Origin of the sequence: Chitinophaga sp. OAE865, from assembly GCF_040546735.1 — a bacterium.
GTDB classification, from domain to species: domain Bacteria; phylum Bacteroidota; class Bacteroidia; order Chitinophagales; family Chitinophagaceae; genus Chitinophaga; species Chitinophaga polysaccharea_A.
Genome location: NZ_JBEPOF010000001.1, coordinates 15,001 through 72,671 on the forward strand (window position 1 = coordinate 15,001; position 57,671 = coordinate 72,671).

General features: G+C 46.7%; 48 protein-coding genes and 2 tRNA genes (1 of these 50 running past the window's edge). 21 read left to right on the forward strand and 29 right to left on the reverse strand.

Annotated elements, in window-relative coordinates; genetic code table 11:
- Positions 1-742, reverse strand: partial view of a proline and serine-rich protein 1 family protein gene (locus ABIE50_RS00060; RefSeq protein WP_209857088.1) — the start only. The gene continues 779 nt to the left of window position 1, outside the view; the window shows 742 of its 1,521 coding nt (coding positions 1-742); it begins with the start codon at positions 740-742; its stop codon lies beyond the left edge, outside the window.
- A gap of 36 nt (positions 743-778) precedes the next feature.
- Positions 779-1,276 carry a biotin/lipoyl-containing protein gene (locus ABIE50_RS00065; protein WP_354027819.1) on the reverse strand — a complete coding sequence of 166 codons (498 nt, stop codon included), beginning with the start codon at positions 1,274-1,276 and terminating at the stop codon, positions 779-781.
- A gap of 136 nt (positions 1,277-1,412) precedes the next feature.
- Between ABIE50_RS00065 and ABIE50_RS00070 the strand changes: the two genes are divergently transcribed.
- Positions 1,413-3,959 (forward strand): M1 family aminopeptidase, encoded by a 2,547-nt coding sequence (locus tag ABIE50_RS00070; protein ID WP_209857084.1) that lies wholly within the window; start codon positions 1,413-1,415, stop codon positions 3,957-3,959.
- A 149-nt stretch (positions 3,960-4,108) separates the two neighbouring features.
- On the opposite strand, the gene ABIE50_RS00075 is transcribed toward ABIE50_RS00070, so the two are convergent.
- The 4 genes from ABIE50_RS00075 to ABIE50_RS00090 form a co-directional block, all read right to left on the reverse strand.
- Positions 4,109-5,038 carry a hypothetical protein gene (locus tag ABIE50_RS00075; protein ID WP_209857083.1) on the reverse strand — a complete coding sequence of 310 codons (930 nt, stop codon included), beginning with the start codon at positions 5,036-5,038 and terminating at the stop codon, positions 4,109-4,111.
- 18 nt (positions 5,039-5,056) lie between these two features.
- A complete protein-coding gene (locus ABIE50_RS00080) occupies positions 5,057-5,833 on the reverse strand; it encodes a TPM domain-containing protein (RefSeq protein WP_209857081.1) in 777 nt (258 codons plus the stop codon).
- Positions 5,834-5,868: 35 nt separating this feature from the next.
- Positions 5,869-6,327 carry a TPM domain-containing protein gene (locus ABIE50_RS00085; protein ID WP_142685800.1) on the reverse strand — a complete coding sequence of 153 codons (459 nt, stop codon included), beginning with the start codon at positions 6,325-6,327 and terminating at the stop codon, positions 5,869-5,871.
- A gap of 82 nt (positions 6,328-6,409) precedes the next feature.
- A complete protein-coding gene (locus ABIE50_RS00090; protein WP_209857079.1) occupies positions 6,410-6,988 on the reverse strand; it encodes a LemA family protein in 579 nt (192 codons plus the stop codon).
- Positions 6,989-7,376: 388 nt separating this feature from the next.
- Between ABIE50_RS00090 and ABIE50_RS00095 the strand changes: the two genes are divergently transcribed.
- Positions 7,377-7,841: a response regulator gene (locus ABIE50_RS00095; RefSeq protein ID WP_142685798.1), complete on the forward strand. Its 465-nt coding sequence runs from the start codon at positions 7,377-7,379 to the stop codon at positions 7,839-7,841.
- 133 nt (positions 7,842-7,974) lie between these two features.
- Here ABIE50_RS00095 and ABIE50_RS00100 read toward each other — a convergent pair whose 3' ends face one another.
- Positions 7,975-8,217, reverse strand: coding sequence for a hypothetical protein (locus ABIE50_RS00100; protein WP_209857077.1), 243 nt, complete (start codon positions 8,215-8,217; stop codon positions 7,975-7,977).
- Between the two features lie 213 nt (positions 8,218-8,430).
- Here ABIE50_RS00100 and ABIE50_RS00105 point away from each other — a divergent pair, with 213 nt between their 5' ends.
- The 4 genes from ABIE50_RS00105 to ABIE50_RS00120 all read left to right on the forward strand — a co-directional run bounded on the left by ABIE50_RS00105 (position 8,431) and on the right by ABIE50_RS00120 (position 14,113).
- A complete protein-coding gene (locus ABIE50_RS00105; protein WP_209857075.1) occupies positions 8,431-9,801 on the forward strand; it encodes a dipeptidase in 1,371 nt (456 codons plus the stop codon).
- A gap of 46 nt (positions 9,802-9,847) precedes the next feature.
- Positions 9,848-10,246: an RNA-binding S4 domain-containing protein gene (locus ABIE50_RS00110; RefSeq protein ID WP_209857073.1), complete on the forward strand. Its 399-nt coding sequence runs from the start codon at positions 9,848-9,850 to the stop codon at positions 10,244-10,246.
- A gap of 87 nt (positions 10,247-10,333) precedes the next feature.
- Entirely contained in the window at positions 10,334-11,557 is a 1,224-nt protein-coding gene (gene lysA, locus ABIE50_RS00115; protein ID WP_209857071.1) for a diaminopimelate decarboxylase, read from the forward strand.
- 222 nt (positions 11,558-11,779) lie between these two features.
- Positions 11,780-14,113, forward strand: a complete 2,334-nt coding sequence (locus ABIE50_RS00120; protein WP_209857069.1) for a GAF domain-containing protein — start codon at positions 11,780-11,782, stop codon at positions 14,111-14,113.
- Positions 14,114-14,182: 69 nt separating this feature from the next.
- On the opposite strand, the gene ABIE50_RS00125 is transcribed toward ABIE50_RS00120, so the two are convergent.
- Positions 14,183-17,836, reverse strand: coding sequence for a BamA/TamA family outer membrane protein (locus tag ABIE50_RS00125; RefSeq protein WP_209857067.1), 3,654 nt, complete (start codon positions 17,834-17,836; stop codon positions 14,183-14,185).
- Positions 17,833-18,681 (reverse strand): hypothetical protein, encoded by an 849-nt coding sequence (locus ABIE50_RS00130; RefSeq protein ID WP_209857065.1) that lies wholly within the window; start codon positions 18,679-18,681, stop codon positions 17,833-17,835. The genes ABIE50_RS00125 and ABIE50_RS00130 overlap by 4 nt, the downstream gene beginning before the upstream one ends.
- A 161-nt stretch (positions 18,682-18,842) precedes the next feature.
- Between ABIE50_RS00130 and ABIE50_RS00135 the strand changes: the two genes are divergently transcribed.
- Genes ABIE50_RS00135 through ABIE50_RS00155 form a run of 5 tightly spaced genes read left to right on the forward strand, consistent with a single transcriptional unit; the run spans position 18,843 to position 24,588 of the window.
- Positions 18,843-20,105: a Pycsar system effector family protein gene (locus tag ABIE50_RS00135; protein ID WP_142685790.1), complete on the forward strand. Its 1,263-nt coding sequence runs from the start codon at positions 18,843-18,845 to the stop codon at positions 20,103-20,105.
- 6 nt (positions 20,106-20,111) lie between these two features.
- On the forward strand, positions 20,112-22,103 hold the full coding sequence (gene ppk1 / locus ABIE50_RS00140) for a polyphosphate kinase 1 (RefSeq protein WP_209857063.1): 1,992 nt from the start codon (positions 20,112-20,114) through the stop codon (positions 22,101-22,103).
- 27 nt (positions 22,104-22,130) lie between these two features.
- A complete protein-coding gene (locus ABIE50_RS00145; RefSeq protein WP_209857061.1) occupies positions 22,131-22,634 on the forward strand; it encodes a thioredoxin family protein in 504 nt (167 codons plus the stop codon).
- A gap of 7 nt (positions 22,635-22,641) precedes the next feature.
- The gene (locus ABIE50_RS00150; protein ID WP_142685787.1) at positions 22,642-23,151 is read left to right on the forward strand and encodes a DUF4442 domain-containing protein; all 510 of its coding nucleotides are present in this window, start codon (positions 22,642-22,644) and stop codon (positions 23,149-23,151) included.
- A 33-nt stretch (positions 23,152-23,184) separates the two neighbouring features.
- Complete coding sequence (locus tag ABIE50_RS00155; protein WP_209857059.1) at positions 23,185-24,588, forward strand: MBL fold metallo-hydrolase RNA specificity domain-containing protein; 1,404 nt, start codon at positions 23,185-23,187, stop codon at positions 24,586-24,588.
- A gap of 46 nt (positions 24,589-24,634) precedes the next feature.
- On the opposite strand, the gene ABIE50_RS00160 is transcribed toward ABIE50_RS00155, so the two are convergent.
- On the reverse strand, positions 24,635-27,832 hold the full coding sequence (locus tag ABIE50_RS00160; protein WP_209857057.1) for a two-component regulator propeller domain-containing protein: 3,198 nt from the start codon (positions 27,830-27,832) through the stop codon (positions 24,635-24,637).
- A 357-nt stretch (positions 27,833-28,189) separates the two neighbouring features.
- Between ABIE50_RS00160 and ABIE50_RS00165 the strand changes: the two genes are divergently transcribed.
- Complete coding sequence (locus ABIE50_RS00165; RefSeq protein ID WP_209857055.1) at positions 28,190-29,062, forward strand: alpha/beta fold hydrolase; 873 nt, start codon at positions 28,190-28,192, stop codon at positions 29,060-29,062.
- Between the two features lie 58 nt (positions 29,063-29,120).
- On the opposite strand, the gene ABIE50_RS00170 is transcribed toward ABIE50_RS00165, so the two are convergent.
- From ABIE50_RS00170 to ABIE50_RS00205, 8 genes are all read right to left on the reverse strand, one after another.
- A tRNA-Glu gene (locus ABIE50_RS00170) sits at positions 29,121-29,192 on the reverse strand.
- A 109-nt stretch (positions 29,193-29,301) separates the two neighbouring features.
- Positions 29,302-29,988, reverse strand: coding sequence for a DUF1345 domain-containing protein (locus tag ABIE50_RS00175; RefSeq protein ID WP_185937228.1), 687 nt, complete (start codon positions 29,986-29,988; stop codon positions 29,302-29,304).
- A 61-nt stretch (positions 29,989-30,049) separates the two neighbouring features.
- Positions 30,050-31,042: a PorP/SprF family type IX secretion system membrane protein gene (locus tag ABIE50_RS00180; protein WP_209857053.1), complete on the reverse strand. Its 993-nt coding sequence runs from the start codon at positions 31,040-31,042 to the stop codon at positions 30,050-30,052.
- Between the two features lie 15 nt (positions 31,043-31,057).
- Positions 31,058-31,993: a T9SS type B sorting domain-containing protein gene (locus ABIE50_RS00185; protein ID WP_209857051.1), complete on the reverse strand. Its 936-nt coding sequence runs from the start codon at positions 31,991-31,993 to the stop codon at positions 31,058-31,060.
- A gap of 5 nt (positions 31,994-31,998) precedes the next feature.
- A complete protein-coding gene (locus tag ABIE50_RS00190) occupies positions 31,999-32,916 on the reverse strand; it encodes a hypothetical protein (RefSeq protein WP_209857049.1) in 918 nt (305 codons plus the stop codon).
- A 3-nt stretch (positions 32,917-32,919) separates the two neighbouring features.
- Positions 32,920-34,347, reverse strand: coding sequence for an immunoglobulin domain-containing protein (locus ABIE50_RS00195; protein ID WP_209857047.1), 1,428 nt, complete (start codon positions 34,345-34,347; stop codon positions 32,920-32,922).
- Positions 34,348-34,661: 314 nt separating this feature from the next.
- Positions 34,662-36,545: an ATP-binding protein gene (locus ABIE50_RS00200; RefSeq protein ID WP_209857046.1), complete on the reverse strand. Its 1,884-nt coding sequence runs from the start codon at positions 36,543-36,545 to the stop codon at positions 34,662-34,664.
- A 180-nt stretch (positions 36,546-36,725) separates the two neighbouring features.
- A tRNA-Glu gene (locus tag ABIE50_RS00205) sits at positions 36,726-36,797 on the reverse strand.
- A gap of 140 nt (positions 36,798-36,937) precedes the next feature.
- On the opposite strand from ABIE50_RS00205, the gene gap reads away from it, so the two are divergent.
- The 3 genes from gap (at position 36,938) to ABIE50_RS00220 (ending at position 40,853) form a co-directional block, all read left to right on the forward strand.
- Positions 36,938-37,954: a type I glyceraldehyde-3-phosphate dehydrogenase gene (gene gap / locus ABIE50_RS00210; protein ID WP_142685726.1), complete on the forward strand. Its 1,017-nt coding sequence runs from the start codon at positions 36,938-36,940 to the stop codon at positions 37,952-37,954.
- A gap of 157 nt (positions 37,955-38,111) precedes the next feature.
- Positions 38,112-39,305, forward strand: coding sequence for a phosphoglycerate kinase (locus tag ABIE50_RS00215; RefSeq protein ID WP_209857044.1), 1,194 nt, complete (start codon positions 38,112-38,114; stop codon positions 39,303-39,305).
- Between the two features lie 135 nt (positions 39,306-39,440).
- Entirely contained in the window at positions 39,441-40,853 is a 1,413-nt protein-coding gene (locus ABIE50_RS00220) for a cation:proton antiporter domain-containing protein (RefSeq protein ID WP_209857042.1), read from the forward strand.
- 75 nt (positions 40,854-40,928) lie between these two features.
- Here ABIE50_RS00220 and ABIE50_RS00225 read toward each other — a convergent pair whose 3' ends face one another.
- The 9 genes from ABIE50_RS00225 to ABIE50_RS00265 all read right to left on the reverse strand — a co-directional run bounded on the left by ABIE50_RS00225 (position 40,929) and on the right by ABIE50_RS00265 (position 49,097).
- Positions 40,929-42,209 (reverse strand): lytic transglycosylase domain-containing protein, encoded by a 1,281-nt coding sequence (locus ABIE50_RS00225; protein ID WP_209857040.1) that lies wholly within the window; start codon positions 42,207-42,209, stop codon positions 40,929-40,931.
- A 10-nt stretch (positions 42,210-42,219) separates the two neighbouring features.
- A complete protein-coding gene (gatA, locus tag ABIE50_RS00230) occupies positions 42,220-43,665 on the reverse strand; it encodes an Asp-tRNA(Asn)/Glu-tRNA(Gln) amidotransferase subunit GatA (RefSeq protein WP_209857038.1) in 1,446 nt (481 codons plus the stop codon).
- A gap of 60 nt (positions 43,666-43,725) precedes the next feature.
- Positions 43,726-43,977 carry a Sec-independent protein translocase subunit TatA/TatB gene (locus ABIE50_RS00235; RefSeq protein WP_260607465.1) on the reverse strand — a complete coding sequence of 84 codons (252 nt, stop codon included), beginning with the start codon at positions 43,975-43,977 and terminating at the stop codon, positions 43,726-43,728.
- Positions 43,978-44,168: 191 nt separating this feature from the next.
- Complete coding sequence (gene rplS / locus ABIE50_RS00240) at positions 44,169-44,516, reverse strand: 50S ribosomal protein L19 (RefSeq protein WP_079473603.1); 348 nt, start codon at positions 44,514-44,516, stop codon at positions 44,169-44,171.
- Between the two features lie 119 nt (positions 44,517-44,635).
- Complete coding sequence (gene trmD, locus ABIE50_RS00245; RefSeq protein ID WP_142685720.1) at positions 44,636-45,307, reverse strand: tRNA (guanosine(37)-N1)-methyltransferase TrmD; 672 nt, start codon at positions 45,305-45,307, stop codon at positions 44,636-44,638.
- 14 nt (positions 45,308-45,321) lie between these two features.
- Positions 45,322-45,843, reverse strand: a complete 522-nt coding sequence (gene rimM, locus ABIE50_RS00250; RefSeq protein ID WP_209857036.1) for a ribosome maturation factor RimM — start codon at positions 45,841-45,843, stop codon at positions 45,322-45,324.
- A 115-nt stretch (positions 45,844-45,958) separates the two neighbouring features.
- Positions 45,959-46,423: a 30S ribosomal protein S16 gene (gene rpsP, locus ABIE50_RS00255; protein ID WP_142685718.1), complete on the reverse strand. Its 465-nt coding sequence runs from the start codon at positions 46,421-46,423 to the stop codon at positions 45,959-45,961.
- 109 nt (positions 46,424-46,532) lie between these two features.
- A complete protein-coding gene (gene ffh, locus ABIE50_RS00260) occupies positions 46,533-47,858 on the reverse strand; it encodes a signal recognition particle protein (RefSeq protein ID WP_209857034.1) in 1,326 nt (441 codons plus the stop codon).
- A 366-nt stretch (positions 47,859-48,224) separates the two neighbouring features.
- Complete coding sequence (locus ABIE50_RS00265) at positions 48,225-49,097, reverse strand: sigma-70 family RNA polymerase sigma factor (protein ID WP_209857032.1); 873 nt, start codon at positions 49,095-49,097, stop codon at positions 48,225-48,227.
- A gap of 358 nt (positions 49,098-49,455) precedes the next feature.
- Here ABIE50_RS00265 and ABIE50_RS00270 point away from each other — a divergent pair, with 358 nt between their 5' ends.
- Positions 49,456-49,836, forward strand: coding sequence for an START-like domain-containing protein (locus ABIE50_RS00270; RefSeq protein WP_142685716.1), 381 nt, complete (start codon positions 49,456-49,458; stop codon positions 49,834-49,836).
- On the opposite strand, the gene ABIE50_RS00275 is transcribed toward ABIE50_RS00270, so the two are convergent.
- The gene (locus ABIE50_RS00275) at positions 49,833-50,444 is read right to left on the reverse strand and encodes a hypothetical protein (RefSeq protein WP_209857030.1); all 612 of its coding nucleotides are present in this window, start codon (positions 50,442-50,444) and stop codon (positions 49,833-49,835) included. The two genes, ABIE50_RS00270 and ABIE50_RS00275, sit on opposite strands and share 4 nt — an antisense overlap.
- Before the next feature lie 132 nt (positions 50,445-50,576).
- Between ABIE50_RS00275 and ABIE50_RS00280 the strand changes: the two genes are divergently transcribed.
- From ABIE50_RS00280 to ABIE50_RS00290, 3 genes are all read left to right on the forward strand, one after another.
- Positions 50,577-52,022 carry an LptF/LptG family permease gene (locus tag ABIE50_RS00280; RefSeq protein WP_142685714.1) on the forward strand — a complete coding sequence of 482 codons (1,446 nt, stop codon included), beginning with the start codon at positions 50,577-50,579 and terminating at the stop codon, positions 52,020-52,022.
- Between the two features lie 33 nt (positions 52,023-52,055).
- The gene (locus ABIE50_RS00285; protein WP_209857028.1) at positions 52,056-52,730 is read left to right on the forward strand and encodes a phosphatase PAP2 family protein; all 675 of its coding nucleotides are present in this window, start codon (positions 52,056-52,058) and stop codon (positions 52,728-52,730) included.
- A gap of 63 nt (positions 52,731-52,793) precedes the next feature.
- The gene (locus ABIE50_RS00290) at positions 52,794-54,416 is read left to right on the forward strand and encodes an ArnT family glycosyltransferase (RefSeq protein ID WP_209857026.1); all 1,623 of its coding nucleotides are present in this window, start codon (positions 52,794-52,796) and stop codon (positions 54,414-54,416) included.
- A gap of 180 nt (positions 54,417-54,596) precedes the next feature.
- On the opposite strand, the gene ABIE50_RS00295 is transcribed toward ABIE50_RS00290, so the two are convergent.
- A complete protein-coding gene (locus ABIE50_RS00295) occupies positions 54,597-55,325 on the reverse strand; it encodes a superoxide dismutase (RefSeq protein WP_209857024.1) in 729 nt (242 codons plus the stop codon).
- A 451-nt stretch (positions 55,326-55,776) separates the two neighbouring features.
- Here ABIE50_RS00295 and ABIE50_RS00300 point away from each other — a divergent pair, with 451 nt between their 5' ends.
- Positions 55,777-56,874 (forward strand): Rv1355c family protein, encoded by a 1,098-nt coding sequence (locus tag ABIE50_RS00300; RefSeq protein ID WP_209857022.1) that lies wholly within the window; start codon positions 55,777-55,779, stop codon positions 56,872-56,874.
- A gap of 86 nt (positions 56,875-56,960) precedes the next feature.
- Positions 56,961-57,611: a hypothetical protein gene (locus ABIE50_RS00305; RefSeq protein WP_354027820.1), complete on the forward strand. Its 651-nt coding sequence runs from the start codon at positions 56,961-56,963 to the stop codon at positions 57,609-57,611.
- Positions 57,612-57,671 lie beyond the last annotated feature (60 nt).

Below are 57,671 nucleotides of genomic sequence, written 5' to 3' on the forward strand. Positions count from 1 at the left end.
CTGCCAGTACTCCGCTCAAAATTGCCTGTTCTTCTTCCGTTAAAGGTTCTCTTTCTCCCCTGTTACGTTTCTTCCGGGATTTCTTCACTTCTCCTCCAGTGGCTGCAGGCACGGCTTCCGCAGGAGCTACTTCCTTTTTCGCTTCGGGCACCGGCTCGGGCTCGTCCCTGTCATCGCCGCCCACCACTACTTTATCCAGCGCAGAGGCAAAGGAATTGCCTGATTTTGCCGGGGCAGATTTAGATGGACCGGTTACAATGGCTTTATCAGCAAAAGTGGTTTCAAGGTCCTTTTGCAGGTTGGACATCATTTCTTTTTTGGCGGTATCCAGTTCAGGCACAACAGCATCAGGAGCCGGCGGCGCTGCTGCCAAAGCGGTTTCTCCTGCATTGGACCTGAGCTCCCGGAAGGTTTGCAGGTTATATAAAGAATAACCGGCTTCGCCAGACTGCTTCAGCAGGAAGCCCTGATCACTTTTGGTTATTCTCAGGTTAAACTGTGCTTCTTTGGATTCTTTGTTGGGGAAACCTACCGTAATAGGCGCTGTACCGGTTTCCAGCCGGGGGATGATAATATAGCCCCTGTCGGTGGAGCTCAACACTTTGCCGTTATGCTTTACATAAAACGGCTGTCCCTTCTCGCTCTGAATATATACGTAGTGAAGCTGTTCCTGCGCCCGCAACCGGCCGCATAGTAACAGACATGCCCATACGAATATTACTGTCCTGTATTTAAGATGCATACTATAGATTGGTATAAAACTGTCTCAGTGCAAATATTATTCCAGCACGATCAGCACTTCGCCCTTTTCCACCGCAGTGCGCTCTGACACCTTGATTTCTTTTACAATGGCGTCTGAACCGGCCTTGAACACATTTTCCATTTTCATGGCTTCCAGGATCAGTACCGGGTCGCCTTTCCTAATGGCCTGCCCCGGGGTTACCAGTACCTTTAGCACCAGGCCCGGCATAGGCGCCTTAATATCATTCACCTTCCTGGCCATAGCATCTTTAATCCCCATAGACGCCAGCAGCTGGTCGATCGGTTCTTCTATCACCACCTCAAACTGCTGCTGGTTTACCTGCAATACTACGGTTTTAGTGTCTTTCTCTATCCTCAACACCTGCGCCTGGTAGCTGCCGCCGTCCATAATAACGCTGTAATCGCCGGAAGGCAGTTTCACCGCCGACCAATCCACTTCCTGGTTATCGCAGGTAACCTTTGTATCGTTATTAATGGCAAATGCAGATCTGCCATTCACTGTTGCTTTGATCATAATCTTGTTTTTACCGGCCCCCGGGCGCAACAAAAATAGCATTTTTAACCACTTACCTCATATTTGGCCCATTTGTTTAAATTTGACTCTTTTAAATTGGCCCAAGCCAATACATTTGTTTAAAACAGTCTTTTACATGAATCTACATCTGAAGCAATCCCTGATGGGGATGCTGATCGGAGGAATAGCCGGTCTGGCGATGAGCACTAACCTGATGGCCCAATCTGACAACACAGCCCAGGACGACCCCGCATTAAAGATTTACCGCGCATCTGCCACCAAAGTGAACGACATCGTACATACGAAGCTGGACGTACGTTTCGACTACGCCAAACGGTACCTCTATGGTAAGGCCTGGATAACCCTCAAGCCACATTTTTATGCCACCGACTCCCTCACCCTAGATGCAAAAGGCATGGACATTAAGGAAGTAGCGATAGTAAAGGCAGGTAAAAACAGCCCGCTGAAATACAGTTACGACAGCCTCCAGCTGCATATCGCACTGGATAAACGTTACAAAGCCACCGAATCATATATCATCTATATAAGTTATACAGCAAAACCCGATGAGCTCAAAGTAAAAGGCAGCGCTGCTATCTCCGATGCCAAAGGGCTTTATTTCATCAACCCCGATGGCAAAGATCCAAATAAGCCCACCCAAATATGGACCCAGGGCGAAACAGAAAGTTCTTCCGCCTGGTTTCCCACTATCGACAAAACCAACCAGAAGTGCACCGAGGAAATCAGTATGACGGTGGAAAAGAAGTATGTGACCCTTTCCAACGGTAAACTGGTAAAACAGCAAAATAATGCCGATGGTACCCGTACCGATACCTGGAAAATGGATCTTCCCCACTCCCCTTACCTGTTTATGATGGCCGTAGGCGAGTATGCCATTGTAAAAGACAGCTGGCGCGGAAAAGAAGTAAGCTATTATGTAGAAAAGCCTTTTGAGAAATATGCCAAAGCCATTTTTGGTAACACACCTGAAATGCTCAGCTTCTATTCCAAAATACTTGGATACGACTATCCCTGGGTGAAATACTCCCAGATCACCGGCCGCGACTATGTTTCCGGCGCCATGGAAAACACCACTGCCACGCTTCACGGAGAATTTATGCAGAAAACTGACCGTGAACTGCTCGATAACAACAACTATAACGAAAGCGTAATTGCCCACGAGCTGTTCCATCACTGGTTCGGCGACCTGGCCACCGCAGAGTCCTGGAGTAATCTTACCGTAAACGAATCCTTTGCCGATTACAGCGAATACCTGTGGCTGGAACATAAATACGGTAAAGACGCAGCAGATGAACATAGCCTGGAAGCAACGCAAACGTATATGTCGGCGATACAGTACTCCGGCGATAAAGACCTGGTACGCTTCCATTACCACGACAAAGAAGATATGTTTGACCAGATCACCTACCAGAAAGGCGGCCGTATTTTACATATGCTCCGCAATGCAGTTGGAGATTCTGCCTTCTTCAAGTCCCTGAACCTTTACCTGAAAACTAATGCCTTTAAGGCCACGGAAGCGCACCAGCTGCGCCTGGCAGTAGAAGAAGTAACCGGCAGGGATATGAACTGGTTCTTTAATGAATGGTACTTTGGTAAAGGCTTCCCCCAGCTGGATATCAGCTATAAGTATAATGATGCCGCCAATACGGTAACCGTTATCTTACAGCAGATCCAGAAAGACAGCAAAGTATGGCATATTCCAATGGCCATCGATATCTACGCAGGTGGTAAAACAGAAAGACATAACATCTTCATGGAAAACAGGATCGATTCCTTCACCTTCTCCTATACCACCAAACCAGACCTGGTGAATGTAGATGCAGATAAGGTAGTTTTAGCCAAGATAGATGATCACCGTGCATTCAGCACCTATGCTTATCAATACGCACACGCTCCTAACTATATGGACCGCCACATCGCGATTGATGAAGCAGCGGATGCGCAAGCCACTAATCCTGAAGCAGTGAAGCTCCTGATGCTGGCCCTGAAAGATAAATACCACGGATTAAGGACCTATACAATAGGTAAGCTGAACCTGGGCAATGCAGCAGTGAAAGCGGCTGCCCTGCCCATCCTGACAGATCTTGCCAAACAAGACCCCAGCTCACTGGTACGCGCTGCTGCCCTGCAGCAACTGGGCGAACTGAAAGATCCACAGTACACATCCTTATTTGAAGCAGCTACGAAAGATAAATCGTACGGTGTAGAGGCTGCTGGCCTGGAAGGCTTAGCCACACTGGATCTTGACAAAGCCTATAACATTGCCAAACAACTGGAAAGCGATACCAAAGGCAAACTGGTGAATGCTATTGCCGGTGTATACGCCAGAAAAGGAAATGCCGCAGACATAGCTTTTGTGGCCACCAAATTTGACGAAACCTCCGGCCAGGATAAGCTGAATGCGGCTTTCGACTACCTGGGCTTCCTGTCTAAGATCAACAATACCGCCGCAGTTATAAAAGGCGTGGACCAGGTAAAGGCTATGACTGTTCAATTCAACAATTCACAGGTAAGCACTTACATCACTAACTGGATGCAGGAGATCAGCAAAAGCAAATCGCAGGAGGCAACCGCCGTTTCCGGCGCCAACCGCGAGGAGCTGCTGAAGCAGTCGGACTATTTCCGTAAGGCGTCTGAGGAGATCCGGAAGAGTATTAAATAATGCAGCGGATTTTGCCTGACTCAGGATTCTGATGATTCCCTGATTTTTATTTTTGAATTTTATATAAGAAGGGAGATGAAAGCAATACCGCTTTTATCTCCCTTTTTATCTTACTAAAAAATAAATCAGGGAATCATCAGAATCCTGAGTCAGACAAAATCCGTTTCAATCTTCACAAGGGCGTTGAGTTGGGGATCCCAGCGCCAGGGAGTGTTAGCGAGTCGGACCCCTCCGAGCCAGCGATGCTCCAGTGATGCGTAGTCGAGGTAGTTTTCTTCTTCTTCCAGTATTTCTCTTCCCAGGCTGGTAATTTTCAGCATCTGGTCATGCTCTTCGATTACGCCGGCGTTAGCCATGCGGTGTACGAGGATATCCAGCTGGAAGTTGGTGAAGCCGTAAATTTCAAGCTCGCTCCAGAAAAGCATGTAAAGGTCGTACCAGCGGTAGCTGCCGAGTACGAGGCGGAGCAGGAAGTAGTTTTCGATGGTGCTCAGGCCGGTGTTGATATCAGGGAATCTTTTCAGGTGCGCAGTAATAGCCTCCGGGAGGTATTTCAGGTTTCCGGGAGGCAGCTTGCTAACGGTTTCCAGTACCTGTGGTGTGCTCAGGCACCAGGCATCCCAAACATCGGCGGCCCAGGTAAGGTCGCTGGGCTGAAGCGGTGTGCGTTGTTCAAAAATTTGCGGGAACTCATCCGCTGTGGGGTGATGATGAAGATCTACCAGGCTGATGGTAGGAAGAGTAGTAAGCCGGCTGCTGAGATAATGGAGGATGAACAGCATATTGACCTGGCAAAACAGGTCGTACTCAAACCAGAGCACTATTTCGTCTGCAGTGGAGCCGGAGAGGTCTAACTTCTCCAGCTCCTGTACTACATTGGTAAAATAAGTTTGCCTGTCAATTCCGTAATGATATTCGAGGTGTTTGGCGCGGCTTTCAAAGAATTCTGTAAGATCTTTTGTGTATTTCACTTTGCCTTCACACATCATTTCCCGGCACACCACAATTTCTCCCGGCACCTTGCTTTGCCGGAACAAGGCAAGGGTAGCATCTCCGTTTAACACATGCAAATATGACATAAAATAGTTTTCCTGCTATTACCAGCTGCCACTGGCGCCACCGCCGCCTCCGGAGCCGCCTCCGAAACCGCCGAAGCCACCTCCGCCTCCACCGCCGGACCATCCTCCACCGCTGCCGCCTCCACCGAAGCCGCTCATGCCGCCTATCACCGGCCATATCCATCCGCCACGCCGGTTGTAGGTAGTACCGCCACCCCGGCCGCCGCCACCGCGACTAATGATAGAAATGATGATCACGATCACCATAATGATCAGGAATATCGCTCCCGGGCTGATATCTGGTTCACTTTGCCTGGGGTCTGCACGGTATTCGCCGGCGGCTGCCTTCTGAATGGCCTCCACGGCTCCATCCAGCCCCTGGTAGTAATGGCCTTCGCGGAAGGCCGGTTTTATGATCTGGGAAATGATCTGGTTAGCGGTAGCGTCGGGCACTACGCCTTCCATACCATAACCTGTTTCTATCCTGATCTTCCTGTCTTCCAGTGAAACAAGAATAAGGATACCATTGTTCTTGCCTTTGGTACCTATTCCCCAATCACGCAATATTTTTAATGATACCTGGCTGATATCGTAGTCACCGATGGACTTGAGTGTAACAATGGCTATTTGAGTGGAGGTGCTGTCGAAGTAAGCCACTACTTTTTGTTCGAGGGCCTCATCTTCGCTTTTCAGCAGTATCCCTGCAAAGTCGTTCACTAAAGTGGGAGGATTAGGCCGGGGCGGTATATTCTGTGCATTGGCCAGCAAACCCGCCATCATTAATAATCCCGGTAAAAACCAGCGTAGTATCCTCATTGTATCAAAGCTAAAATCGTTAAAAAGAGTGGCTTTTATTTGCCGAAGACGATATCGTCGGGCAGTTCATTAGCATCATTACCGGCTTCATGCGGAAAAAAGGTACGGAGTGATTCGCCTATTTCCGCTATACATGCTTCGATGCCATCGATAATACGATTCTCCTGAAAGTGGCTGATCAATAACCCGGCTTCTTTTATCCAGAAGTCGTTACCTACTTTCTCGTGTATGCCCTGGTCGCCCAGGATGGCAAACTGCCGGTCTTTGATGGCCACATATACCAATACGCCGTTGCGCAATCTTGTTTTTCCCATATCCAGTGATACGAAGGCTTCCTTCGCTCTGTCCATAGGGTCTACATAGCTGCAATGGCTTTCTACAAACAACCTGATTTCCCCTGAGGTAAGCCGTTCTGCTACCCGGATAGCGTGCACCAGTCTTTCTTTTTCTGATTCTGAAAAAATCTCTTTCCGTTTAAAAGGGAAAATGCGCATGCTGTATATTTTTTAATTCCGGTCCGGGATGCAGGTGTAATACCTGCATCCCGGAGGCGGCCAATCTTTTATGGGTTGCTTTTTAGAATTTTACCTGCGGAGCATTTTCGGAACCGGCAGCGGCTTCGAAATAGCCTTTCTGTTTAAAGCCGGTGATACCAGCCACGATATTATTCGGGAAGGTGCGCACGGAGCTGTTGTAAACGTTTACTGCATCGTTAAAGTCGTTACGGGCTACATTGATCCTGTTTTCCGTTCCTTCCAGTTGTGCCTGGAGATTCTGGAAATTGGCGTTCGCCTTCAGGTCGGGGTAAGACTCAGATACGGCGAGCAGGCGACCGAGAGCCTGGCTTAACTGTCCTTGTGCGGCCTGGTATTGCTGAATTTTTTCAGGGCTGAGATCATTCACATCTACTTTGATCTGGGTAGCACTGGCACGGGCCTGTACTACTTTTTCAAGGGTTTCCGTTTCGAAATTGGCAGCGCCCTTTACAGTGGCCACCAGGTTAGGGATCAGATCAGCACGGCGTTGATAGCTACTCTGTACCACTCCCCATTTATTTTTCACGGCTTCATCTTTGGTCACGAGCCCATTGTATTTTCCACAACCAAACATGACCAACAATGCGAGTACTACGATAACAATAATTCCTGTTTTCATCTGAATTTAAGTTTAAGTTTTAAGTGCCGGCAAACGTGCAAAAGGTATTCCCTAATTTACACTTGCCGGTGTAAGTAGTTTTTTCTCCGGTGAACGCTATAAAAAAAGCGGTTAACGCATGCTTTTCATGGCTACACGAAAATATGGAAACTCCCCCACTAAATAGCTATTGGATAAGGAAACGGCTATTTTTTAAAAAAGTTCATTCATCCTTGAAATATTCGTCATAAAACAGTATGTTTATATGTACCTTTGCGAGGTGTAAAACGTTGAACGTTTTACCATATACTTTAAGTTGAATGGGGCAGAATGGATACAAAATCGATATCGAAAGTTTCATTGTTTCTAACTCATTTATTATCAATAACTTGGAACTAAGTCTGCTTAAATGAGTGCACAACACATCCATATACTCTATATTGATGATGAAATACACAATCTGAATGCCTTTAAGGCTTCATTCAGGAGGCTGTACAACATAGTTACAGCCAGTTCCGCGGAAGACGCGGAAAAACTGCTGGCAGAAAACGAATTTCATATCATTATTTCCGACCAGCGAATGCCCAAAACTACCGGGATAGAGTTTTTTGAATCGATACTTGAAAAGTACCCCGAGCCAATACGTATGCTGCTTACCGGCTATGCCGACATTAACGCCGTAGTGGATGCCATCAATAAAGGACAGGTTTATAAATATTTCTCCAAACCCTGGAATGAGGAGGAGCTGAAGCACAATATTGAGAAAGCATATGAAGTGTACGCCCTCCGGAAAGAGAACAAGGAATTAACTGCCAAATTGCTTGATGTAAACCAGAAACTGGAGTTCCTGGTAAGACAAAAATTAATTTCCTGATCATTTACAGTAGTAGTGAAGATAAAGAGGGATGCCTGTGAAGTGGCTTCCGTATTGCTTATGCGATACTTTTTCCATGTACATAAGGTGGACTTGATCAGGAGATGATATGCTCATTCCCGTTGCTGGGTTGCTACTGTATATGGTATACCCGAAGTAACAGGGCACTTTTTAACGGCTTCCTTTTTATAAGACAATACCCTTTGAGGTCAGGCATTGCCTTTACCCGCTGTTTTGATTTTGCCGGAACAATCACCCCGAGTATGTTTGCGGCCACAAAACAACGGTTTGCAGAAGCCTGTTGTTCATGGAAGCCTCTCGCCTGCAGAACTACCAGCAACGTGCCTTTTCCCGGTACTGCTATATCCAGTTCCATACCAGGAAAATGTGGTATTTAAGTTGATGCTGTAGCCTGGCCGGTTACCCGGTGCTCTGCAAAACTGATGCGTACCGCAACCAGCTTTACAGAGAAGGCCCGGTGTTGTCTTTTCTCTAAAGTGCAATGCTCTCCCCTTTGAAACTATCTAAATCTGCAAATGTTGATTTTCCTTTAACTTGCACCACATTGTGAACTTAATTTCATAGCATCATGCAAGTTTGGAAAGATTACCAGGCAGAGAATAAAGATCGTTTCCTGGAAGAATTACTGGCGCTGTTACGCATTCCTTCTGTGAGCGCGGATTCCCGTCACAATCAGGATACCCAGCAGTGCGCAGAAGCGGTAAAAGTACGTTTGGAAGAAGCCGGCGCAGATAAAGTGGAAGTATGCCAAACGGCCGGCCACCCGATCGTTTATGGCGAAAAGATCATAGATCCTTCCTTACCCACCGTACTGGTGTACGGCCATTACGACGTACAGCCTGCAGATCCGCTGGAGCTGTGGCACAGCGGTCCGTTTGAGCCCGTGATCAAAGACGGTAATATATATGCCCGCGGCAGCGCGGACGACAAAGGCCAGTTTTACATGCATGTGAAGGCTTTTGAAACCATGCACAAAACCAACACTATTCCCTGCAACATCAAATTCATGATTGAAGGGGAAGAAGAAGTAGGCTCTGCTAACCTGGGCATCTTCCTGAAGGAAAACAAAGAACGCCTGAAAGCTGACGTAGTATTGATTTCGGACACTTCCATGATCAGCCTTGATAACCCGTCTATAGATACCGGTTTGCGCGGGCTGGCCTATATGGAAGTAGAAGTAACCGGTCCTAACCGCGATCTGCACAGCGGCGTATACGGTGGCGCAGTGGCTAACCCGGCTACCATCCTGGCAAAAATGATTGCCTCCCTGCATGATGAAAATAACCACATCACTATTCCCGGCTTCTATGATAAAGTACAGGAACTGAGCACAGAAGAAAGAGCAGCACTGAACGCCGCTCCATTTGATGAAGAAGAGTATAAAAAAGACCTTGGCGTTGCTGATGTTTGGGGTGAGAAAGGATATTCTACTATTGAAAGGACTGGTATCCGGCCAACGCTGGAGGTAAACGGCATATGGGGTGGCTATACCGGCGAGGGCTCCAAAACCGTACTACCCTCCAAGGCTTTTGCCAAAATTTCCATGCGGCTTGTTCCTAACCAGGACTGGCACGAGATCTCAGATCTGTTTACCAAACACATTGAAGCCATTGCGCCCAAGAGCGTAAAAGTGAAAGTAACGAAGCATCATGGCGGCAGTCCGTATGTTACCCCTATTGATTCAGTGGCATTCAAGGCGGCCCACCAGGCCATCCATACTACTTTTGGCAAAGATCCTATCCCGGTGCGGGGTGGAGGAAGTATTCCCATTGTAGCGTTATTTGAAAAAGAGCTGGGGCTGAAAACAGTGCTGATGGGCTTTGGACTGGATAGCGACAACCTGCATTCTCCCAACGAGAAGTATGGTTTAGCCAATTATTACAAAGGCATTGAAACCATTCCTTATTTCCACAAATTTTTTGCGGAATTAAGCAAATAGTATTACTGGCGGCAGCTGCGGTTGTCGCCAGCTTAAAGTTTTGAATATGAGCAATACCGAAAAAGTACGCGTTGATAAATACCTCTGGTCTATCAGGGTGTTTAAAACCCGCAGCCAGGCTGCAGATGCCTGCGACAGCGGTAAAGTGAAGATGAACGGCGCATCTGTAAAAGCCGCCAAACCAGTAAACATAGGCGATAAGTTTGAGATCAGGAGCGAAGCCCGTAAATGGGTGATAGAGGTAACAGGGCTGATCTCTAACAGGGTGGCCTATTCCGAAGCCATTAAATATTACATCGACAATACCCCGGATGAAGACAAACTGGCGCCTGCCTATATTCCATCCGTATTTCAGACCGGTAAACGCCAGAGTAAGATCGGAAGGCCTACGAAAAAGGATCGCCGGAGCATTGAAGGTTTTATGGAAGGAGAGGAAGAAGAGTGATGGCGTGATGAGATTCTCCCTTTTTTCTACAATTTCTCACTTTTGCGTAGTAATTTTGCATCCTCATTCTTAAACTAAGGATTTTCAATGCCTAAACAAAGCGACGTACTTACTGCCGATTTCCTCGTGAAAGTAGCAGAAGAATTTGGTACCCCGGTGTACATTTACCATGCAGAAAAGATTAAGACCCAGTATGAAAAGCTGCAGAAAGCGTTTCATAAGGCAGACACCCGCTTTTTCTACGCCTGTAAGGCATTGACCAACATCAATATCCTTAAGTACATCAATTCCATTGGCTGCGGCCTGGATACTGTGTCTATCCAGGAAGTACAGCTGGGCCTCCGGGCAGGTTTTGATCCGAAGAATATCATTTTTACTCCCAACTGTGTAGACCTGCAGGAAATTATTGCAGCGAAAGACCTGGGCGTAATCATTAATATAGACAACCTCTCCATCCTGGAGCAGTTTGGCAATAAGTTCGGCAGCAGCTACCCGATCTGTATCCGTTTGAACCCGCATATTATGGCGGGTGGCAACTTTAAGATCTCCACCGGGCATATCGACAGCAAGTTTGGTATTTCCATTCACCAGATGCGTCATATCGAACGCATTATCAATTCCACTAAACTGAAGGTAACGGGCCTGCATATGCACACCGGGTCCGAAATCAAAGACGTGGATGTGTTCCTGCGTGGCGTGGAAGTAATGTTTGAAATGGTGCAGCACTTCCCTGACCTGGAATCTATTGACCTGGGCAGCGGTTTCAAGGTAGCCTATCAGCAGGGAGATCCCGAAACGGATATCGACCTGCTTGGTAAAAAACTGAGCGAAGCCTTCAACAACTTTGCTAAATCGTATGTACGCCCGCTGCAACTGTGGTTTGAACCAGGAAAGTTCCTGGTAAGCCAGAGTGGTTACTTTGTGGTGAAAGCTAATGTGATCAAGCAAACCACCGCCAACGTATTTGTAGGGGTGAACTCCGGCTTCAATCATTTGATCAGGCCGATGTTCTATGACGCATTCCACCTGATCCGCAACATTTCCAACCCTAAGGGTACGGAGCGGATCTATACGGTAGTGGGTAATATTTGTGAAACAGACACTTTTGGCTGGGATCGTAAGATCAACGAGGTCCGGGAGGGCGATTACCTGGTGTTTTACAACGCCGGCGCCTATGGCTTTGAAATGTCGTCTAACTTCAACTCCCGCCTGAAACCGGCGGAAGTACTGGTGAAAGACGGTAAGCCACACCTGATCCGTAAACGTGATACTTTGGAAGATCTGCTTAAAAACCAGATCGAATTGCAGTAATCTTCCGGATTTCGACGGATTCAGGTATTTGATTATCAGGCTTATAGCACTTTTGACAAATACCTGAATCCCGGAATTCAAAATTGATACAATATTTCCCCTACCTTTGCGTCTACAATAGTACTCCCCTCTGTTATTCCTGCAATGTTTTACTGTAAATTGTAATAATAAGTTTATTACTGGCACTAAAAGGACAGCCTTTGGTTATAATTGTACGACAATATGAAAGTTTTAACTGCACACCCCGGCGTATTTAACGATGATAAAGTAATTGAGTCCAATATATCATTCGTACCATTCCTGAATTATCTGAAGGAAAAGGTAACCCATGAAGGAGAAGCCCGTTCATCTTTCTATAAACTGATCATTGACAAGTTTGAAAGCAACCCGGCAGTACTCAAGCCCATTCCCAGCGATGGAGATCTTACGCCTTATAAAGAATATCTCGATCTGCTGATAGCCGCTATTTTCCCGGTTACCACAGACTCCAGCAAAGACATCTACGGTATAGGCGTTCCTTTTAAGTTCGCCATCTTCCATTATTCTGATCTGTTTAAACAACTGTTCACAGATAACGGCTCTGAACTATCGGCTGTTCCGGATGGCATTTCTATAGCACAGGTGAAAAAAGACAAGATCACCTGGCTGTATAAACTGATCCTGGAAAAAGTGTTCCACTTCCCGATGAGCTATAAGAACGAGATTATCCATACAGTGGAAACACCCGATGGAAGCAAGCGTTACGTGAAAGTGAATATAGATCCCAGGTTTGTGGATGTAAAAGTGAACGGTGAACTGCCGAACCTGAACTACGACATGTTCTGTTCCAAACAGATGACCCCGGAAGCACTGCAACAGCTGTTGCCAACCAGTATGTTTTCCCTGGAAGGCTTTGTTATATGGACCGTGAAAGATGTGACCCAATCAGAATCGCTCAATAACATTAAGAGCCTGGTGATGAACATGCGCACCAGTAACGAAGTGGAAAGCTACCGCACCGTGGAAAAAATGGTTCCGGTGATCCTGGGCCTGCCTGATGTAACTGCCCACCTGGTGCCCTTCCCCAAAGTGAACGGTAAAAATGTACTGGAAGAACAGTTCTCCATTACAGACCCTATCCTTGGCGTAGGCAACAAAAAACAACAGCAACATTTCTTCCAGCTCCTGCTGGATCATCTGCAGCAAAACCCGGTACCGCTGATCGTTCCCGATGTTAATGATAATTCCATTGCGCCGCATGCGTTCCTGAAATATCTGCCCATCAAGAATATCCGGAGCTTCGTAATATTTCCCATCACCCATAAGAAAGAAATACTGGGTGTACTGGAACTGGCTTCATCTACTCCCAACGGGTTATCGGCCGAGCCATTGTGGAAACTGCAAAACACTTATCCCCTGCTGGTGCTGATGCTGAACCGCAGCATGAACATCCTGGAAAGCCGGCTGAATGAAGTGATCAAAGACCAGTTCACAGCATTGCAACCCTCCGTGGAATGGAAGTTTGTGGATGCCGCCTGGAATTACCTGCTCACACCGGAAGAGGAAAGAAAAGATATTGAAAGCATCAGCTTTGACGAAGTATACCCGCTGTACGGCGCTGTGGATATCCGCAACTCCTCTGTACAACAGGGCGCTGCCATCCGGGAAGATTTACAGGAACAGCTGGAACTGATCCGGGATACCCTGGAAACCATCGGCAAAACTATTCACCTGCCGTTGCTGGAAGAGCTGCAGTTCAAAACAAACGACCTGCTGGAGAACCTCAGCAATAGCCTGCAGGCAGGTGAAGATCTGAAGGTGAACGAATTCATGGACCAGGAAATTAAACCGGTACTGGAGCATTTGTGTGAAGACAATGCAGACCTGAAACCGTTGCTGAACAGCTACTTTACCCAGATGGACAAATCAGAAGGACGTGTTTACCATCACCGGAGAGAGTATGAAGAAAGCCTGGCCAACATTAACATGGCTATCAGCCAGTACCTGGAGAAGGAGCGCCAGTACATACAGCAATCGTTCCCCTGCTACTTTGAAAAGTACCGTACCGATGGCGTAGAATACACTATTTATATTGGCCAGTCTATAGCCCAGGAGAAAAAGTTTGATCAGCTGTACCTGCGGAACCTTCGCCTGTGGCAGCTTTCCTCTATGGCGCATATTGCAAGGCTCACGCATAAACTGGGGCCTAAATTAAAAGTACCCCTGCAAACCACGCAGATGATCCTTATGCACAGCGCTCCTATCACCATCAGTTTCCGCAGCGATGAGCGCCGGTTTGACGTGGAAGGCGCCTACAATGTGCGTTATGAGATCATCAAAAAACGTATCGATAAAGTACACGTAAAAGATACCGGCGAACGCTTAACACAACCCGGTACTATTGCCATGGTATATTCTTACATAAGGGAAATGGAAGAGCTGAAAAAGTATATCACTTTCCTGCAAAGCAAGAAAATACTGCTGCCGGAAATCGAGATGCTGGACCTGGAAGAATTACAGGGGGTAAGCGGTCTGAAAGCGCTTCGTGTAAAAGTAAATATGGAAGCTACAATATAAGAGAGCGTATCGTTGAAATATGTTCTCTACAAAAGAAAGGCCGCCTCGTTGTATGAGGCGGCCTTTCTTTTAAAATTTAAACCCGAAGGTGATATAAGGTACCGTTTCTTCTTTTGAATGTCCTACCACCGCCGTGATGATCAACGCATTTATAGGCGCTATATAAACGCCTCCCCCATATCCGTCGTGCCACACATGGGAAGTTTCATTTTCCCTCCATATACGCCCTACATCATTAAAGGCGATAAGCCCAACGCCTGCAGGCAGGATATATGTTTTCAGATCAAATAACTTCACGCGTATCTCCGTATTGTTATATACACTGGCATCGCCGGCAAAGCGGTAATTGCGGTAACCGCGGAGGTTTTGCACACCTCCCAGGGTAAGCGCCTGGAAGTACTCATAGTTACCCCATAATTTGCCGCCACCAAAACGGCTTACGATCACAAAGTTGGCCGGGATACGGAAGCTCATATAGAGGCTCAGATCCGATTGCAGCGATGTGGTGTTATAACTGTTACTGTTCACACCGAAGTTACCGGCATAAGTGGTGGTCCACAGGATACCACGGGTAGGAATGATCTTGTTGTTGCGGGTGTCGATAGTAGCTACTATTTTGCCACCGGCATATGCTTTATTGGCATAGATGCCTGCAGAATCCAACCCGTTGTTTTTAAAATCAGTAATGAAACGGTCATGGTTCTCATCTTTATTAAAAGCGTAGTTATTAAATGCAGGCCCGTATGCAATGGTCATGTGATTACCCACGCTTGTTCTCAGCAATGCTTCTGCTGTATAAAAATTATACCGTGCCCTGTACCAGGAAATGGTTTTATTATCCGACTTATCAAACACTGTTTCATTTCCATAACCAAAGAAGTTGATGGTATTGTTTGGCGCCTTTGCCCTGGCGAACAACAACAGGTCCGTTTTCCCGATCACATCTGTATACTCTCCTTCATAGCGGAAGTTCCAGGCGCGGGTGGCCAGCGAGTGCGTAGCAGTGAACAGATGTTTTGTGGAGAATGGCTCCCGGCGCCAGGAATGGCGGGTAAGGGACAAGCCCAAACCGAGCAAAACACCATCGTCGCGGTTATAGCCACCGGCCAGTAGCGGCATTGCTTTTTCATACTGGAAGGCGTTGCGGTTATATTTGATATTGGCAGGATCGTTCGACAGGCGGCGTTGTTCATTACCGGTGAGCGCAAAGGTATCTTTACCGGTACGCTGATCGTATATGCGTATCCGTTTGCCTGCTTTTACAGTAGTGCTATCGATATAAGCATCTGCTTCCTTACCACCTACCAGGCGGATACGGATGGGCGTTGCATGATCTCCCTTTACCACGAAGCGGTCGTTGCCACCCATACCGTAAACATTTACTTCTTTGGTAACGGAAGGATCGAAAGTACGGGAGTAGATGTTTTGCTGAACGGCTCCTTTTTTGCTGATCTTGAAGATATCCAGCGCTACCTTGCCACCAGCCTGCTTTTCAACGGTGATGAGCTCATTCTTTTCCGTGGCCGGCACATCAACACCTTTGGCGAGGAAACGGTAGTACCTGAGGGTATTCTTTTCCAGGATATTGCGACGGGCAGATAACCTCTCTATCATCATTGGGCCTACCTGCGACCGGATAGTATCGGGAAAAGCTTTTACAGCAGCGTCGATCACGCTGTCGGTCATCTTCCTTAATAACTTATCTGTTTGTTTCTTCCAGTCGCTTTCATCCATTTCGTTAAGGAAAGACCGGTCGAAATAGCGGGTACTGAAGTTAAAGCCGTTGATATCCGGGATATCTTTCCGGAAGCCCTGTATAGCCGGCATGAACCAGGGACGGGCTGCCAAACGGGGAATTAAACCGCCATTAAGGAAAAATGCCTGGTCGCGGTCGCGCGGCACCGGGTAATAATATTCCTCTCCTTTATGTTTTTCTTTATACCAGCGCCACTGGTCATCGTGGCGATCGAAATCCATGATGTACATATCGAAGATACGTGCGCGGAGCACGGATTTCTGGTCGATGTGCACATCATTATCGCCCCAGATCTTAGCCAGTACTTTTGGTGTGTTGTAGGTTTTATCATTGCTGCCGGTAACGGGTTCCCTTTCTTCGAAGAGGAACACTTCGTTGCCATAGTCATTTGCATAGATGCCGAGCGAGCTATCGGCAGGCAGGTATACAAAGGTTGGATTGGTATGCGGCACACCGGCAGCTTCAGCCAATACGCTTACTGCCAGCGGGGCGTAAGGATTGGCGGCGGAGATCTGGTCCTGTACCACATCGCGGGCAATGGTTTCACGCAGCATTTCAGGAATAGCCGCCAGCGGGAACTTTTTCAGTGAGCGCATGGACCATTCCGTGCCGGTACTGTCTTCCAGCCGGAGTGAATGCGTTTGTTTCCCTCCGCCGCGTTGCAGGATCTTCAGGCCTCCTTTGGCGGTTTTCAGGTCCAGCACCGGGAAATTCAGCGGGGTAGCCCATACCTGGCGATAGTTTTCCCCCAGTAATTTTTTATGAAAATTGGAGACATGAATATATTGTGTATCGGCAGCCACCCTGATAACCGGTGGCAATGATGCAGGCGAATGATAGGCAAGCGCCTGTTGCGGGATATCCTGCAGGCGGAACAGCGTATTGGTAAACACCGGCTGTGTACCGTTGTCTGCAATATAATATTGTACCCTCACGGTACTGTCAGACATCAGTTCAATAGCGCTGAAACCGTTGGCGGTGCTGGCGAACAATGATTTGGGACCTTTCTTTACCCGGTTATTTTTCGCACCGCTGCCGCTTACCACATAGGCGTTCTGGTTATCTTTTATAAGCTGTAGCGTATGATCATGACCGGAAACAAATACCACGGGGCCATGCGGCTTCAGGGCAGTTTCCACTCCCTTGATCATTTGCTGGTACTTGGGATTGGGAATATCTTCCGGGGTTCCGAATACACCGCGGGCAATCGGATAGATGGAGCCTATCACAGGCAGTGGTACAAACAGCGCCGGGCGCAGGTCTGTGAGCGGGAAGATATGTTGCTTGATGGTATAGTAGCCTCCATGGATACCATAACTGCGGAAGGGGTGATGCGTAGCAAATATGATCAGCTTGTTGCGGTTCATTGCCACTATTTCCGACAGCCTGCTGAGCACTTCGTCGTTGTCTTTACAATCGCAGGAAGATTCAAGGCCAGGTTTCTGGTAGGGGAACACCCACCACTCACTGTCCATGATAATGAGGGTAATGTTATCGGAGATCTTTACTTCCGTGGGGCCGGGGCAACCTTCTTTAGGCTCAAAGTGTACATTGTCGAGGTTCTGAGAATCCACGTAATGCTGCTGGTTGCGGATAATATCCCATCCATCGGGTTTGCTTTTGTCCCAGTCGTGGTTGCCGGGAATGATATATCCCTGTGCGTTGGTACCGCGTATCAGGCCGATCTGGTAATCGATGATTTCCTTTGCGCGAGGAAATTTGCTGCTGGCGGAGTCGGGTAACCCTCTCGGGTATACGTTGTCGCCCAGGAAAAGGATGGTATTGCGGTTGTCCTGCAGGTCGAAGGTATTGCGGACGGCGTCCACTACAGAATTTTTACCGTTGTCGTGCAGTTCCCCGGCGTCGCCGATAAGGATCACCCGTTTCACCACCTGTGGCGATTGGGAGTAGCCGGTAGTGCAGGCAAAAATAAGTAAGGCGATAAAGATTATGGTTGATCTGATCATCTGGACTTGTAACTAAATTTAAGAATATTGGCGGTACCGTCGTAGCCGCCTTCATTGGAAATATACATATCGCCATTCGGAGCAAAAGCCAGGCCTTCGGGCTGGAGGAACAAGCGGTGTTTCAGGTTATAGGCTTCCTGTACGTGGCCCTGCAGATCCGTGATCACGAGCAGCCCGTTTACAGAGGCAACAATATATAACCGTTTTTCAATAGGATGAATGGCTGCTGCCGATGGTTTAAAGAAGCGCATATCTGATCCTGCCAGGCGCGCAATTTCCTGGTTATTGAACCGGTAAGTGGCAGTGGTATCAAATGTTTTGCTGGCCAGGTTGAAGCGGTAGGCGCTGGTAACGCCCAGCTTTTTATCATCTTCACAGTTTTTGCAGATCATTACAATACTGTTGCCGGCGCGATCGTAATAAGTTGCTTCAAATTCCTTTTTCCCAGGTTTTTCCATTTTATAATGATCGCTGTATACGCTGTCGGTGAACAGGCCATGTACCTGGAACAGGGAGCCATTACTTTTAAGCACAAACCAACCACTATCTGTATGGCATATATCTTCATAGTCCCCATCTTTTGCAAATTTAAAATGGGGATAAGGTTCTTTTGCCAGTACATCCAACTGGTAAATACGGCCTTCCTCATCGTTAATCGCCATAATTTTGTGCTCATCGGGGAATAATTCGATGCCGGAAATTTCCTGCATGGATTCCCTGACCCGGTAGCGTACCGGCTCTTTCAGGTCGTATCCCCGGGGGGAGGCATATACTTTTTGTTCTCTGTCGCTCAGATTACATGACAGTAAGAAAAGGAGAAAGATTAACCCGATCCGGACATCCATAGTGTAACTTTATAGCATAAATTTAACTCAAAAATGCAGTAACTTAGGTTCAATTTGCGATTTGTAATACGCGAAATAGCGAACATACCGTTATTAGTACCATAAAGTACAAAGTAATAAAACGTATTTCGCAGTTCCTTATCTTAATTTTCGTCTTCCTTATGCAAAACAATGCTATTATAGATGCGGCCCGGGACTATGTTATGGCCCAGTATCAGCAACATCCGCGCCCTAACCTGGTTTATCATAATCTTGTACATACACAACAGGTAGTGCAGGCTGCCGGGCAGATTGCGGCCCATTACCGTTTGCAGGACGACGAATTAGCGGCAGTGTATGTAGCGGCATGGTTCCATGACGCCGGCTACCTGCTTGGCGAAGGCAGCGCCCACGAAGAAAACGGCGCCAAAGAGGCCCTGCAGTTCTTACAGCAACAACAGGTACCTGAAAATGTTCAGTTGATGGTAAAGGGCGCTATCCTGGCCACCAAAATGCCACAGTCGCCCCAGAACCTGGTGGAACAGATTGTTTGCGACGCCGATCTTTCCCACCTGGGCTCCAAAGAGTTTGCCGACCGTAACAAACTGCTGCGGCAGGAAATGGAGCTTACCTACCATATAGATATCCCCGGTATCAAATGGCTGACCAACAATATTAAGTTCCTGACAGATCATCATTACTGGACCGATTATGCCCAGACCCTGTTCAAACAACAGAAAGAAGATAACCTGGAAAAGCTGAAAAAGAAACTGGAGAAGAAAACAAAAGAAGCCGGTGAAGAGCATCTGGCCTCTGTTGCCGCTGCGGCAGTTACGCCAGGTACCGAAGAAGCTCCTGTTACCGCTACGGAGAAAAAGAAAAAGGACAAAAACAAAGATAAGAGCAGTAAATCAGAACGTGGTGTAGAAACCATGTTCAGGACCACCTCCACCAATCATATCAGGCTCAGTTCCATGGCCGACAGCAAAGCACATATTATGATCTCGGTGAATTCCATTATCATATCAGTGATATTGAGCGTACTGGTAAGACGGCTGGAAGATTATCCCAATATGGTGATCCCTTCCATTATTTTCCTGTTCACCGCGGTACTCACTGTAATCTTCTCCGTGCTGGCTACCCGTCCTAATGTAACCAGCGGTACTTTTACCAAAGCAGATATTGAAAAGAAAGATGCCAACCTTTTGTTCTTTGGCAACTTTTACAAGATGCACCTGGAAGAATACCAGTGGGGGATCAGGCAGATGATGGATGATTCGGACTTCCTGTACAGCAGTATGACAAGAGACATCTACTATCTCGGCGTAGTGTTGGGTCATAAATATAAACTGCTGCGTATCTCTTATAATATTTTCATGTTTGGCCTGATCATTTCTGTAGGCGCATTCCTGATTGCAGCCATTTTCTTCCCGGTAAAAGCTTAACGATTCATGGGTATTCCTTTATATAACCGCGATCTGAGCTGGTTATCCTTTAATTACCGGGTGTTGTTGATGGCGGCTAACAAACAGGTACCGCTATACGAAAGGATTAAATTCCTTTCCATCTTTTCTTCCAACCTGGACGAATTTTTCCGGGTAAGAATGCCAGCCATTCTTACTATCAACAAAGTGCTGGAGAATGATCCGGCTGCCGGCGAAAATGAGTCCATCAGCAGTGATACGCTGCAGCAGGTATTGCAGGAAATAAACCGGCAGCAGCAGGAATACGGACAGATCTTTGCCGGTAGCGTGTTACCGGATCTGCAAGCACGGGGCGTACAATTGTATTATAACCAGCCCCTTCAAGCCGCTCATCTTCCCTTTACCAAAAATTATTTCCTTACTACCATACTGGCCTACCTGCAACCGGTATGGCTCAACGGAAAACATGAAAAGCTGTTTCTTGAAAACAACCAGTTATATCTTGCAGTAACACTGGTACCGGAACACAATACAGGCATACAGGAATATGTAATTGTAAATATACCTGCCGCCCTCCCCCGTTTCCAACAGCTGCCGTCCCTGGATGGCGTTCATTACATTGCTTTTCTCGACGATATTATACGCGCCCATCTCCCCTACCTGTTCCCCGGCTATACCGTGGAAAGCTGCCATAGCGTGAAGCTTACCCGCAACGCAGAAATGGATATGGACGAAATGAAAGGCGATATCCTGGAAGAGGTGGAAACGCTGATCCGCAAGCGGGAACTCGGCGTGCCTACCCGTTTCCTTTACGATGCCACTATTCCCAGGTCGCTGCTGCATTTCCTGGCTATCCAGTTTGATGTGCAGGAAGATGAACAGGTGATGGGCGGACGTTATCACAACCTGAAAGACCTGGCTAACCTGCCGGCGCCGGCGGGATTGCAGCAGGTGGATTATCCCAAAGTTATTCCGGCGGAAAACAACACCATTGCAGCTACCGACCGGTTACTGGACCTGGTGTTGCAACAGGATCTGCTGGTGCATCTACCCTACCAGCGTTATGATTATATCCTGCGCTTTTTTAACGAGGCCGCTACCGATCCTGACGTAGCTGAGATATATGTAACGCTGTACCGTATCGCTTCCGGATCGCAGATAGCGCAGGCTCTGATCAGTGCAGCGAAGAACGGGAAAAAAGTGACGGTGTTCGTAGAACTGAAAGCCCGTTTTGATGAAGCCAATAATATCCGCTGGGCAAAGAAAATGAAGGACGCCGGTGTAAAGCTCATTTACAGTATCCCTGGCATGAAAGTACATGCCAAAACAGCGCTGGTAAAGCGTAACCGCGGCTACCAATGGGATTATTGCGGCCTGATTGCCACAGGTAATTTCAACGAAAGCACCGCGCGTTTTTATACTGATCATGTACTGTTTACCGGTCATAAAGATATTACCCGGGAGATGGAACTGCTGTTCCTTTACCTGCAAAGCAGGGAACAACCGGTTGGTTACCAGTTTTTGCAGTTCCGGCATTTGCTGGTAGCGCAGTTTAATATGACGGAGCGTTTTGCCGGGCTGATAAACCGGGAAATTGTGAACGTAAAAGAGGGAAAGCCGGGCAGGATCATCATCAAAATAAATAACCTGCAGGAAAGAGGAATGATCAGCAAGCTGTATGAAGCCAGCCAGGCGGGGGTACAGATAGACCTGATCGTTCGCAGCATCAACTGCCTGGTGGCTGATATCCCTGAAAGTAAGCATATCCGCATAACCCGTATCGTAGACCGGTACCTGGAACATGCGCGGGTATTCATTTTTCATAATAATAACGAAGAAGAAGTATACATGGGCTCGGCCGACTGGATGAACCGTAACCTGCACCGCAGGATAGAAGTATGTGTGCCGGTATATGATCCCGCGCTTCAGCAGCAGCTGAAAGATATTGTGCAATTACAGTTGAAAGATCCCGGTAATGCCCAGCTGGCCATCCAGGCGTATGTGCAAAATATAGTGTAAATTAGATATCCTGATCAATTGTTTTTTATGAAGAAGTTTGTTTGGACGTTGTTATTAAGTATAGCCTTTGCGATTCCTGCCACACAGGCGCAAACACATGACCTGGAACATATTTACAACCCATCCGCCAATGCAAAGGCGGATATAGCTGCAGCAGTACAAAAGGCCGCTAAGGAAAATAAGCACGTGTTGCTGCAAATAGGCGGCAACTGGTGTATCTGGTGTAAAAGACTGTATAAGTTTGTGGAAGATGATGCAGCGCTGAAAGCGGCGCTGAACGACAATTATGTAGTATATCATCTTAACTACAGTAAAGAAAACAAGAACCTTCCTATCCTGAAGGAGCTGGGTTATCCGCAGCGTTTCGGGTTCCCCGTGCTGGTGATACTGGATGCCAAAGGCAACCGGCTGCATACGCAGAATTCCGGTTTGCTGGAATCGGCAGATTCCTATGATGCAAAGAAAGTGCAGGAGTTCCTGAAACAATGGTCACCCGCTGCGTTGCAGCCCTCCCAGTACATCAACGAATAAACTCGTTATGGATAACGGCATTACCACTTTCAACACGGATGCTGTGCAATCTTTTCAAAAGTTTGCACAGCATCCGTTTAAGTTTTCGGCTTACCTGTTCTGGAAGCTGCCGGCAGCGTGGCTTGCGGGCGTCCGTTTAAAATCGCTGGAAACCAATACCTGTGTAACCACTGTTCCTTTCCGCTGGTTGTCGCAAAATCCTTTCCGTTCCACGTACTTTGCCTGCCTGGCCATGGCCGCAGAGCTAAGTACCGGTTTGCCCGCCATGATGTATGTGCGAAGCGCGCCGCGTCGTGTATCCATGCTCGTTACCGGGATGGAATCTTCCTTTGTGAAGAAGGCTACCGGTATCACTATCTTTACCTGTGCAGAGCTGCCGCTGCTGAGAGCCGCCATAGAACGCGCACTGAACGATAATTCCGCAGAAACTGTTACCCTTCACAGTGAAGGCAGGGATAAAGACGGCATATTAATTGCCTCCTTCGCCATCACCTGGTCGTTTAAATGTAAATCGTAAAATGGTGAACTATGTTCGCCCTAAATTTCAGATATGAAAATTGCATTTCATGGCGCTGCGCGCACTGTTACAGGATCAAAACACCTGATCACACTTAAGAATGGCAAAAAGGTTTTATTGGATTGCGGTATGTTCCAGGGCATGGGCCATGAAACAGATTCCCTTAACAGGGAATTCGGGTTTGACCCGCAGGAAGTAACATACATGGTGTTATCCCACGCGCATATTGACCATTCCGGTCTTATACCGCGGTTGGTGAAACTGGGCTTCAGGGGCAGCATTTTCTGCACGCCTGCTACCCGCGACCTGGCGGAAATACTGCTGCTCGATTCCGCTGAAATACAGCGCGATGATGCGAAATTTACCAATAAAAAAATGGCCAAAGAAGGACTGCCATTCATAGAGCCATTGTATACTATAGACGATGCCAAACTGGCTATTGACCGTTTGAAGCCGATGGATTATAATACCTGGACAAATATTGATCCGGATATACAACTGATGTTCACTGATGCGGGACATATTGTAGGCGCAGCTTCCGTACACCTGCGTATCACCGAGAACGGCAAAACGGAACAGGTTTCTTTCAGCGGCGATATTGGCCGTTATAACGATGCGATCCTGAAATCGCCACAGGTATTCCCTCAGGCAGATTATATACTGATAGAATCCACCTACGGCAGTACCCTGCATGCCGATGCCGCTCCTGCCGATGATGAGCTGCTGCGGCATATCCGGGAAACCTGCGTGGGCAAAAAAGGAAAACTGATCATTCCGGCCTTTAGTGTGGGGCGTACCCAGGAACTGTTGTATGCGCTGAACAATGCACAGCTGGCGGGCAAGCTGCCAAAGGTGGATATATTTGTAGACAGCCCTCTTTCCACGGAAGCAACGGCGGTTACCAGAGCACATCCCGAAGTATTTAACAGGGAAGTAGCCAATATCCTGAAAAAGGATGATGATCCGTTCGATTTTCCGGGTTTACGCTATATCAAAACAGTAGATGAATCCAAAGCGCTGAACTTCCGCCAGGAGCCCTGTGTGATCATTTCTGCATCAGGCATGGCTGAAGCAGGACGTGTGAAACATCACATTGCGAATAACATCGACAATGCACGCAATACCATCCTTATTGTTGGTTATTGCGAGCCGCAGTCGCTGGGTGGTAAGCTGATGCGGGGCGCGAAAGAAGTATCTATTTACGGCACCCGCTTTCATGTAAATGCGGAGGTAGGCGTGATCCGTTCTATGAGTGCGCATGGCGACTATGAAGATCTGAGCCAGTGGCTGGCCTGCCAGAATCCGAAAGATGTGAAAAAACTTTTCCTGGTACATGGCGAATACGATGTGCAGCAGATCTTTAAAGCATGGCTGTTTAAAAAAGGCTTCCTGGATATTGAGATCCCGGACCGTCATTATGAAGTTGGCCTTGCATAAAAAATACTCCTGCAAAAGGAAAGACCGGTATCGGTTTTTCCTTTTGCTATTCTTCTACAAACGGGAACCATAAGTTCACCCTTGTTCCCAGTGCTTTCCCTTCTTCATCTACCAGGTCTTCAATATCGAAGCTGGCATCTACATTAAAACGGCTGTTGTACAACGAAAGACGGTCGCGGGTAATTTGCAGTCCGCGGGACTGGTGACGGGGTTTATTCACCCTTTTCATAGCCGCTGATTTTTCCCTGCCTATGCCGTTATCTTCAATCGTGCACAGGATGCGGTCATCTACTTTTTTAAAGGTGATGGTTACTTTTCCTTTCCCTTTATCATGCAGCAACCCGTGCCAGATGGCGTTTTCCACGAAGGGTTGAATCACCATGGTGGGCACATCTACCATATGCGCATCGAGGGAGGGATCAACAATGATCTCGTATTCAAATTCATCAGTGAAGCGGAGCTTTTCCAGTTCCATATAGTTTTCCAATACACCGATCTCCTGTGCTACTGTAGTATTATTGAGTTGTGAATTATCGAGCACATTACGGATCAGTTTTGCAAAGCGGCTCAGGTAGGCCAGGGCCTGTTCTGTTTCGCTTTTCATCATGAAGGTTTGTATAGAGTTCAGCGCATTGAAAATAAAATGCGGGTTCATTTGTGCGCGCAGTGCCTTCATTTCCAGCTGGGCAATTTGTTGTTGTATTGCTTCACGTTGTTTTGCTTCTTTTTTAATACCGGCAATACGGAGGCGGTAATAGAGGTATACCAGCGAGCCCGCCAGCAGCAGGCATAACAGCCGGAACCAGGTTGTTTGCCAGAAGGCCGGTTTAATAAAGATCTTCAGTGTGCTGATATGTTGTGAAAAGGTACCGGCAGTGTTTACAGCCCGCACACGGAATGTATAATTTCCCGGAGGCAGGTTGGTATATTTTGCCATCAGGATATTATCTGTAAGCACCCAGTTCTCGTCTACTCCTTCCAGCTGGTAATAGTAGCGGATCCTTTCATCGTGGTATTGAAGGCTTTTGAATTCGATGCCTATAAAATTCTGTTTGTGGCTGAGGGTAACCGGCGTACTGTCGCGCAGGGCCGATTGGATCAGGATAATACTATCGAGCGCTTTCAGGTTCAGGATGGTTACATCCGGCGGTGGCGGTGCAGCATTCAGGCTGGCCGGATCGAAAGCAACAATATGATCGGAGGCGCCTACCAGCAGATTCCCATCTGCCAGCTTCACAATACGGCGTCTCACTTTGCGGGTATTATCAATAATATCGTCTCCCTGGATAAAGGTTTCCAGCCGGTTATCGGCTACGTGATAGCGATAAAATCCGTACTGTGTGGTGAACCATATCCTGCCGGGCCCATCTTCTTCCATACTTAGTACCCATTGATCAAACAACTCGGTATTGGTGAGGAGCGGCTTATAGGTATGCTGCCGGGTGTTGCAGATCCACAACCCATGATCGGTGCCTGCCAGCAAAGTGGTGTCATTAAAGCGGTGCAGACTGGTGATATTGCTGTATATCTTTGTGTTCCATTCAAAGGTTTGCCGGTGCACAATGCGCCGGGAACGGACGTTGAACTGAATAAGGCCTGCACTGCTGGAACCGAGCCACAGCAGCGAATCTCCATCTGGCACAATATCCATTACCGAAACGGGGCGTTTTAATGAATCCACTATTTCATGATAATGTTGAAAAGTATTTTCCTGTGGATTCCAGCTGGCCAGCCCTCTTTTATATAAACCTATCCAAACGGTAGTATTGTTTTGCGGATGCAGGTTAAGTATTGTTTGTTCATAGAGAACCGGAGATGTAAGATGTTTGATAAATTTCCCGGTTGTTGGATTAAATACGGAGATATAGGCGTTTTCCTGTCCGACGAGGACATCTCCATTTTCCAGTTCCGCGAAAGTCCATACCAGTCCACGTTCCTCGGGGAGAGTATATGCCGGGTCTCCATTATCGTGCACATAATTCCGGACCAGTTCCAGGTTTTTGTTTAAGCGGCTGAAGCCTTTTCCCCAGTAGCCCACATACACGTCACCGCGGGATGACTGGAAGATGCCTGTTACTTCCATTGGGGGCAGGTGCTGGGAAGTATTGGGAAAAACGGTTCTGTTATCGAGGAGGCGGAATGTTTTGTTATGGAGGCTGATGATATTCACGCCCCGGTCCGTACCTATCCAGAGGTGGCCTTCCCGGTCGCTCAGGAAGCAATTGGCTTCGTAGTTGTAGTGAAATCCTTTTTCGTCGGTGTTGTTAGCGATGATGTTCAGATCAAAGGTTTTCAGAGCGCGGTTAAAACGTAGTATTCCTCCTTTTTCGGTGGCTATCCAGAGGTTTTTATCGCTGTCGGTAACCAGGTCGAAGATAGCATCATAATCTTCATCTTTGTCCTTTCCTCCGGGTGGTTCGAAGGTATAGTGAGTGAGTTGCCGGGATGCCGGATCATAATTGTACAGGATACCGTGGCGGCCAGCCATCCATACCTGGTGATAAGTGTCTGTAAATATTTTCCTGAAGGTGTTATCGATGTTGAGCACCGGTAGTTGTTGCGGGTTATTGGCGGAGCTGTACAAATTTTCCCGTTGGCGGTCCAGTATATATACACCGTGTTTACCGCTGATCCACAGGTTTCCGCTTTCATCTTCCATAATGGCATCCATCATCTGGATGCGGTCTTTTTCCGGGATAATGTCTGCTTTCCGGAAGTTAAAGTCTTTTTCGCTGAATTGCAGGAGCCCGTCGTGGGTGGTTGCCCAGATAACGCCGTTGTGGTCTTCGAGGATCTGGCTGCATTGGAGCCCTTCCGGGCGTACATCACGGCCGGCCACCAGGAGGGATTTTACTTTATCTGTAACAGGGTCGTACACACGGATATTATCCGGGGTACCCATCCAGATACGGCCTTTTTTATCTTCGCACAGGCAGATATCATCGTAATAAATGGAACCGGGTACCCTGTCAAAGCTGGCCACCGTTACGAGGTTGGCGCCATCATAGCGTTGCAGGGCGGTACTGGCTATCCATATAAATCCTTTCCTGTCTTGCAGAATGGCCGATACGTGGTTACTGGCCAGGCCGTTGTTGATATCGAGATGCGAGAAATTATAGGTAGGCGTTTCCCTTTTCTGGGCAGTGGCCGTGATAAGGGATAATAATATCCATAGCAGGTAAAAACCATACCTGGCTACAGTTTGCCATCGTTGGGCGTGCGCCTTTATATGACCATTAATCATTTCAGATTCAGGGAAAGTAGTGCTGTCGGATAAATGTACTAAATGTTGTTGTGAATTTGTTGCAGGAGGGACGATAAATGGAAGGAAATGGGGAAAAGACTTCGGGGAGGGAGGGCGGAGGGGATAAAATGAAGGGCGGCGGCCATTTAAGCGAAGCTCAGCGGGCCTTCATTTTTTTTGACACATCCAGTTATTGTATAACTATATGGCACCAGGATTGTATTGAAATGGAACAGGCTTATGAAGATGCAGTAACGGATCAATACGTTAAAGCGCCCATAATTGTCACATAAACAATTGTCATCAGGATTCTTTTTATGATGGCAGCAGTTTTGTTTAACTAAATCTGCAATTGGTATGTCAAGACAAATCTATAACAGGACCATTAAGGTGGATGGAATTGATCTATTCTACCGGGAGGCGGGAGATAAAAAGAACCCTGCCCTGCTGCTTTTACATGGTTTTCCGACTTCATCAGTAGTTTTCAAAAACCTGATGATTGCGATGTCCGATCAGTATCATCTTGTTGCTCCGGACTATCCGGGTTTTGGCTTTAGTCAATTTCCCGTACCAGATGATTTTGAGTATACATTTGGCAACATATCGGTGTTGATAAACAAATTAACCGAAGCAATAAATTTAAACAAGTTCTTTATTTATCTCCATGATTACGGTGCACCGATCGGGCTTCAATTATGCATAAATCATCCTGAAAAGATTGCAGGTATAATTGTTCAGAGCGGCAATGCACATCGTGAAGGGATGGGACCGGAATGGGATGAATATATTGAATACTGGTATAACCCTACAGCCGAAAAAAAGAAGAAGCTTATTAAATTTTTAAGTGCTGAAGGTATAAAAAATCAATACTTCGGTGGGCTTCCCGAAGAGGTATTATCCAGGGTGAGTCCGGAATTCTGGATGCTTGACTGGGAGTTTCTGAGGAGACCGGGTAATATTGAAAAGCAGTTTGAGCTTAATTGTGATTTCAAAACTCACCTGGAAATGTTTCCTGATTACCAGGAGTTTTTCCGTAAGCACCAGCCACCAGCGCTTGTTATGTGGGGAAAATATGATATATTTTTTTCAGTGAAGGAAGTTCCTTGTTATAAGCGTGACCTGCCCGGGGCGCAAATCCATATTTTAGAGGGTGGGCACGATATACTGGATACTCATTTCGATGAGGTACTGACGCTGATAAGAAACTTTGTAAAGGAACAGGGAATCTAAGACATTACTATTCCCGGAAATGACACAATAAAAAAGCCTGCAAATTGCAGGCTTTTTGTACCACGTACGGGATTCGAACCCGTGATTCCTCCGTGAAAGGGAGGCGTCTTAACCCCTTGACCAACGCGGCGTTTCGTTTGGGATTGCAAAGATAGGAAAATGTTTTACAAACCAAAACTTTTTTTCGAATCTTTATTAAAGGTAAGAAGATTATAAAAAAAACTGCTGGTTGAAACGATCTATTCCTTCAGGCCGGCGATCAGGTTGATGGTTAATGCCACCACAAATGTATTCAGCAAAAAGGAAAGTAAGCCATGCGCCAGTGCTGTGCGGCGGATTATCCTGCCGGTAATATCCACATCCGACACCTGGAAAGTCATACCGATCACGAAGGCGAAATAAGCGAAATCAATATAATCGGGTTTCTTTTCCTGTGGAAATTCCAGGCCGCCAGCATGTTTGGTGCTATCGTTCTCATCGTCATCATAATAGAGATGCGTATAATGAAAAGTGAGGATGGTATGTACCATTGCCCATGAGGCCAGCATCCCCGAAACAGCTACCGGCAAATACAGGACCTTCGAGAGCCCCGTCAGCTCCTTCGACAGCATCATTAGCAGCACCAGCACCAGGCTTGCCACAGAAGCTATGACCACCGTTAGCGTCACAAAAGTGCGGCTGCCGTCATCCACCCTTGCCCAGGTACGGATCTCGTCTGTTGTACGGTTAAAAAATACGATCCAGCCGGTAGTGATGTAGGAAAGAGCGAAGATATCCCACAACATGGCAGATAACACCAGCGGATGTACTTCTATCTTCAGTAATAAAAGTACTATATATACCAAAACGGTAAATCCCAGGCTCACCAATACCCGCTGCACAGGATGCATGCGCACGAACAGGGAAGCAACTTTCTTTTTTCTCATAAAGGGAGACTTATCATTAAAGATAACCCTCATTTTCAAAGCATCCTATAGTTTACTAAAGTTAAAAATAGGAACACCTTATCTGGCGGAGGGAAGTACGCCTTGCATCATCCATCCTCTTAAAATAAAATCCGACAGATACTTCATGGGTACCATTGTTATAGTTGCGGTATTTATTCAACGCATAATCAAATGCATACCCTATCCTTAATTCCGGCAACACAAATACTTCCGCCATTGCTACTACTGCGCCGGACCTGGTAAGCCCCGGCTGTAGTGCCGGCTTATTGTACAGGTTTACTGCTGTGCGGTATCCACCACCTACCCAAACCAGTTCCTTCAGCAATACAAACATATTCAAATCCAGGCTGGTAGGCCCTGCCCTGTCATCTTTCAACAGGAAAGACGGCTTCAGGAATACATCGTCATTCATCCTTAGCAGTGCACCTCCGGTGAAATAAAAGTGTGGTTTTGGCACCGGGATAAAATGACCCAATGGTTTATTTTTTGCCTGGTACTGCGCCGTCAGATTATCTGCCGAAAAACCAACAAACCAGTTTTCAGTAGTATAATAGGCACCGGCCCTGATATCGAACAACAGCATATGCTGTGCAGCGCCGCCCAGGTTAGGCTCGTTGGGATTGGTAAATTCCAGCTCATTGGGATTGAGGCCCTGTTGCACAATACCAGCTCCAATACCCAGTGCCAGTCTGCCGGTTTCAGCTCCCAGTGGTATGCGGTATGCATAGTTCCCATACGCCGCCAGCTGGCTCTGCGCACCGATCTTATCGTGCGATACCTGTAGTGCCAGCCCCACCCTGTCGTTATTCACATTGCCATCAATTGCCAGCGACATAGTTTCCGGCGCACCGGGAACGCCTACCCACTGGTTCCTGTAAAAGGCATGCGCATTCAGTTCCTGCCGGTACCCCGCATACGCGGGATTTATATAGATGCCATTAAAGATATACTGGCTGAATTGTGCATCCTGTTGCGCATGCAATGATTGCAGACCGCAAAGAAAACTCACCAGGAAAACAAAATATCTCTTCATACACATAGTAAATGGTTATGGCTTCAGTAAAGTGATATATCCTTTAAATTCCTGCCAGTGGCCGTTTTCATCCTTCACCCGCAGTAAATAAAAATAAGTGCCTGCATTTAATCCTTTCCCGTTCCAGTTTTGTGTATATCCTTTTTGTTCAAATACGTGATTACCCCACCTGTTTAGAATAGTAAGCTCATTTTCCGGGTAAAGCTCCAGACCGCCGATAATGAACACTTCATTTACACCATCGCCATTGGGGGTAATGGCGTTGGGAATGTGCAGCGCCAATACTTTCAGCTGAAGCGTACTGGTGTTATTCTGCAATACCTTATCATTTTCATTGGCGGTAACGGTGGCGGTATTGGTGATCAGCCCCGGTTCCAGCACTTTCACCTTGATGGATAAAGAAGCGGTGCTCCCCGTTTGCAGGTTATTCATTTTCCACCATACAGTGTGGTCATTTGCTTCATAGGTAGCGGTACCCGTAGTGGGTACCGACAACAGGTCCATGGCCAGGTACCCGGGCAACTTATCCATGATCACGATACCGGTGGCATTTGCCGGACCATTATTTGTTACTGTTAAATAATAGTTGAAAGAAGTGTTCACGCGAATGGTTCCCCTATCGGCGGTTTTGCTGATCTGCATATCCGCATCCGGGCCCCTGCCGGTTATTTCAGCAATAATAACTGCATCAGACAGTTCCGACATACAGTCGTAACCGTTATATGCTTCCACAGTATACCTGCCCGGTGTTGCGGTAATATGCTCCGCCTGTGTTGCCCCTGTGATGGGCATGCCATCTCGGTACCACTGGTAGTGTTGTGTATTGGTAGCCGCTGCAGTGAGTTTCACCTGCTGACCGGGCATGATATACCTGACCGGTGGGGACTGCCCTAACGCGGAAGTAGCCCACCAGCCCAGGAATAAGAGGATAACAGTTATTTTTTTACCCATACCATTTACTGGATAGTAATAACCGGTTTACCTGGTTTAGGCGTAACAGTGATCACAGCATTCTGTCCACCGGATTGCGCAATAGCGGTATAGTCGCCGCATGCCTTTACCGTGTACACTACCTTCACGCTGTAGTTATACTTCTTTTCCACACCTGCCGTTGCTACAGCAGGTTCTGTTATCGTGTAATCGGCGCCTGTACCTACATCTGTTTTGGAGGCAGGCGTGCCTGCTTCTTCTTTAGACCACACATATTTCAGCTCAAAATCGCTCACTGTATAATCTTTCAGACCTGCGATCTTGCGGGGCGCTGTAGCGAAGGTCACGGTGCTTTTCAGGTTAATGGCCTTTGCGCCTGTTGGCGCACCATTGGCGGCGCAATAGGTGAGATCAGGGTTATTTGCAGGATCTACATCTGCCTTGATGCTCAGGTTGGGTAATACATAAACTGTAAAAATCACCGGATCCGCGGGGCACTCTGAAACGCCGGTGGCGGCGGTTACCTGGTAGGTATGCCATCCCGGTATAGCGGAAGCTACATTCAGTTTTTCCTTCGTGGCAACTGCTGTTGCCGGTAAAGGGCCAGGGTTACCGTTTTCATCGATCTCCTTCCATTCCCAGCTGGTATAAGGTACGGGTGTTCCTGTTGCAGTAGGATCATTTAAACTGGAAGTGAGCGTAAATGCAGATTGATCAGTACAGAACAAGGTTGTACCTGTGGAGGTAGAGGTACCTTTTGACGGATCGTCGTTATCAGACAATTGTGCCGGTGTTTTGATGAGCGTGGCAGTTTGTGCATGAACGCCTATGGTGCACAGCAGTAAGAACGCCGCCAGCAGGTACTTCATAGCGGGATGACGTAAAACAGGGATCATTAAAACAGGATGGAAAGGCCGGCGCATTCCGAAAGTAGCAATTTTCATATGTCAAGGGTTTAATTGAATGGTGAGTAATGGTTTTCCAGGGCGTGGCTCCACTATAACGTGAACGGGCACACGATTACTTACAACGCCACTGTACCCGTTCCTTATGGCCTCTACATACCATGTATAATTTCCTGCACTGGTAATTACAGGCGTATAGGCGTTACCGGTATACAGCAGGGTATTATTGGTATCGTACCAGTTATATACAGCACAGGGGTCTGTATTGGTGATATTGAACTTCAGCTTGCCTGCATCTTTAATACAAATAGGGCTGGCAGTGAGGTTGCCATCGATGGTTAGTGAATACGCAGGAACCGGTGTTACTACTTTTACATCATAGATGCGCAGGGAGGAAAGTGCGCCTGCCAATCCGCCCATCTGTATATCTATCCGGTCGAAAGCTGCCGGGATAGCAGCGCTGAGCACATACTTATTTCCCGGTCCGTTTAAAAGGCGGAGATTGAGCAATGTGCCTGTATTTGTAATGGGGCTTCCTGCGGGGGCTGTTCCCATGTAGGGTTGTATGGTAAAACCCGTAAGCAGGCTAAGATCCAGCAAGGCGCTGCCAGGATCCTGCAGTACGAGGTATACAGAATCACCAGCCTTTGCCGGTGTATTGAATACCACTGTTTCAAACACCTGGCTCAGTACCTGCACGCCGGTATTGAGTTGCGCGTAAGTAGTGAGCGAAGGATCATTATCGATGGCATTCCATTTATTCACTACTCCCCCGGTAGCGTTAAGCAGACTGATACCACCCGCGCGAACGCCAGCCAGTACATCTATAGCCTGGTTACAGTTAATATTGCCGGGAGGGTCCTGCATGATCCAGGCATCGTACACACTCATGCTCAGCGTCAATCCGGCTACGCCAGAAAGCCTTATCCATACGCCATCGTAGGCTACCGGCTTGCCGGCGGCATCTTTCGGAGTGAGGTTGAGTTCCATATCGCCGGCCCCATTCAGAAGTGATAGCAGGTCGCCTACGGGAAAGGATATACCGGCTGCTTTTTCAACGCCTTTATCATATATGAAAGGCTGCACTAAAGCTGAAGATCCCACTCCCAGGAGACCGGTGGGGTAGATAATTTTTATGCTGAGCGGTGTACCGGCTGCTACCAGGGCATCGAAACGGAGGTATTGTGTGGCGAAGGTGAGTCCCAGCAGGGGAACAGGCGCATTGAGTGTAGAAAAAATGGCGGGTGTGGCGTCTGCGGCCAGCGTCTCATTATCTATCCATCCCAGCAGCGCTGCTGTTCTCTGGCCCGAAGCATACTTTCTTATTTTAGGCGCAGGGCATCCGGTTTGTGCATGTATCTGAAGGGGGAAATAAAGAAAACATACCAGTGCTGCACACCATATCCGTCCGGGAGATCCAGGTAACAGGGAATTGATAACTGTATACAAGGCACGCAAAGGGATTCGCATAAGGATACTAAGTCGCTTAATATATCGGGATTCGGGTACGGTATGGCTAAAGTATTGTAATAATCAGTGTTGTAGCGGGTTCCGGGAGTGAATGAATAAAATGAATAACGAGGAAGGATGATAAAAAATGCACAAAATGAACAACGCGGGATAAATATTTTACATGAAATAAAATACATATTATTATAGAAATATATTCAATATCATTCAGTAAAACTGGCATTAAAAACAGGATACTGAGAGAGGGATTGTGGGGAGCTTAACTTATTGCGCTGTTACCTGATGGCGACAAGTTTACGTGCAAACAAAGGTATTCAGGCTGTTTCCAGCGGAAGCTCGACAAAGAAAACAGTACCATTACCAGGAGTGCTTTCGTACCAGATAGCGCCGCCATGCGCTTCTACGATCTGCCTGGAAATGGATAATCCAAGACCAAATGACTGTTCTCCGGCAGTGCCGGCCCTTCTTGATATAGTGAACATATCGAAGATATTGTCTTTAATATCTTCAGGTATACCGATTCCCTCGTCTTTCACCCTGATTTGCACTTTGCCGTTCTTCAATTCCAGCAGCACCGAGATGCGGGCGCCATTGGGGCTGAACTTGATGGCATTGGTAATAAGGTTGCTTACCACACGCCAGATCTTCTCCCGGTTTACACGGATGGTCACGTGCACTGCTGTCAGGGATATCCGCTGCATTTTTTCCTTTGCTTTAAATTGCAGTAACGCTACACAATATTGCAAAAGCTGGTACATTTCTACCGGCTCTTTGGTAAGCTCTTCCGCACGGGTATGCATAAGCAACAGGTTACTTACAAGGTCAAGTGAGTTTTCCCCGGAGGTTTTGAGCAGTTCCAGCAGCATACGGTCATTGTCGCTGCGTGGTCCGTCGTCCAGCATCAGGCTGGCTATAGACGTCATGGCGCCTATGGGATTGCGGAGGTCATGCGCTACTATTTTAAGCAGCTGGGTATTGTCTGCCTGGCTTTGTTCGAGTGCGGCCAGTGTATTCTGTAACTGATGGTTCTGGTCCGAAATAATTTTATTCATCTGGCGGGAGCGCCGGTACTGGTAGTAAATAAAAGCGAGCAGCAGTATGGCTGCAGAGCAGATGCCAACCAGCATCCATATTTGGGTTAATTTGTTCCGGTTGCCAGCTTCCAGCAAATCGTTTTCCTCCCTGATTGCACTATAAACGGTGTAATCACCGATGAATTTTTTCAGGTTACTGTTGTCTGCCTCCAGCGCGGATGCCATCAGTTTTTGCACGTGGATGATCTGGTCCTTATTACCAACCAGCTCTGTGTTTTTTAGAATCTCATTCAGTAATTGCAGGTTAAAATTTTTATAGCCGTTTTTCTCTGCAATCTGGTATGCAAGCGTATAGTATATCAATGCGCTGTCTGGTTTGTTTTCCATGCAATTTCCATATAGTATCAGCGTACTGATCTCCAGGTATTCCATTCCTGTATTACGGGAATGCTCAAGGGCCGCCCTGATCAGCGGCAGCGCCTCCTGTCTGCGGTTATTAGCCACCATATACGTGGGAAGCATAAGCAGGGCCAGTGACTGCATGGGCTGATCGTTATACTTGTCTGCAATAACCCGCGCTTTGGCCAGGTAATGCCTGATAGTATCTTCCGGCAGTTCTGGATGGTCCAAGCAATAGTTGAGATAGAGCAGGGTCTGGATGCTGTCTCCCTCCAGTTGCTGCCCCAGCTCGAAGCCCTGGCGGGCAAAGCTGATGGCTTTTTCACTGTCTCCCATATCTGTATACACGGTTGACATGTTAGAGAGCACCTGGGCAACATTGGCGGAATCACCCAATTCCCGGTAGGCATCCATGCATTTGTTAAACAGCTCCAGCGCTTCCTTATAAAGCCCTTTAAAGTAAAGCGCAGCGGCAATTACGTTATCAGCATCGGTTTCACCTTTGGCATATCGCAGCCGGACCGAAAGCACTTTTGCTTTCATGCCATAGTAAAAACAACTGTCAACGTCTTTCAGATAAAAAAGAATACCAATGCGATTAAGCTTGTCTGCAAACTCAACACTGTCTTTAATAGAAAGCAAATCACCCTGTTCTTTCCTGATCGTTGCGGATTGTGCCAGGGCACTGTTCTTCAAAGAACAGAAGAACATGTATAAAATGAGTAGGGATACCAGTTTGGAGAGGCTCATGAGGATGATGGTCAAAGTCCACCATTAATTTAAGGCTTTTACGGGAAAAGGTGGGAAGAATGTTACCGGCAACCGGGTAAGAATTTAGCACGTGCAACTTCGCTATTCAGCATATATGGTAATCATTCAATGGCAGACAACATATTTTAAACTAAAAAGCTGCTAACATAGATAATGTTAGCAGCTTTTTTCCTGTACCACGTACGGGAATCGAACCCGTGACTCCTCCGTGAAAGGGAGGCGTCTTAACCCCTTGACCAACGCGGCGTATCATTTTGGGATTGCAAAAGTATGATCTTATTTGATATTTCCAAAAAATATTTTCATAACCTAAAATTATATTGATTAATAAGGGTATTGATTGTAAATTCGCTCTCGATTTTTTCATACTCAAATCACGATGTAAAATGGGAACTACTCTCAAAATTGGTATTAATGGTTTCGGTCGTATCGGCCGTTTGGTATACCGCCAGATTTACAAAATGCCCGGCATTGATGTGGTAGCTATCAATGACCTCACCAGCCCCAATGTGCTGGCGCATTTGCTGAAATATGATTCAGCACAGGGTAGATTCGATGCAGACGTTAAGCATTCCGAAAACGCAATCAATGTGAACGGTGAAGATGTGAAAATATATGCACAGAGAGATCCGTCTCAAATTCCCTGGAAAGAGCACGACATCGATGTTGTGATCGAATGTACAGGTTTCTTTGCTGACAGGGATAAAGCTGCGGCTCACCTGACTGCAGGCGCTAAACGTGTTGTTATTTCCGCTCCGGCTACCGGTGATCTGAAAACGATCGTTTTCAACGTTAACCACGAAATCCTGGATGGCAGCGAAACTGTTATCTCCTGCGCTTCCTGCACCACTAACTGCCTGGCTCCGATGGCTAAGGTTCTGCAGGACAAATTCGGTATTGCTACCGGTTTAATGACCACTGTTCATGCTTACACCAACGACCAGAATACCCTGGATGCTCCGCATCCGAAAGGTGACCTGCGCCGCGCACGTGCTGCTGCTGCCAACATCGTACCTAACAGTACCGGTGCTGCAAAAGCTATCGGCCTGGTATTGCCTGAGCTGAAAGGCAAACTGGATGGTAGCGCACAACGTGTTCCTACCATTACCGGTTCCTTAACTGAGCTGACTACCATTCTCAATAAAAAAGTAACTGCCGACGAGGTAAACGCTGCCATGAAAGCTGCTTCCAACGAATCTTTCGGTTATACCGAAGATGAAATTGTAAGCTCTGACATCATCGGTATCCATTTCGGTTCCCTGTTTGATGCTACTCAAACCAGGGTTCTTACTGTGGGCGAGCACCAGATGGTTAAAACCGTTTCCTGGTACGATAACGAAATGAGCTATGTATCACAGCTGGTTCGTACTGTGAAGTACTTTGCCGGTTTGATCAGCAAATAATTATATACAGTACTCCCGGTGCAGGCCGGGAGTATTTAAATTCCGCGGAACTACACCATAGCAGCGATTGGCCAGATTATCCGGCTATATACCGCTTTGTGCTGTTGGACCGCGGTTTTTTAATTTACCACTCCCCGTTATCTTAAATCGATACATTATGAGTAAATTTTCCGACTATAACTTTAATGGCCGCAAAGCCTTGATCCGCGTGGATTTCAACGTTCCCCTGAACGACAAGTTCGAAATCACCGATGATAACCGCATGCGTGCAGCCGTGCCCACTATCCAGAAAATCCTGAAAGATGGCGGCGCTGTTATCCTGATGTCGCACCTGGGCCGCCCCAAAGATGGCCCTACCGATAAATATTCCTTAAAGCACCTGGTATACCACCTTATTTCCTTACTGAACGGCGCTACCGTGAAGTTTGCGGAAGACTGTGTTGGCCCTGTGGCTGAAAAAGCTGCGGCAGATCTGCAGATGGGAGAAGTACTGTTGCTGGAAAACCTTCGTTTTCACAAAGCAGAGGAAAAAGGTGATGCCTCTTTTGCTGAACAGCTGTCCAAACTGGGAGATGTTTATGTGAATGACGCCTTTGGTACTGCCCACCGCGCCCACGCTTCTACTGCCGTAATTGCGCAATACTTTGCTCCTGAAAACCGTATGTTCGGTTTGCTGATGGAAGCCGAGGTAAACAGCGCACAGAAAGTGCTGAACGATGCAGCCTCTCCGTTTACCGCTATCCTGGGCGGCGCCAAAGTGAGCGACAAGATCCTCATTATCGAAACCCTGATGGACCGTGCCAATAACCTGATCATTGGCGGCGGTATGGCTTACACCTTCCTGAAAGCACAGGGCAAGGAAATTGGCAGCTCCCTCTGCGAAAATGATAAGCTGGACCTGGCCAATGAGCTGGTGGCCAAAGCTAAAGAAAAAGGCGTGCAGCTGTTGCTGCCTGTAGACTCTGTGGCTGCAGATAAATTTGCCGCTGATGCAAATACCCAGGTGGTTTCCAACGACAATATCCCTGCAGGCTGGATGGGCCTGGACATAGGGCCTAAGTCGGTAGCGCTTTTCGGCGAAACCATTGCCGCATCCAAAACCATTTTATGGAACGGACCTATGGGTGTATTCGAAATGGCTGCATTCCAGGCTGGTACCAAAGGTGTAGCTGAAGCGATTGTAACAGCCACTGCCAAAGGTGCATTTTCCCTGGTGGGCGGCGGCGACTCCGTAGCTGCTGTAAACCAGTTCGGCATTGCAGATAAAGTAAGTTATGTTTCTACCGGTGGTGGCGCATTACTGGAGTTCTTTGAAGGAAAAGAACTGCCTGGAATTGCAGCTATCGGCTAAGTAACCAGTTGATATTTATTAAAAAGCTATTACAGCGACCACCGCATGCGAAGATTTAATCTGCCACAGCGGGCCATCCCTGTAATAGCTTTTTGCTTTTTTATATCTTGCAGTTAACCATTAATATTTCCTGTCATGAATAAGCGCTTTTTATGGTACCCGGCGATCATTGGCATTTTCGGGGTCCTGATCTGGGTGATACTGCAGAAAGGACAATCTTTGCCGATGACCATGCATACTGTTGCTACACCCGCACCAGTAGCGGCGCGCACTGTGGCTGACAGCTGGTGGCGTTATCTCGACAACCTGAAACATCCGCTGGGATTGCTACTGCTGCAAATCATCCTGATCATGCTGGCAGCGCGTGCATTCGGGATACTGGCCAATAAGCTGAGACAGCCTGCTGTAGTGGGCGAGATCATTGCCGGCGTATTACTGGGGCCTTCCCTGCTGGGTTGGGTAGCCCCTTCCTTTTCCGGCTTTTTGTTCCCGGTGGAATCATTGAAAAGCCTGCAGTTCCTCAGCCAGATAGGGCTTGCCTTCTTTATGTTTATTGTAGGGATGGAGCTGGATCTGAGCAAAATCAGGAATAAAGCCCACGATGCGGTAATGATCAGTCATGCAAGTATTATCATTCCTTTTTTTCTTGGTGTTTGGCTGGCCTATTTCCTTTTCACCCGCTTTGCGCCTGCCAATGTAAGCTTTTTATCTTTCGCCTTGTTTATGGGTATTGCAATGAGTATTACCGCTTTCCCGGTACTGGCGCGTATTGTACAGGAACGGAAACTTACCCATACTCCCCTTGGCATTATGGCCATCACCTGCGCCGCAGCAGATGATATTACGGCGTGGTGTATCCTGGCGGTAGTAGTAGCTATTGTAAATGCCGGCGGGCTTATCAGTGCATTGGTCACCATTTTGCTGGCGATTGTATTTGTAGCAGTGATGCTGTTGCTGGTCAGGCCCTGGTTGAACCGGGTTATACAGTTGCAGATGGCGAAAGGCAACCAGAAGGCGGCTGTATCGCTGGTATTTTTCATGCTGCTGATATCTGCCTGGGTGGCGGAGGTAATTGGTATTCATGCTTTGTTTGGCGCATTCCTGGCGGGAGTGATCATGCCACATGGTACTCCTATCAGGCAATTGCTGACAGATAAGCTGGAAGATGTAAGCGTACTGCTGTTACTCCCTATTTTCTTTGTATTTACCGGTTTAAGAACACATATCGGGTTGTTGAACCAGGGGGATTTGTGGGTAGTAGCCGGAATGATCATGCTGGTAGCAGTTACAGGGAAATTTGGCGGCAGTACTATTACAGCGCGGTTAATGGGCCAGAGCTGGCGCCAGTCTGTTTCCATCGGGGCATTAATGAATACCCGCGGGCTCATGGAGCTGGTAGTATTGAATATAGGATTCGATCTTGGCATTTTATCCCCTGAAATATTCGCTATGCTGGTATTGATGGCATTGGCCACCACCTTTATGACCGGGCCGTTGCTTGACTTGGTGGCTTTCAGTGAAAGACGCAGGGGCTTGCTGACCACCTAGTATAATCTAATTAAAAAAGAGAGACCGCTGATGATCAGCGGTCTCTCTTTTTATTTCGTATACCCTTGCGGGTGATTATTTTTTAGCGGTAGTTCTTTTCTTAGCAGTGGTCTTCTTCTTAGCAGTATAATGATGCTTTTTAGAAGTGTAGTGCTTTTTAGTGCTGGTAGTAGTTGCTTTCTTTGCAGCAGCGTTCTTGTCAGCCATTTTCACCGGCGGCGGGAATTTGGATTTATCCACACCCACAGCTTTATCGTCCAGTGTCATCTGTACTGATTCTTTCAGCATTTCGTCTTTTTCCGCCATGAACTGCTTCATCTTTTCTTTCGGGATGCGCAGGTCGTAATTATTTTCGGCACTGGCCATTGCTTTGGCAAAGCCTGGGTTAAAACGGTCCAGTTCTGCCAGGTTCATATCCAGTTTCTTTGCGATAGCTTCCAGACGGTATTTACCAGTTACGTTAATTTCAACAGTGCTGAAAATCTCATCTTCTGTTAAAGGGCCTCTTGCCACCGGTGCGGAGAGGTTATCTGCTACGGGTACATTTACGGTGATAGAGTTATCGTCACTTACACCGAAGAAGTTATTGAACCTGTCGAGAATATATCCTGTAGCGATGAATTTGTACACATGATTACGTGATTCGGCAGGCAGGAAATATTGCATGCCCCAGAAATCGGTACGTCCGCTGGCTTTGATAGCGCGTTGTACACCACCTGCGCCGCAGTTATAAGCAGCTACCACCAGTAACCAGTCGTCGAACTGTGCATACAGCTGGTTCAGGAACTGGGCAGCAGCCAGGGTAGATTTATAGAAATCCTTTCTTTCATCTATTTTCTTACCCACGCTTAAACCAAAGATACGGGCGGTTCCGGCCATAAACTGCCAGGCGCCTACTGCACCCACCCTGGAGCGGGCGTTGGTATTAAAGCTGGATTCAATTACGGCGAGGTATTTCATTTCCTCCGGGATACCATTATCACGGAACACCTTTTCAATCATATTGAAATAAGGTTGTCCTTTGTCGATCATGATTTGCAGATGCTGGCTATACCGGGTGGCGTAGTTACTCACGTAACCGGCAACCAGGTTGTTGTTGATCTGTTCATACACTTTCGCGCTGCGAATGGTATTAGGCAGGCTTTGAGCGGCTTTTTTCACTGCCACGGATGTTGGTGATGGCAGTACAGCTGTATCTTTTGGTAAACGTACCTTGTGATTCAGCTTTACTACAGAGGTATCCGGGGAAAATACCGGCGGATACGCCATCTCTTTAGGATTGCTATTGCCTCCCATTGCACTCACACTCACTAAACTTATTGCTGGCAACAGCAGTAGTAAAAAGATTTTTCTCATACAATTTATTTTAAACAACAGTAACCTGTTCCTTAGCCATCAATTGATGCGCTATGTGTAACAAGTTTGCTTCGCTAAACTTCTTTGTGATGATCTGTACACCATATGGCATTCCGTTTGAATGCCGGTACAAGGGAACGGATATAGCCGGAACCCCTGCCAGATTTGCCAGTACCGTATATATATCAGCCAGGTACATGGCGATAGGGTCGTCTGTTTTCTCCCCTAATTTAAATGCTGTGGTTGGCACAGTTGGCATTAAAATGGCGTCGTATTCTTCTAATATATCGTTGAGTTTTTCGGTTACAAGACGCCTAACCTGTTGTGCCTTAGTATAGTAAGCATCATAATAGCCTGCACTCAGCACAAAAGTCCCCAGTAATATACGACGTTTTACCTCTTTTCCGAACCCTTCTGATCTACTTTTTTTGTAAAATTCTGTCAGATCCAGGTTTTTCTCATGGGTTCTGTGTCCATATTTTACCCCATCATAGCGGGATAAATTAGAGGAAGCTTCTGCTGTAGTGAGTACATAATATGCCGGAACTACATGGTCGAGGTATTCAAAACTTTTTCCTGATACCGTATGACCCAGAGATTGTAAACTTTCAAAGAAATCAATATAGCCGTTCTTCATTTCTGCGTCCAGTCCTTCGTGGTACTGTGCATCCCTTAAATACGCAAAATTGAATGTTTTATTGTTCTCCAGGAGCGCTTTATAATCCGGTACTTCTTTCCGGGATGCGGTGCTATCGAATTCATCCGGACCAGCAATTACCTGTAGAACTGCCGCCACATCGGCAATATCCTTGCCAAAAATGCCAATCTGGTCAAATGAGGAGGCATAAGCGATGAGCCCGTAGCGGGAAATCCGGCCATAGGTTGGTTTCAGTCCAACAATACCGCAGAAGTCGGCCGGCTGGCGAACAGAGCCGCCTGTATCGCTGCCAAGACTTACCTGGCAAAGATCCGCCTGCACTGCTACGGCTGAGCCTCCTGAAGATCCTCCGGGGACGCGGGTATTATCCAGTGCGTTCAGGGTAGGGCCATAGGCAGAGTTTTCATTGGTAGATCCCATAGCGAATTCATCGCAGTTCAGGTTACCGATGATGATAGCATCTTCCGCCAGCAATCTTTCGACAGCAGTGGCAGAAAACAGGGAATTAAACCCTTCCAGTATATGGGAAGCGGCGCTTACATTATGGCCTTTATAGCAGATCACATCTTTAATGCCTATCACCACGCCTGCAAGAGCGCCCAGCTTTTCCCCGTTTTTAAGGCGGGTATCAAGCTCGCGTGCTTTTTCCAGGGCTTCCTCTTCATACACTTCCAGGAAGGCATTCAAGTGCTTTAACTGAGCTATACGGCTGAGGTAATAGCGTACCCTCTCCGTACAGCTTGTGCTGCCGGCGTATAATGCTTTATGGAAAGTGATTATACTGCTGAATTCAGACAAGACTAAACCAGTTAAAATTAAATTAATCAGGATAACTCCTTAGTGGGAGTTGGCTACAGTTTATGCTTTTGGCAGTGTTGCGTCTTCAGTGCTGGTATGAGGTGCATCTGTAGTAGCTGGTGCTGCCTGAACAGGTTTTTCCCTCATTCCTTCTTCGATTTCCTGACGCACATTGTTCTTGGCGTCATTGAACTCGCGGATACCTTTACCGAGGCCACGCATTAATTCGGGGATTTTTTTACCTCCGAAAAGCAGCAATACTACTACGGCAATCAGCAACAGTTCAGACATACCAATATCCTGAAGGATCAAAAATGATGATTTAAAAAAAACAGCAGTCATCTTCTCAAGTGTTTATAAGTTCAGTCAACAAAGATAGCAGATATAATCGGCTTTTTCACCGTTTACAGGCTATCCTGCCGTAGTTTTAATACCATTTTAAGCACACGAAAAAAGCGGCACCGGTAATGGTCCCGCTTTTAACAAATTTCCCTGTATGTATACTAAACCCTTTTTTCTTTGATACGGGCTTTCTTACCAGCACGTTCGCGCAGGTAGTAAAGCTTAGCTCTTCTTACCTTACCCACCTTGTTCAACACGATACCATCGATATGAGGAGAGTAAAGCGGAAACAGTCTTTCCACACCAATGCCATCAGAAATTTTTCTAACAGTGAAAGACATTGTTGATCCTGTACCCTGGATTTTCAACACATCACCTTTAAAGGACTGGATCCTTTCTTTATTACCTTCCACGATTTTATAGTTGACAGTGACGTTGTCGCCTGCTTTAAACTTCGGGTACTGTTTGTTAGCTGTCAGTTGTTCGTGAACAAACGAAATTGCGTTCATCTTTCAAATATTTATGGGAGTGCAAAAGTAAGTCAAGAAATAGCATTTACCAAATTAAAAACCAAGAAATTATCTCTTTCAAATGGCAAAGCGATCTATATGACCTATGTATCATTCAGTTATAACAGGTCGGGCCTGCGTTGTTTTGTTCTTTCTACCGATTCCTGGTGCCTCCACTCTTCAATTTTTTTATGATCGCCGCTGAGGAGGATCTCCGGTACTTTCCAGCCGCGGAACTCTTCCGGGCGGGTATATACCGGGGGAGCCAGTAAATTATCCTGGAAGGAGTCTGTAAGGGCGCTGGTTTCATTATTCAGCACGCCAGGCAACAGGCGGCCAATAGCGTCTACCAGTACGGCAGCGCCCAGTTCCCCCCCACTCAGCACATAGTCGCCGATGGAGATCTCTTTTGTAATAAAGTGGTCACGGATGCGCTGATCGATACCCTTATAGTGGCCGCAAAGCATGAGCAGGTTTCCTTTCAGTGACAACTGGTTGGCCATTTTCTGGTTCAGTGTTTCACCATCGGGGGTGAGATAGATCACCTCATCGTACTGCACTTTCGCCTGGAGCGACTCAATAGCATTTACAATGGGCTCCAGCATCATTACCATACCTGCACCACCGCCAAACTGGTAATCGTCGACCTGGTTGTGTTTCAGGTTGGAATACTGCCTGAGCGGATGCACATGTATTTCCAGCAATCCTTTGGCCTGTGCCCTTTTCATGATCGAATGGGACAATGGGCTTTCGAGCAGTTCCGGCAATACGGTTATTATATCTATTCGCATGATTATCAGGTAACTTAACCGGTGTATAATTCAATCAGACCATCCGGCAGGTTAAGGAATACGGTCTGTTTTTTCCTGTCTATTTTTACCAGCGACTGTTCATTCACCGGCAGCAGTGCTTCCTTGCCCTTTATGAATACTTTTATGAGCACCTGCATGGGCATTTCAATCACTTCTTCCACGGTGCCCAGAGGGCCATACTGCTGGTCTTCCGCCACAAATCCCAGTAAAGCCAGGGGAGCGGAGGAGGCAGTTTGCTGTTTAAAGTCTTCTTCCTGGAGGTATACCTGTGCCGGCATCAGTTTTTGGGCTGCTTCCTTTGTATCTATTCCTTCCAGTTTGATATATACACTCTCGCTGTCTTTTACAGATACCTGCTGAACAAAGTAGGGAATAAAGCTGTTCCTGCGTTCTTCCAGGAATATAACGGTTACTCCTTTCAGAGCGGACCTTTTGCCCAGGCTGTGCCTTAGCACCAGGTCGCCCTGCAAACCATGGGCAGAAGCGAGCTTACCTATGCTAAAATAATTACTCATATAATTTAGTGAGGCCGGAATTGGTTACCGGCGAGGCTGTTCACAAAAATTAAAAAAGGAAATATTTGCGGCTGCAAATATTTCCTTTTTCAGGTATTGTTAAAACGTTGCCGTTTTATGCTTCGTTACCTTCTTCTGCTGCTGGTGCTTCAGTTGCAGGAGCAGCCGGAGTGTCTTCTACCTTTCTTACGATAGGAGCAGCAACTCTTGCTTTCTTGTGACCGTCGCGGCGGGCAGATACTTTTTGTTCGTGTTCAGCCTGCCATTGAGCGAACTTCTGGTAAGCAGTAGGCTCGTCGAACAGGTTCAAAGTAACACCTCTTAACAGGTGTTTCAAATACAATACACCTTTGAATGACAAGATTCTTCTAACAGTATCGGTAGGTTGTGCACCTTTCTGCAACCAACGCAATGCCTTTTCGGTATCGATGTTGATGGAAGCCGGAACTGTTAAAGGATTGTAAGTACCAATTTTCTGGATGAATTTACCATCCCTTGGTGCGCGGGCGTCGGCTACTACGATAAAATAGAAAGGCCTTTTTTTCGCGCCATGTCTCTGCAGTCTGATTTTTACTGGCATAAATAAGTCGAGTTATTTTTTGCGAGTTAGGAAATATTGTTTAATTAGGGATGCAAATGTAATCAGTAAGTTGATATTTGCAAAATATATTTATGTCAATCTGATCCGTTTATCTCACCATTCCTTTCAAACCCTTACCACCGCCGCCAAATTTATTCATCATTTTCATCATCTGGCGCATTTGTTCAAACTGTTTCATGAACTGGTTTACATCCTGGATGGTTTTCCCGGCGCCCTTTGCAATGCGTTTGCGGCGGCTTCCGTCGATCATATCAGGGTCGGCCCGTTCAGCCTTCGTCATGGAGTTGATCATGGCTTCAATGCCTTTAAAAGCATCGTCGCTGATATCCAGGTCTTTCACTGCCTTTCCTACACCCGGGATCATTCCCATCAGGTCTTTCAGGTTACCCATTTTCTTGATCTGCTGGAGTTGCTCCTTGAAATCATCGAAATCGAACTGGTTCTGACGGATCTTCTTTTCGAGTTTTTTGGCCTGTTCCTCGTTGAACTGCTCCTGGGCGCGTTCTACGAGGGTAGTGATGTCACCCATTCCGAGGATACGCTGCGCCATACGCTCGGGGTAAAAAACATCGAGTGTATCGAGTTTTTCACCCATGCTTACGAACTTGATGGGTTTTTCCACCGAGTATTTGATGGTAAGTGCGGCACCACCGCGGGTATCGCCATCGAGTTTGGTAAGCACTACCCCGGTAAAATCCAGCCGTTCGTTGAAGGCCTTGGCGGTGTTTACCGCATCCTGACCGGTCATTGAGTCTACCACGAACAGGATTTCCTGTGGCTTCACGGCAGCTTTCACGGCTGCTACTTCCGTCATCATGGCCTCATCCACTGCCAGGCGGCCGGCGGTATCGATGATAATAACGTTGAAGTTATTTGCCTTGGCGTGTTTGATGGCGTTTTCAGCGATCTGAACGGCATTTTTATTTTCCGGTTCGCTGTAAACCTCCACTCCTATCTGTTCACCCAATACTTTCAGCTGGTCTATTGCCGCCGGGCGGTAAATATCTGCCGCTACCAGCAGGGGTTTCTTATTTTTCTTTGTTTTCAGGAAGTTGCTGAGTTTACCGGAAAAGGTCGTTTTACCGGAACCCTGCAAACCTGCGATCAGCACGATGGATGGATTGGATTTGACATCGAATTCGGCTTCTGTACCGCCCATCAGCTCAGCCAGCTCATCTTTTACGATCTTCACCATGAGCTGTCCGGGGGAAATAGATGTCAACACCTTTTCTCCCAGCGCCTTATCCTTTACTTTATCTGTAAATTCCTTCGCTATTTTATAGTTCACATCCGCATCCACCAATGCACGACGGATCTCTTTAACGGTAGAGGCTATATTTATTTCGGAAATCCGGCCTTCCCCTTTAAGCTGCTTAAACGCGGAGTCTAGTCTCTCTGATAATGATTCAAACATTGTTGGTATTTTAAACGGACTGCAAAAGTATATTTTTTTGCGGATTAACGCGGATTTTGTCTTGGAACACTGATTACGCTGATTTTGATGATTTCATTGATATCTTTTTAAGCGTATAAAAATTAAGGGAGATAGAAGCGTTTCGCTTTTTATCTCCCTTAATTTTATAAAATCAAACTAATCATCAAAATCAGCGTAATCAGTGTTCCAAGACAAAATCCGCGCTTTACTAAAAAAAATCAGCGAAGAACGTTGCGGGTATACCACAACATGCTTCGCTAATCTTTAAAAATCTTTACAAAATCAACTAAAAACTCAGGGAAATCAGCATAATCATCATAATCCTGAGTCAGACAACATTCGCGCTTACCCGAGGTAGTTGCGCAGCAACTTGCTCCTGGAGGTAGTTCTTAATTTGGTAATGGCTTTGTCTTTGATCTGGCGCACGCGTTCGCGGGTCAGGCCAAATTTTTCGCCGATATCTTCGAGTGACATGGGATGTTCAACGGCAATGCCGAAGTACAGCATAATCACATCTTTCTGACGGTCTGTTAAGGTAGAGAGGGAGCGCTCGATTTCGCGGCGGAGGGAATCGTGATGATCCAGTTCCTCGTCGGCACTCACCGCGTTCGGGTTTTCGAGTACATCCAACAGGGAATTATCTTCCCCGTCAATAAAAGGCGCATCCATTGATACGTGACGGGCGGCAACACCAAGGGTTGCTTCCACTTCTTCCGTATTGATTTCCAGGATGGTAGCCAGTTCATCGGGAGATGGTTCTCTTTCATATTCCTGTTCCAGCTGGGAATACGCTTTGCTGATCTTGTTGCTCAGCCCAACCTTATTCAGCGGGAGGCGAACAATCCTGGATTGTTCTGCCAGCGCCTGCAGGATAGACTGACGGATCCACCAAACGGCGTAGGAAATGAATTTAAAACCGCGCGTTTCATCAAAACGTTGAGCAGCTTTAATTAACCCGAGGTTCCCCTCGTTGATCAGGTCACTGAGTGACAGGCCCTGGTTCTGGTACTGTTTCGCAACGGATACCACAAAGCGGAGGTTTGCTTTGGTAAGCTTCTCCAACGCTCTCTGATCGCCCTGCTTGATCCGGATAGCGAGGTTTACCTCTTCTTCCGGCGTAATTAAATCCACTTTCCCAATCTCCTGCAGATACTTCTCCAGGGATTGTGATTCCCTGTTGGTAATGGATTTAGTGATTTTAAGTTGGCGCATTGACATAGAGTCGGAACAGTTACAGGTTAATAAAAAGTTAAGATTTGATGAATGCCTGACAAAAATAACTTTTTTTAGAAAGCCACCAAAAAAAATCTCTTCTTTTTAAATCATTTCCAAATAAAATCGATTGATCATTAAGGGCTTGCAATTGTCGCGGAAATTCGCCACTATGGGGGCGAAGCAGCCGGCGCTATCACATGTGTCGTTTTAATATTTATTATAGATGTAATATATATGGTTTTATTTAGGCGTATGAAAGTTTTTATCTATTCTATAAAAAAAAACCATAAATTATTTTGACAGAGTAAAATATTTTCTATAATTGCAGCTGGATGATATTGATTTACCAATTATTTGAGAGATGTCTAAGAAAGTGCTATATGAGTTAGAATTTCCGGTAAGATGCTCGCCCGGTATCCTGTATGAATTCTTATCGACACCTGCTGGCTTACAGGAGTGGTTTGCCGATAGGGTTGATTTCAGGGATAATGTTTTCTCCTTTTCATGGAACGGTACTGCTGAAGAAGCGGAAGTACTGGAACAAGAGGAAGATGAGTATATCCGGTTGCACTGGACGCATGCTCCCAAAGACGAATATTTTGAGTTCCGCATACAAATTTCTGAAGTAACGAATGAAACTATCCTGGTAGTAAAAGATTTCGCAGAGAAGAAAGAAGTGAAGGACCAAAGTCAGCTCTGGGAATACCAGGTGAAAGACCTCTTCCACCGCATAGGCAGTTAAGCCTTATTATCAAGTATATTGAGTAGCGTAGCATAAGCTTCCACTACCTCAGTTATGATTTTGCCCCAATGACCGATCACGAAAGGTTTAGCTATTTTAACAAAATCGTTCCGGCTGATCAGCGTTTGCCACTCATCTAAACTTAGGGTATCTATGAAACGATAGTTTCCATTTTCAAAATCGTGCTCCCAGGGGTCTCCCTGAACATACACCTGAAATCCGGCCAGGGCCAGTTTTGTGAAACTGCTCTCCAGCACCGTATCGTAATGTTGTTTTACATTACCTCCCAGGTGCAGGGTAGCGCTGAAGTAATGTCCCCACCAGAACATGGTGCGGAAAGCAAAAACGCCTGTTTTACTGAAGTAGCGCGGATAATCCAGCATTACCCAGGGCAGCCCTTTGTATTGCTCTCCTTTCGATATTTTTCCTCCCTGAAGCAACCACTCCGGCTTAAAGGGAAAATCACTGTTACGGTCGTACGCAGCCAGGGCTTCCTGCAATTTTCCCATCAGTCCCATCACCTTCTCTATTGCACTGTTTTTCAGGAGAATAAAATGAGTGCTTTCTATAACGGCTGCTTCTTCCGGCGTCAATTCAAAACTTTCCATATAAATTTTAACGGTATTTTCAGGTTCTCCTTAACACTCCTTTGTGAAATCGTGCTAACTTTACCGTTTAGGAGTATCCTGACCAGTAGAATACGAAGATCGGGATTCCATTTTTTTAATACCGCATTATCAGTGAAAAAACTCGACAAGCTAATTATAAAAACCTTCCTGGGTCCTTTTGTAGCCACTTTTTTTGTTACCTTATTTGTACTGGTAATGCAATTCCTCTGGAAATATGTGGACGACCTGGTGGGTAAAGGCCTTGACACGGGTGTAATTATCCAGCTCATCGCTTATACCAGTGCTACGCTGGTAACACTGGCCCTCCCCCTTGCGGTATTACTATCGTCTATCATGACCTTTGGTAACCTGGGAGAGAGTTTTGAGCTGGTAGCATTAAAATCTTCAGGTATTTCCCTGTTACGTTTCATACGCCCGCTGCTGCTGGTATGCTCCGTTATCGCTTTCCTGGCCTTTCTCTTTGCCAACTATGTGATCCCGGTGGCCAACCTGCAGGCCAAATCGCTGCTCTACGACATTACCAATTCCAAACCCGCCTTTAACATCAAAGCCGGTGTGTTTTATAAAGATATTCCCGGTTATACCATCAAGGTGGCGCAAAAGGACAAAGACAACCAGACCATCCACCAGGTGATGATCTTCGATCACCAGAGTGGTGGCGGCGACCGGATCATCCTTGCCGAAAAAGGACAGATGGTGCTTACTGCCAATAAACGCTTCCTTTATTTTATCCTGGACAACGGGTGGAGATATGAGGAACGGAACAACCGTGGATACACCGTTCCGGGCGACATGATAAGGCTTGGTTTTAAAAAATACAGCAAGGCGTTTGACCTCAGCTCATTTGCTTTCAACCGCCTTAATATGGATCTTTTTGCATCCAACCAGCAGATGCTGAACGTAAGGCAGCTGGATGTAGCCATAGATTCCCTGCAGAAAGTGGAGAACCAGTTCAGCAAAACGGTAAATGCGTATGTAACTGTACGTTACCCATTCTTTAAATGGAAAGATTCCGCATGGGCAGCCAGCGCCCCTCCGTTGAAAGTAAAGGATTTTGAAGACATCATACCGGAGAAAAGCCGCCGTAATGTGCTGGACAGGGCAGAACAGAATGTACGTGAAACCCAGAGCGCCCTTGAACAACCTACCCAGGAGTTTGAAGATAAACATAGTGTGATCCTGATGCACAAAGTGGAATGGCAGCGTAAATTTACCCTTGCCGCAGCCTGTATCGTCATGTTCCTGATAGGCGCCCCGCTGGGCTCTATTATCAGGAAAGGCGGATTAGGCACCCCACTGGTGTTTGCCGTGATCTTTTTCGTGATTTTCAATGTATTTTTCATGATCGGTGAAAAGATGGCCAGAAATGGCGTGATGTTCACCTGGTCGGGGATGTGGCTATCAAACATGGTATTACTTCCCATTGCAGGTTTCCTTATTGTTAAGGCTATGAATGATTCGCAGCTTTTTAATAAAGAATACTATTTTCGCGTTATTCAGCAAATAAAAAAGTTCTTATATAGATTTAGAAAGAAAGAAGTTCTTAAAGAGATTTAAGACTTAGCAACCTACAATTTAAAACCTACAAAATTGAAAACGCTGTTTACACTGTTCAGAAAGAACTCCTGGTTCTTTCTGCCCTTCCTGCTATGGCTAATAGTAGGCGGAGTAATGCTAACAACCTACAGTCAGCGGGACCTGTTTCTCAGTATAAACGGGGAACATTCCGACTGGGGAGATGTAATTGTTACCGGGTTAACCTACCTCGGTGATGGTATTATGTTTGGGATAGTGCTGTTCCTGATGCTGGTTACCCAGCGGTTCAGGCTATTCTTTATCGGGCTGGCCGTGCTGCTGCTGGTAACTATTGTTGTACAGGTGGCCAAACATTATTATAATGCACCCCGGCCCATTTCCTATTTTGGCGATGAAACGGCCACGTTGGTGCATACGGTAAAGTGGGTAAATGTACACAGCAGCTGCAGTTTTCCATCCGGTCACTCTGCTGCTGCATTTGGTATGTTCAGCTTCCTTGCTGTTATCGGGCGCAATAAAAAGCTGGGATTATTGTTATTAGTAATGGCGCTTTGCGCTGGTTATTCCCGTATTTACCTGGCGCAGCATTTTTTTGTAGATGTTTATGTGGGTAGCATCGTGGGCACACTGAGTACTGTTATTGTATATGGACTTTTTAAATTCCGGGATACCACGTCATCGCCGGAAGTATGTGCAGAGGCGCTATTGCAGGCCAATGCCACAACATAGCAAGGTATAGGGCGAGCGGCCGGTAAGCGGACCGCTCGTCATCCAATTTTTTAAATACTTTCAATGAAATACCTATTGATTGCCCTGGTGGCCGCTTTACTATTTATACCTTTTTTAGGGGCTGTACATTTATTTGACTGGGATGAAATCAACTTTGCAGAGGCAGCCCGGGAAATGATAGTAAGCCACAATTACAGCCAGGTGCAGATCGATTTCCGTCCTTTCTGGGAAAAGCCCCCTTTGTTTATATGGATGCAGGCTGCCAGCATGCACCTTTTCGGGATCAATGATTTTGCCGCCCGCTTCCCTAATGCCATCATAGGTATAGCCACGCTGATCAGTTTATTTGCTATCGGTAAAAAGACAGTGGATGAAAAATTCGGTTTCTGGTGGGCCCTGGTGTATGCCGGTTCCTGGCTACCGCATTTCTATTTTAAATCCGGTATCATAGATCCGACGTTCAACTTTTTCATTTTCCTGGCCATCTACTTTGCATACCGTATAGGATATAACAGCAAACCTCTCCGTATGGCCATTCTCAGCGGTTTGTTCCTGGGGCTGGCGGTATTAACTAAAGGGCCGGTGGCCATATTGGTAGCTTTGCTGTGCCTGCTGGTGTACTGGATCTGGAATAAAGGAAAGATCAGTATCCGGTTTTCCCATATAGGATTAATTGCCTTGTTTGCCTGCATTACTACCCTGCTATGGTTCGGGTATGAAATTATTGCGCATGGCTGGTGGTTTGTGAATGAGTTTGTGGCCTACCAGATCCGCCTGCTCACTACTGAAGATGCAGGTCATGGCGGTCCGTTCTTTTATCACTGGATTGTGTTACTGATCGGTTGTTTCCCGGCGAGCACCTTCCTTTTCACTTATCTGCAAAGCAGGAAAAAAACCATCTACTCCACTCCTGCTGCCATCGAGCTAAAGGATTTCAAGGTTTGGATGTGGGTATTATTCTGGGTAGTACTGATCCTTTTTTCCATTGTAAAAACCAAGATTGTACACTATTCCTCGCTTTGTTATTTCCCCTTGTCATTCCTGGCCGCCTGGCAAGTATACCAGCTATCCGAAGGCAGGCAGCGGTTGCGCGGCTGGAACACAGCCCTGATACTTTTCATTGGAACAGTACTGGGAATTGCGATTGCCGCATTGCCACTGGTAGGAGTTTACAAAAACATGCTGATCCCCTACATCGGCGACAAATTTGCCGTGGCCAACCTTCAGGCGGATGTGCCCTGGTCTGTATTGGAAGCGGGGTATGGTGTGGGTTATATTATACTGGTGATAGTGAGCAGCGTGCTGCTGATGCGTAAACAGCTCACCAAAGGGCTGTTGTGCTTATTTACCAGTACTATACTGGTGATACAGGTTACGGTAGTCCACTTCGTGCCCAAAGTAGAGGCATATTCACAACGTGCCGCGATCGACTATTTTATTTCCCTGCAGGGAAAAGACGTATATGTGAAAGCGTTAGCCTACCACAGTTATGCACAGCATTACTATTCAAGGGAGCAGCCACATGCCAATAAGAACTATTATAATGAAGACTGGCTGCTGAACGGGCCAATAGACAAACCGGCCTATTTCATTTGCCGTATCACAGACAGTGAGCCTTACCGGCACCACCCTAACCTGGAGGTGATCGGGGAAAAGAACGGGTTTGTGTTCCTGAAGCGGAAATAGATCGGATTTTGTCCTGGAACACTGATTACGCTGATTAGTTTGATTTTACTTTTGGTTTTATAAAAATTGAAGGGAGATATAAGCGGATATCGCTTTTATCTCCCTTAATTTTATACGCTTCAAAAAGATATCAATGAGATCATCAAAATCAGCGTAATCAGTGTTCCAAGACAAAATTCGCTATACAGCTGCCTTGTAGCGCTTCTCCACTTCATCCCAGTTCACTGCGTTCCAGAAAGCATCGATATATTCCGGGCGTTTGTTCTGATGCTTCAGGTAGTAGGCATGCTCCCAAACATCAAGCGCCAGGATGGGGGTGCCTTTATCTTTTACGATATTATGCATCAGCGGATTATCCTGGTTGGGGGTGTTGATGATGGCCAGTTTCTTCTCCGGTGTTACAATGAGCCATGCCCAACCGGATCCGAACACAGTTTTGGCGGCATCGTTAAACTTCGTCTGGAAGGTTTCCCAACTACCGAAAGCACTGCTGATAGCCGATTTCAGCTTATCGGAAGGCGTTTTTTTGGTAGGCGACAACAGCGTCCAGAAAAGGGAGTGGTTATAATGCCCGCCACCATTGTTGCGCACCGCTTTGTCTTTATCCGTTACCTTATTCAGGATCTGTTCCAGCGATAAGGTGGCAAATGCAGTACCGGCGAGATTATCATTCAGATTTTTCACGTAGGCCGCATGGTGCTTATCATGATGGATTTCCATAGTAAGCTTGTCGATATGAGGCTCGAGGGCATCATACGCATAAGGCAGCGCAGGAAGCACGAAGGGGGCTTTAGGATCGGCAAAGGCCGGCCGTCCGGACACAGAAGAAGTGGCCAGGCTGCTCAATGGCCCGCTCAGAACCGCGGCGCCGGCAAGACTGGTAAGCTTGAGAAATTCTCTCTTATCCATGTTTTATTATTTAAATATATTATTGAGTAATAAAGATTGAGTCAGGTGGCGAAAAGCCGCAAATATTAAACCAAATCTCGCTGGTGGGAAGAGATGAAAAGTAATATTAAAACTAAGGTAAAAGTATAAAAACAGGAATTTAATATCAAAATAAAGGAAAACTTTTACTTTGTTTTCACATTAAATTACTATTTTACCTTACATTCATATCTTGATTACAGTGATGAGTTGTAATTGATTGTGTGATGCCAGATATATTTATCCCGGGCCTGGCAGGCAAACAAAGACCTGTTCATTAACCCGCCAATACGCCAACGTAATAACCGATCACATTTTAATTAAATTTTAAGCTAATACTAAGAGCAACAGGAATTGCTTTACACAACGATAATGATAATATAGCGTAATCCAGTGCAAGCAAACCTGGTCCAACCTCGATAAAGCAGGAAACATGATACAAGAGTACCTCAGGAAACAACAGGAAGAGAGCAATGACTACAAGCCTGTTTTTTATGATTTGAAAGACGAAAAAGATCGTCAGTCCTTCGAAAGCCTTCTGAAAACCCGTCCGCACCTACGTATTAACGACCATATCGATTCTCAGCTGAGGGAACTGATGAAAATCAGGAATCCTACAAAGCGCCTGACTGCTGCCGAATACGATGAAAAGGTGCAGGCCTATCTCGATGGGGTTTCCCCGGAAGAATTTGGAGTATGGGTATATTACCCGTGGAACGGCCAGGTAGTGCATATTGTGAATGAACCTGAGTTTATTGAATTACGTACCAGCAGGAACCAGCATAAGATCACCGCTGAAGAAATTGCCGTATTATCAAAAAAGAAGATTGGCATTGTTGGCTTGTCTGTTGGGCAGTCGATCGCGCTTACCCTGGTAATGGAGCGTATTTGCGGGGAGCTGAGGCTGGCAGATTTTGACAGGCTGGAGCTGACCAATATGAACAGGATCCGTTGCGGGATACATAACCTGCAGGTGCCCAAAGTGGTGATCGCAGCCCGCGAAATTGCAGAGCTGGATCCGTTTATCAAAGTAAAGATCTATGAAGACGGCATGACTGAAGCCAATATGGATGACTTCTTTACGGCCGGCGGCGTGCTGGATATTTTTGTGGAAGAATGTGACGGTGTGGATATTAAAATCCTGAGCAGGATAAAGGCCAAATCCCTGAAGATTCCTGTTGTTATGGAGATGAACGACAGAGGAATGATAGATATTGAACGTTTTGATCTTGAGCCGGACAGGCCGCTGATGCATGGCCTGATACCGGAGGTGAATATCGACACCTTAAAAGGGCTGACGGATGCGGAGAAACTCCCGGTCTTCAGTCCTATGCTGGCCCTTGAAAATGCGTCGGCCAGGATGAAATACTCCCTGGGCGAGATTGGCAAAACCATTACCACCTGGCCTCAGCTCGCCTCTTCCGTTGTGCTTGGCGGGGCGCTGGTGGCCGATACATGCCGTCGTATTGCCCTGGATCAGTTAAAGAGTTCAGGCAGGTATTATGTTGATTTTGAGCAGCTGATTGTTTAACATACTTATGCCTTGTATAAGCGCTATTCCGCAATGTCATGATTAATGTAAGGGTATTTAGGGCTCCGGATGATCCTGAGGCTTGCATGAGATTTTATACCGGTCACCTGAAGTTGCTGGAAATTTATTTCGGCATAGCCCAGGTGACATCCGGCAGTGCTGACTGGATGCAACACGAGAACACGATAGTGATCATAGTGGAGGACGACACACGTACCAAAACATATGGTGGGGCACGCGTACAGCTTGCTGACGGCGTGTTGCCACTACCCATTGAAACGGCGATAGGCAAATACGATCCAAAAATATATTCTTATGTAAAAAAAGGCAGTGCTGAGATCTGCGGGATGTGGAATTCAAAGGAAGTGGCCGGAATGGGCATCGGCAGCCAGGTACTGGCAAGAGTAGGCGTTGTGCTGGGTGCGCAGCTACCAATAGATACCTATCATGTATTATGCGCACCCATTACTACACGCGTGGGGAAACGCGTTGGTTTTGTTATAGATGAATCACTGGGCAACAACGGTACCTTCTTTTACCCGAAAGACGACTTCCTGGCCACTGCGATGGTGATCAACGATTGTTTCGACCTGCCTCATGCCGATCCGAAAGAGAAACTGCTGATTTCAGATCTGCGTGAAAATCCTATACAGTCTAAAATAGAAGTGGGCCCGAAGGGTTCCTATGAGGTAAACTACAGCCTCCGGATTCCCACACATGCCCACTCTGCCCTGTAAGCAATTAACGGGACAGTATTTCTGAAAAAACACATAAATTCAAGCCTGATAACTAATCTC

Bases quoted from the DNA above. Each gene is read 5' to 3' on its own strand.
- gap (WP_142685726.1), top strand. From the start codon at position 36,938: ATGGGAACTACTCTCAAAATTGGTATTAATGGTTTCGGTCGTATCGGC.
- ABIE50_RS00175 (WP_185937228.1), bottom strand. From the start codon at position 29,988: ATGAGAAAAAAGAAAGTTGCTTCCCTGTTCGTGCGCATGCATCCTGTG.
- ABIE50_RS00290 (WP_209857026.1), top strand. From the start codon at position 52,794: ATGAAATACCTATTGATTGCCCTGGTGGCCGCTTTACTATTTATACCT.
- ABIE50_RS00215 (WP_209857044.1), top strand. From the start codon at position 38,112: ATGAGTAAATTTTCCGACTATAACTTTAATGGCCGCAAAGCCTTGATC.
- ABIE50_RS00080 (WP_209857081.1), bottom strand. From the start codon at position 5,833: ATGAGGATACTACGCTGGTTTTTACCGGGATTATTAATGATGGCGGGT.
- ABIE50_RS00070 (WP_209857084.1), top strand. From the start codon at position 1,413: ATGAATCTACATCTGAAGCAATCCCTGATGGGGATGCTGATCGGAGGA.
- ffh (WP_209857034.1), bottom strand. From the start codon at position 47,858: ATGTTTGAATCATTATCAGAGAGACTAGACTCCGCGTTTAAGCAGCTT.
- rimM (WP_209857036.1), bottom strand. From the start codon at position 45,843: ATGAGTAATTATTTTAGCATAGGTAAGCTCGCTTCTGCCCATGGTTTG.
- ABIE50_RS00265 (WP_209857032.1), bottom strand. From the start codon at position 49,097: ATGTCAATGCGCCAACTTAAAATCACTAAATCCATTACCAACAGGGAA.
- ABIE50_RS00155 (WP_209857059.1), top strand. From the start codon at position 23,185: ATGAAAATTGCATTTCATGGCGCTGCGCGCACTGTTACAGGATCAAAA.
- ppk1 (WP_209857063.1), top strand. From the start codon at position 20,112: ATGGGTATTCCTTTATATAACCGCGATCTGAGCTGGTTATCCTTTAAT.
- trmD (WP_142685720.1), bottom strand. From the start codon at position 45,307: ATGCGAATAGATATAATAACCGTATTGCCGGAACTGCTCGAAAGCCCA.
- ABIE50_RS00300 (WP_209857022.1), top strand. From the start codon at position 55,777: ATGATACAAGAGTACCTCAGGAAACAACAGGAAGAGAGCAATGACTAC.
- ABIE50_RS00225 (WP_209857040.1), bottom strand. From the start codon at position 42,209: ATGAGAAAAATCTTTTTACTACTGCTGTTGCCAGCAATAAGTTTAGTG.
- ABIE50_RS00075 (WP_209857083.1), bottom strand. From the start codon at position 5,038: ATGTCATATTTGCATGTGTTAAACGGAGATGCTACCCTTGCCTTGTTC.
- ABIE50_RS00085 (WP_142685800.1), bottom strand. From the start codon at position 6,327: ATGCGCATTTTCCCTTTTAAACGGAAAGAGATTTTTTCAGAATCAGAA.
- ABIE50_RS00305 (WP_354027820.1), top strand. From the start codon at position 56,961: ATGAGATTTTATACCGGTCACCTGAAGTTGCTGGAAATTTATTTCGGC.
- rpsP (WP_142685718.1), bottom strand. From the start codon at position 46,423: ATGCCAGTAAAAATCAGACTGCAGAGACATGGCGCGAAAAAAAGGCCT.
- ABIE50_RS00190 (WP_209857049.1), bottom strand. From the start codon at position 32,916: ATGAAAATTGCTACTTTCGGAATGCGCCGGCCTTTCCATCCTGTTTTA.
- ABIE50_RS00270 (WP_142685716.1), top strand. From the start codon at position 49,456: ATGTCTAAGAAAGTGCTATATGAGTTAGAATTTCCGGTAAGATGCTCG.
- ABIE50_RS00095 (WP_142685798.1), top strand. From the start codon at position 7,377: ATGAGTGCACAACACATCCATATACTCTATATTGATGATGAAATACAC.
- ABIE50_RS00110 (WP_209857073.1), top strand. From the start codon at position 9,848: ATGAGCAATACCGAAAAAGTACGCGTTGATAAATACCTCTGGTCTATC.
- ABIE50_RS00125 (WP_209857067.1), bottom strand. From the start codon at position 17,836: ATGATCAGATCAACCATAATCTTTATCGCCTTACTTATTTTTGCCTGC.
- ABIE50_RS00220 (WP_209857042.1), top strand. From the start codon at position 39,441: ATGAATAAGCGCTTTTTATGGTACCCGGCGATCATTGGCATTTTCGGG.
- rplS (WP_079473603.1), bottom strand. From the start codon at position 44,516: ATGAACGCAATTTCGTTTGTTCACGAACAACTGACAGCTAACAAACAG.
- ABIE50_RS00150 (WP_142685787.1), top strand. From the start codon at position 22,642: ATGGATAACGGCATTACCACTTTCAACACGGATGCTGTGCAATCTTTT.
- ABIE50_RS00195 (WP_209857047.1), bottom strand. From the start codon at position 34,347: ATGCGAATCCCTTTGCGTGCCTTGTATACAGTTATCAATTCCCTGTTA.
- ABIE50_RS00065 (WP_354027819.1), bottom strand. From the start codon at position 1,276: ATGATCAAAGCAACAGTGAATGGCAGATCTGCATTTGCCATTAATAAC.
- ABIE50_RS00180 (WP_209857053.1), bottom strand. From the start codon at position 31,042: ATGAAGAGATATTTTGTTTTCCTGGTGAGTTTTCTTTGCGGTCTGCAA.
- ABIE50_RS00185 (WP_209857051.1), bottom strand. From the start codon at position 31,993: ATGGGTAAAAAAATAACTGTTATCCTCTTATTCCTGGGCTGGTGGGCT.
- ABIE50_RS00165 (WP_209857055.1), top strand. From the start codon at position 28,190: ATGTCAAGACAAATCTATAACAGGACCATTAAGGTGGATGGAATTGAT.
- ABIE50_RS00130 (WP_209857065.1), bottom strand. From the start codon at position 18,681: ATGGATGTCCGGATCGGGTTAATCTTTCTCCTTTTCTTACTGTCATGT.
- ABIE50_RS00120 (WP_209857069.1), top strand. From the start codon at position 11,780: ATGAAAGTTTTAACTGCACACCCCGGCGTATTTAACGATGATAAAGTA.
- ABIE50_RS00105 (WP_209857075.1), top strand. From the start codon at position 8,431: ATGCAAGTTTGGAAAGATTACCAGGCAGAGAATAAAGATCGTTTCCTG.
- ABIE50_RS00160 (WP_209857057.1), bottom strand. From the start codon at position 27,832: ATGATTAATGGTCATATAAAGGCGCACGCCCAACGATGGCAAACTGTA.
- ABIE50_RS00100 (WP_209857077.1), bottom strand. From the start codon at position 8,217: ATGGAACTGGATATAGCAGTACCGGGAAAAGGCACGTTGCTGGTAGTT.
- ABIE50_RS00295 (WP_209857024.1), bottom strand. From the start codon at position 55,325: ATGGATAAGAGAGAATTTCTCAAGCTTACCAGTCTTGCCGGCGCCGCG.
- ABIE50_RS00135 (WP_142685790.1), top strand. From the start codon at position 18,843: ATGCAAAACAATGCTATTATAGATGCGGCCCGGGACTATGTTATGGCC.
- ABIE50_RS00275 (WP_209857030.1), bottom strand. From the start codon at position 50,444: ATGGAAAGTTTTGAATTGACGCCGGAAGAAGCAGCCGTTATAGAAAGC.
- ABIE50_RS00090 (WP_209857079.1), bottom strand. From the start codon at position 6,988: ATGAAAACAGGAATTATTGTTATCGTAGTACTCGCATTGTTGGTCATG.
- ABIE50_RS00145 (WP_209857061.1), top strand. From the start codon at position 22,131: ATGAAGAAGTTTGTTTGGACGTTGTTATTAAGTATAGCCTTTGCGATT.
- lysA (WP_209857071.1), top strand. From the start codon at position 10,334: ATGCCTAAACAAAGCGACGTACTTACTGCCGATTTCCTCGTGAAAGTA.